At 71.0% G+C, this 57,671-nt stretch carries 40 protein-coding genes and 2 pseudogenes (1 of these 42 running past the window's edge); 17 read left to right on the top strand and 25 right to left on the bottom strand.

Annotated elements, in window-relative coordinates; all coding sequences use genetic code 11:
- The 3 genes from PKF00_RS28305 to PKF00_RS28295 form a co-directional block, all read left to right on the top strand.
- On the top strand, positions 1–134 hold the 3' portion of the coding sequence (locus tag PKF00_RS28305; protein ID WP_498073065.1) for a DUF8825 domain-containing protein. It extends 52 nt beyond the left edge of the window; 134 of the gene's 186 nt are visible here — the last part of the coding sequence; the start codon falls outside the window, past its left edge; its stop codon occupies positions 132–134.
- Positions 135–952: 818 nt separating this feature from the next.
- Positions 953–1,450 carry a peptidase inhibitor family I36 protein gene (locus PKF00_RS28300; protein WP_271220701.1) on the top strand — a complete coding sequence of 166 codons (498 nt, stop codon included), beginning with the start codon at positions 953–955 and terminating at the stop codon, positions 1,448–1,450.
- Positions 1,451–1,905: 455 nt separating this feature from the next.
- The gene (locus PKF00_RS28295; protein ID WP_271220700.1) at positions 1,906–2,097 is read left to right on the top strand and encodes a hypothetical protein; all 192 of its coding nucleotides are present in this window, start codon (positions 1,906–1,908) and stop codon (positions 2,095–2,097) included.
- Here PKF00_RS28295 and PKF00_RS28290 read toward each other — a convergent pair.
- A complete protein-coding gene (locus PKF00_RS28290; protein WP_271220699.1) occupies positions 2,090–2,281 on the bottom strand; it encodes a hypothetical protein in 192 nt (63 codons plus the stop codon). The genes PKF00_RS28295 and PKF00_RS28290 overlap by 8 nt on opposite strands.
- Before the next feature lie 229 nt (positions 2,282–2,510).
- Here PKF00_RS28290 and PKF00_RS28285 point away from each other — a divergent pair, with 229 nt between their 5' ends.
- Positions 2,511–2,810, top strand: a complete 300-nt coding sequence (locus PKF00_RS28285) for a hypothetical protein (RefSeq protein WP_271220698.1) — start codon at positions 2,511–2,513, stop codon at positions 2,808–2,810.
- 112 nt (positions 2,811–2,922) lie between these two features.
- Here the strand turns inward: PKF00_RS28285 and PKF00_RS28280 are convergent.
- Both PKF00_RS28280 and PKF00_RS28275 read right to left on the bottom strand, forming a co-directional pair.
- Positions 2,923–3,165 (bottom strand): annotated as a pseudogene (locus PKF00_RS28280) (tyrosine-type recombinase/integrase); the annotation flags it as partial.
- 39 nt (positions 3,166–3,204) lie between these two features.
- Positions 3,205–3,689: pseudogene (locus PKF00_RS28275) on the bottom strand (IS5 family transposase); the annotation flags it as partial.
- 272 nt (positions 3,690–3,961) lie between these two features.
- On the opposite strand from PKF00_RS28275, the gene PKF00_RS28270 reads away from it, so the two are divergent.
- Positions 3,962–5,431: an MFS transporter gene (locus PKF00_RS28270; RefSeq protein WP_271220697.1), complete on the top strand. Its 1,470-nt coding sequence runs from the start codon at positions 3,962–3,964 to the stop codon at positions 5,429–5,431.
- A gap of 350 nt (positions 5,432–5,781) precedes the next feature.
- Here PKF00_RS28270 and PKF00_RS28265 read toward each other — a convergent pair whose 3' ends face one another.
- The 4 genes from PKF00_RS28265 to PKF00_RS28250 all read right to left on the bottom strand — a co-directional run bounded on the left by PKF00_RS28265 (position 5,782) and on the right by PKF00_RS28250 (position 9,914).
- On the bottom strand, positions 5,782–6,468 hold the full coding sequence (locus tag PKF00_RS28265) for a hypothetical protein (protein ID WP_271220696.1): 687 nt from the start codon (positions 6,466–6,468) through the stop codon (positions 5,782–5,784).
- A gap of 106 nt (positions 6,469–6,574) precedes the next feature.
- Positions 6,575–7,477: an SAM-dependent methyltransferase gene (locus PKF00_RS28260; protein WP_271220695.1), complete on the bottom strand. Its 903-nt coding sequence runs from the start codon at positions 7,475–7,477 to the stop codon at positions 6,575–6,577.
- 462 nt (positions 7,478–7,939) lie between these two features.
- Entirely contained in the window at positions 7,940–9,013 is a 1,074-nt protein-coding gene (cobT, locus tag PKF00_RS28255; protein ID WP_309298441.1) for a nicotinate-nucleotide--dimethylbenzimidazole phosphoribosyltransferase, read from the bottom strand.
- Between the two features lie 10 nt (positions 9,014–9,023).
- Positions 9,024–9,914 (bottom strand): phytanoyl-CoA dioxygenase family protein, encoded by an 891-nt coding sequence (locus tag PKF00_RS28250; RefSeq protein ID WP_271220694.1) that lies wholly within the window; start codon positions 9,912–9,914, stop codon positions 9,024–9,026.
- Positions 9,915–10,150: 236 nt separating this feature from the next.
- Between PKF00_RS28250 and PKF00_RS28245 the strand changes: the two genes are divergently transcribed.
- A complete protein-coding gene (locus PKF00_RS28245) occupies positions 10,151–11,953 on the top strand; it encodes an ABC transporter permease (protein WP_271220693.1) in 1,803 nt (600 codons plus the stop codon).
- Between the two features lie 134 nt (positions 11,954–12,087).
- Here the strand turns inward: PKF00_RS28245 and PKF00_RS28240 are convergent, their stop codons facing one another.
- From PKF00_RS28240 to PKF00_RS28210, 7 genes are all read right to left on the bottom strand, one after another.
- Complete coding sequence (locus PKF00_RS28240) at positions 12,088–12,678, bottom strand: DUF6461 domain-containing protein (protein WP_271220692.1); 591 nt, start codon at positions 12,676–12,678, stop codon at positions 12,088–12,090.
- A gap of 259 nt (positions 12,679–12,937) precedes the next feature.
- On the bottom strand, positions 12,938–13,405 hold the full coding sequence (locus tag PKF00_RS28235; RefSeq protein ID WP_271220691.1) for a hypothetical protein: 468 nt from the start codon (positions 13,403–13,405) through the stop codon (positions 12,938–12,940).
- Between the two features lie 288 nt (positions 13,406–13,693).
- The gene (locus PKF00_RS28230; RefSeq protein ID WP_271220690.1) at positions 13,694–14,551 is read right to left on the bottom strand and encodes a hypothetical protein; all 858 of its coding nucleotides are present in this window, start codon (positions 14,549–14,551) and stop codon (positions 13,694–13,696) included.
- 338 nt (positions 14,552–14,889) lie between these two features.
- A complete protein-coding gene (locus tag PKF00_RS28225; RefSeq protein WP_271220689.1) occupies positions 14,890–15,711 on the bottom strand; it encodes a protein phosphatase 2C domain-containing protein in 822 nt (273 codons plus the stop codon).
- Positions 15,712–15,979: 268 nt separating this feature from the next.
- A complete protein-coding gene (locus PKF00_RS28220) occupies positions 15,980–16,840 on the bottom strand; it encodes a 3-methyladenine DNA glycosylase (RefSeq protein ID WP_271220688.1) in 861 nt (286 codons plus the stop codon).
- Positions 16,841–16,874: 34 nt separating this feature from the next.
- Positions 16,875–17,774 carry an ADP-ribosylglycohydrolase family protein gene (locus PKF00_RS28215; RefSeq protein WP_271220687.1) on the bottom strand — a complete coding sequence of 300 codons (900 nt, stop codon included), beginning with the start codon at positions 17,772–17,774 and terminating at the stop codon, positions 16,875–16,877.
- 272 nt (positions 17,775–18,046) lie between these two features.
- Positions 18,047–18,343, bottom strand: a complete 297-nt coding sequence (locus tag PKF00_RS28210; protein WP_271220686.1) for a hypothetical protein — start codon at positions 18,341–18,343, stop codon at positions 18,047–18,049.
- Between the two features lie 50 nt (positions 18,344–18,393).
- Here PKF00_RS28210 and PKF00_RS28205 point away from each other — a divergent pair, with 50 nt between their 5' ends.
- The 3 genes from PKF00_RS28205 (at position 18,394) to PKF00_RS28195 (ending at position 20,538) form a co-directional block, all read left to right on the top strand.
- Entirely contained in the window at positions 18,394–18,777 is a 384-nt protein-coding gene (locus tag PKF00_RS28205; protein WP_271220685.1) for a hypothetical protein, read from the top strand.
- Positions 18,778–18,952: 175 nt separating this feature from the next.
- Complete coding sequence (locus tag PKF00_RS28200; RefSeq protein ID WP_271220684.1) at positions 18,953–19,228, top strand: DUF8825 domain-containing protein; 276 nt, start codon at positions 18,953–18,955, stop codon at positions 19,226–19,228.
- Between the two features lie 224 nt (positions 19,229–19,452).
- On the top strand, positions 19,453–20,538 hold the full coding sequence (locus tag PKF00_RS28195) for a protein-glutamine glutaminase family protein (protein WP_271220683.1): 1,086 nt from the start codon (positions 19,453–19,455) through the stop codon (positions 20,536–20,538).
- 111 nt (positions 20,539–20,649) lie between these two features.
- Here the strand turns inward: PKF00_RS28195 and PKF00_RS28190 are convergent, their stop codons facing one another.
- The 4 genes from PKF00_RS28190 to PKF00_RS28175 all read right to left on the bottom strand — a co-directional run bounded on the left by PKF00_RS28190 (position 20,650) and on the right by PKF00_RS28175 (position 25,324).
- Positions 20,650–21,204, bottom strand: coding sequence for a YceI family protein (locus PKF00_RS28190; protein ID WP_271220682.1), 555 nt, complete (start codon positions 21,202–21,204; stop codon positions 20,650–20,652).
- Between the two features lie 106 nt (positions 21,205–21,310).
- A complete protein-coding gene (locus tag PKF00_RS28185; RefSeq protein WP_271220681.1) occupies positions 21,311–22,252 on the bottom strand; it encodes an ArsR/SmtB family transcription factor in 942 nt (313 codons plus the stop codon).
- Positions 22,253–23,207: 955 nt separating this feature from the next.
- Positions 23,208–23,750 (bottom strand): flavin reductase family protein, encoded by a 543-nt coding sequence (locus PKF00_RS28180; RefSeq protein ID WP_271220680.1) that lies wholly within the window; start codon positions 23,748–23,750, stop codon positions 23,208–23,210.
- Positions 23,747–25,324 carry a tryptophan halogenase family protein gene (locus tag PKF00_RS28175; protein ID WP_271220679.1) on the bottom strand — a complete coding sequence of 526 codons (1,578 nt, stop codon included), beginning with the start codon at positions 25,322–25,324 and terminating at the stop codon, positions 23,747–23,749. Before PKF00_RS28175 ends, PKF00_RS28180 begins: the two co-directional genes overlap by 4 nt.
- Before the next feature lie 312 nt (positions 25,325–25,636).
- Here PKF00_RS28175 and PKF00_RS28170 point away from each other — a divergent pair, with 312 nt between their 5' ends.
- The 7 genes from PKF00_RS28170 (at position 25,637) to PKF00_RS28140 (ending at position 31,740) form a co-directional block, all read left to right on the top strand.
- Positions 25,637–26,575, top strand: coding sequence for a TauD/TfdA family dioxygenase (locus PKF00_RS28170; protein WP_271220678.1), 939 nt, complete (start codon positions 25,637–25,639; stop codon positions 26,573–26,575).
- Between the two features lie 27 nt (positions 26,576–26,602).
- Positions 26,603–27,493, top strand: coding sequence for a tryptophan 2,3-dioxygenase (locus PKF00_RS28165; RefSeq protein ID WP_271220677.1), 891 nt, complete (start codon positions 26,603–26,605; stop codon positions 27,491–27,493).
- Positions 27,493–28,431: an ATP-binding cassette domain-containing protein gene (locus tag PKF00_RS28160; protein ID WP_271220676.1), complete on the top strand. Its 939-nt coding sequence runs from the start codon at positions 27,493–27,495 to the stop codon at positions 28,429–28,431. The genes PKF00_RS28165 and PKF00_RS28160 overlap by 1 nt, the downstream gene beginning before the upstream one ends.
- Positions 28,432–28,447: 16 nt before the next feature.
- On the top strand, positions 28,448–29,254 hold the full coding sequence (locus PKF00_RS28155; protein ID WP_271220675.1) for an ABC transporter permease: 807 nt from the start codon (positions 28,448–28,450) through the stop codon (positions 29,252–29,254).
- 62 nt (positions 29,255–29,316) lie between these two features.
- Positions 29,317–29,541 (top strand): MbtH family protein, encoded by a 225-nt coding sequence (locus tag PKF00_RS28150; protein ID WP_271220674.1) that lies wholly within the window; start codon positions 29,317–29,319, stop codon positions 29,539–29,541.
- Positions 29,542–29,560: 19 nt separating this feature from the next.
- On the top strand, positions 29,561–30,385 hold the full coding sequence (locus PKF00_RS28145; RefSeq protein ID WP_271220673.1) for an alpha/beta fold hydrolase: 825 nt from the start codon (positions 29,561–29,563) through the stop codon (positions 30,383–30,385).
- The gene (locus PKF00_RS28140; RefSeq protein WP_271220672.1) at positions 30,382–31,740 is read left to right on the top strand and encodes an FAD-dependent oxidoreductase; all 1,359 of its coding nucleotides are present in this window, start codon (positions 30,382–30,384) and stop codon (positions 31,738–31,740) included. The genes PKF00_RS28145 and PKF00_RS28140 overlap by 4 nt, the downstream gene beginning before the upstream one ends.
- Here the strand turns inward: PKF00_RS28140 and PKF00_RS28135 are convergent.
- Entirely contained in the window at positions 31,703–32,467 is a 765-nt protein-coding gene (locus tag PKF00_RS28135; protein ID WP_309298440.1) for a DedA family protein, read from the bottom strand. The two genes, PKF00_RS28140 and PKF00_RS28135, sit on opposite strands and share 38 nt — an antisense overlap.
- A 258-nt stretch (positions 32,468–32,725) precedes the next feature.
- Between PKF00_RS28135 and PKF00_RS28130 the strand changes: the two genes are divergently transcribed.
- Positions 32,726–33,712, top strand: coding sequence for a TauD/TfdA family dioxygenase (locus tag PKF00_RS28130; protein ID WP_271220671.1), 987 nt, complete (start codon positions 32,726–32,728; stop codon positions 33,710–33,712).
- A gap of 58 nt (positions 33,713–33,770) precedes the next feature.
- Here PKF00_RS28130 and PKF00_RS28125 read toward each other — a convergent pair whose 3' ends face one another.
- The 6 genes from PKF00_RS28125 to PKF00_RS28100 all read right to left on the bottom strand — a co-directional run.
- Positions 33,771–36,035, bottom strand: a complete 2,265-nt coding sequence (locus PKF00_RS28125) for a pyridoxal-phosphate dependent enzyme (protein WP_271220670.1) — start codon at positions 36,033–36,035, stop codon at positions 33,771–33,773.
- Between the two features lie 23 nt (positions 36,036–36,058).
- Positions 36,059–36,976: a GHMP family kinase ATP-binding protein gene (locus PKF00_RS28120; protein WP_271220669.1), complete on the bottom strand. Its 918-nt coding sequence runs from the start codon at positions 36,974–36,976 to the stop codon at positions 36,059–36,061.
- Complete coding sequence (locus PKF00_RS28115) at positions 36,973–38,490, bottom strand: argininosuccinate lyase (protein WP_271220668.1); 1,518 nt, start codon at positions 38,488–38,490, stop codon at positions 36,973–36,975. Before PKF00_RS28115 ends, PKF00_RS28120 begins: the two co-directional genes overlap by 4 nt.
- Positions 38,487–41,735 (bottom strand): non-ribosomal peptide synthetase, encoded by a 3,249-nt coding sequence (locus tag PKF00_RS28110; protein WP_271220667.1) that lies wholly within the window; start codon positions 41,733–41,735, stop codon positions 38,487–38,489. The genes PKF00_RS28115 and PKF00_RS28110 overlap by 4 nt, the downstream gene beginning before the upstream one ends.
- A gap of 138 nt (positions 41,736–41,873) precedes the next feature.
- A complete protein-coding gene (locus PKF00_RS28105) occupies positions 41,874–48,953 on the bottom strand; it encodes a non-ribosomal peptide synthetase (RefSeq protein ID WP_271220666.1) in 7,080 nt (2,359 codons plus the stop codon).
- A partial coding sequence (locus tag PKF00_RS28100; protein WP_438827861.1) for a non-ribosomal peptide synthetase occupies positions 48,950–57,671 on the bottom strand: 8,722 nt, incomplete at its 5' end. The genes PKF00_RS28100 and PKF00_RS28105, both read right to left, overlap by 4 nt.

Raw genomic sequence — 57,671 nt, 5'->3', positions numbered from 1 at the left:
AGCGGGCCGAGCTCGCGCAGGTGCGAGAGGCGCGCCTGGAGGCTTTGGAAACGCTCGACAAACACCCGTTCTGGGCGGAGCAGCAGGACCGGCACGAGGCGTGGATGGCGTTGCGGACGGCGGTCAAGGCTTGAACGGGGCGTGCCCGGGCACTGGCGCGGAGCACGCCCGGCGCGGGGCTCAGAGGATGTACACGTTGTAGTAGTAGCCGGGACTATACGGCCACGTGCTGTAGTAATAGCAGGCGCTGACGCCGTTGAACTCACCGTTGCGAGCGGCGTCTTCCCGTGCCGCCTTGCAGGCTTCCGGAGTCGGGTGGGGACCCCTGCGGTACCAGTTCGGCGGCAGCAGGGAGGAGTGCGTCTCGGCGGCGGATGCGGTGCTGGTCTGGGTGGTGGCGACGGCGGGTGCCGCACCAGCCAGGGCGGCGGCGCCCAGTGCCGCTGCGAGCAGGGCGGCGGCGGGTAATCAGCGGATCCTCATGGTGGCTCCTCACGGCTGGGTAGGAGAGCACCTTCAGACGAGCACCGATCGGCGAGGGCGGGGAACTCGCATTTCTTCATATTTCGGCCGCATGGTCCGCGCCTTGAATCTGTTTCGCCGGGCCTGAACAGCGGAACACCCGCCCGCTCACGACTCACCGGTACCGGGGACGGGTTGCCTGGTCTTGTGAGCCATTACACATTCATGGTGCGGCGATGACAGATCAATGACAGAGGCGAGTCAGGGTGATGGGGCGGTCAGCGACCCGGTGAAGGGAGAGCTCCGAATGCGACCGCAGCACCCACCACAAGCGACTGATCGCTCTTTGGAGGTTGATCGACCAATGCGCTCCCTGTCCCTGTCAGCCGCCTCGGTCCCCGCAGCGATGGCTTTGAGCATGGCCGTTGCGTTTCCCGCTGGCGCCGCCCCATCCGCTCCCGGTTGGGCCTCGCCTGGCGGCAGGCACTGCGTGACCCAGCTGACCGCCGACAAGCCCTTCGCTGCGGTCACCGGCGAGAACACGACCTGTTACGCCACCTTCACCGAGGCCGTCGCCGACGCTACCGGCGGGAGGATCACCGACGCTCCCCGCGACAGCGTCTCCGCCATGGCCGACCCCGCCTTCGACCGCCGCGTCAACGCTCTCTCCCAGGACACCGGCCAAGCGGTGGCACAGGCCTCTGCGGTCATCCTCGGTATCGAGTATGAGCATGGGAACTATGGAGGCGGCTCCTGGATCGTCGAGGCTGACTCGGGCTGCAACCCCGACCCCGGCCTTGACTGGGGCTTTCCTTATCTGGGCAACTGGAACGACAAGATCTCCTCCTTCCGCGTCTATGGGGATTGTTGGGTCAACCACTACGAGGACGAGGACTATGGAGGCGCCACTACCGGCTGGCGCGGTAGCACCAGCTACATTGGCTCGGCCATGAATGACGAGACCTCTTCCATCATCTGGGGAGGCTGAGAGACCGACGTCGCCAGGCCAGGCCGTCGGGTGTTCCCATGAGCGTCCTCCTTGAGCTGGGGGATGGTTCCTGCGGCACCTGGGGATGACGGACGTAACGGGCTTGGACAGCAGAGCGCCCCGCTTGCCCTCTGTGCAGGAGGGCGAGCGGGGTGCTTCGTGCGCCTGACGTCAGCGGGCGGTGCCCTCAGCGCTCTCGGTGGCGGCCGTGGGGAGCAGCACGTTCGGGCAGCCCGCGGCAAGTCCGGCCCTCGTCGGTGCGACAGCCGGTCGGCGGTCACCCCGCCCTTGGCCCCGGCCTCGGCGGCGCGCAGTACCGCTTTGTGTGCCTGCCTGGCGGTGCGGCCGGCGAGCGGGCTGGGGAAGCCGGTGAGGGTGTACCACTCCTCGGCGCCGACGTACCGCACCGCCACCTTCACCAGATCGTCGACGGCCCGGCATGTGACGATCAGCTCATGAGCGAGCCGGCCAAGCCCACCCTGCAGGAGCGCCTTGAGCGCATCCGCAGCGCTACCGCTGACCGGCCCAAGACGTTTCCTCAGCGGGAGCTTCCTGCGGAGCCGACGCAGTCGGCGAGGCGGCGGAACAAGCGGGTGTGCTCCTTCGATGTCGACGATGGGGACGAGGTGCCGGACTTCCTCAGGTGAGAGATATGGTCTGCAGCCTCTCCCTCCGAGCCGCATGGTCTTCCTCCTGGACGACCAGGTCGGCGAGGTCCTCGGCGCTCAGGAGCCCCTGCGGCACCGGCGCGTCGACCATCACCCAGTAGCCGCGCACCAGCGCAGAGCCGATCCGCACGATCGGACCTCCACCGCCGTCCTCGTGGGTCACGATCGCTGCGTAGCTGAAACCGATGAGCAGCGTGCCGTCAGACTGTCGCGCGATGATGCGTTCCGTAACTGCTGTTGCGAAATGCTCCTTGGGGTGTCGGCTCGGCGAGGCGCTCTCGCCCTGGTAGAGGCGCGGAAAGCGCTTGCCTCGCCCTTTCTAGGACGTATTGTCCGTTTAGGAAAGCTTCTTACTGAAAGCGCCATTTACCTTCGGACCGGAGGAAGCGCACATGAGAAACCGGTTCGCGGCTGTGTCCGCCGCCGTGCTGTTCACCGCGTCACTGCTGGTGGGCTCCGCATCCCCCGCCCACGCCACCCCGACGGGCTGCACCGCATGGGCGTCGGGGTACCACGTCTACAGCCAGTGCACGGGCGGGACAGGCACGCACGCGGCCTGGGCCTACGGCAAGCACATGAACCCTGAAATTGGATATGTCAGCTACGTCGGTCAGCCGGTGGGGGTGGGCGAGATAGCGTCTGTCACCTTCCCGGGCACCGTGTACCGCTACGGCACCTCTTTGTATGACTGACGCGACGGCGCCCCGCCTCCACGGAGGACGAGGGCGCCGTGGTGTGTGCTTACTGGTCGACAGGCAGGCTTTCGACAGCCGCCCGGCGCTCGTCCTCTGACGGCAGCGTGTATCAGCGCGCGGTTTCGATGCTGTGGCCCAGCAGCTCGGCGATGACCACGATGTCCTCTCCTTGACGGCGGAGGTTCGTGCCCAGCGTGTGCCGCAGGACGTGCGGCGTGAAGTCCTCGCGGACCCCGGCGGCGTCGGCCAGGGTGACCAGGGTGTCGTAGATGCCACGTGTCGTCAGGCACCGACCGCGGACGCTGACGAACAGCGCGACCTCGTTGGCCTCCGCGGTGCGCTGGAGCATCCACTCGGCCCGCTTGGCCGCGGCCGGGCCGACGCCGAGGCGCCGGTTGAAGCAGCGTTCGACGACGTCGCGCCGCCTGTAGCGGACCGGATCGAAGGCGCAACGCCGATGCTTACGGCGGGCTCGCTCGGCCGGCTGGTCCGCGTGTTCGGGATGGTCGCGCCGATGCCGCGTCGGCGCAGACAGGTGCGGATGGCGTGGCAACTGTAGCCCTTGTCGGCGATCACGTGCTCGGAGCGGGTGCGCGGCCGGCCGACGCCGGTGCTGGGCACGCGGATGGCCTCCAGCACGGCCGCGAACTGGGTGCAGTCATTGACGTTGCCGCCGGTGACCACGAAGGCCCGGGGCAGGCCGCGTCCGTCGACGGCCAGGTGGATCTTGGTGGTCAGCCCGCCACGCGAGCGCCCGAGCGCCTGTAGGGCCCTGATGGATCTGAGTTCGTTGCTGCCCGGGCGTCCCTTCACGGCTCCCCCTTTACGGGCTCCGGCCGCGTGCTGGTGAGCGCGCACGACGTTCAGTGATCCGCAGAACAGGTCCTAGGTCCAAGGTCCCGGGCCATGCTGGCCGGGCGTCCGATGCCGTGGACCGCGGCGAGCGGCAGAGTCGTACCGAAGACAGCGCAGAACACACAGGGGCAACGCAGAACACGCATGGAGGGGAGGGGCGATGACCGGACCGGACGGACCGAGCCCGGGCGCCGCCCACCCCAGTGCCCTCAAGGGGTGTGCCAACAAATGTCCGCCGGTCCCGGTGCAGCCACGACAGGCCACCGAACCCCGCACGATCGAAAGGCACACCCATGTCCACAGCTCAGCCCCCGGCCCGTAGCCGGCGGCCGGGATGGAGCCTCGCGCTGCTCGCGCTCGGGCACCTGATCATCAGTCTCGACTTCACCGTCATCTATGTGGCCCTGCCGGACATCGCCGCCGATGTCGGCTTCACACCGCACACCCTGCAATGGGTGATCACCTCGTACGCCGTCCTCTATGGAGGCTTCCTGCTGTTCGGCGGTCGGCTGTCCGACCTGGTAGGACGCCGACGGATGTTCGTGCTCGGCATGGCGCTGTACGGCGTGGCCTCCGTGCTGGGCGGCCTGGCCACGGCGCCGGCGGTGCTGCTCACCGCGCGCGCCCTGCAGGGCCTCGCCGGCGCGGTGCTGTTCCCCGCGGTGCTGGCCCTGGTCAACACCACCTTCGCCGAGGGCAGGGAGCGCAACCGCGCGCTGACGGTCTGGGCCATGGCGGGCGCCGGCGGGCTCACAGTGGGCTCACTGGCCGGCGGGGTGCTCACCCAGGTCCTGGGCTGGCAGGCCGTGTTCTACGTCAACGTCCCGCTGACCGCCGCGGGTGCCGTCGCCGCCTTCGCCCTGCTGCCCCCCGACGGCCGCGTCACCAGAGGAAACGTCGACGTTCCCGGAGCCCTGACCGGTACCGCGGGCATCACGCTGTTGATCTTCGCGGTCGCGCACGGCTCCGAGGTCGGCTGGGCACGGACCGAGGTGATCGCCGCGGTCGTTCTCGCGACGGTCCTGCTGGCCACGTTCCTGCGCGTCCAGGCCCGCGGTCGGACGCCGCTGATGCCGCTGCGGCTGTTCCGCAACCGCGCGCTCAGCGGAGCGGTCGTGGTCATCCTCGTCTTCGGGCTGACGATGCAAGCCGTGCCGTACTTCCTGACCCTGTACTTCCAGGACGTCCTTGGCTTCAGCGCCATGGAGACCGGGCTGGCGTTCCTCGGCCCGACCCTGTCGATCACGGCAGGCAACTTCCTCAGCGAGCAGCTGATCCACCGCTTCGGCACCCGGAGCACGCTGATCACCGGCATCGTCGTCAACGCCGTGGGCGCTGCGCTCCTGGCCCCCGGCATGCACGCGGACGGGTCCGTCCTCACCGTCCTGGCCGGGATCGTCGTCATCGGTCTGGGCATGGGCATCACCTACGAGGCCATGTGGATCGCCGTCGGCACCGGCGTCTCGGCGGACGAACAGGGCCTGACCTCTGGGGTGGCCTCCACCGCGCTGCAAGTGGGAACCGCCGCGGGTCTGGCGGTTTTTGTGGCTGTCGCCAACCACGACATCGAAGGGCTGTCCGGACAGGCCCTGCGCGCCGCCTCCGCCGAGGGAATGCGCGCCGCCGTCTACGTCCTGGGCGCCGTCATGCTGACGGCCGTCCTGGCCGCCCTCAGGCTCCCCGGTCCGCGTGCCCGGGTCGCCGCAGCCGCGTCCCAGCCCGTCCCCGACCCGGACGCCGCCGACCTGCGCCCCACCGGCTGACATCGTCCTCCGGCGTCCGGTCGCCGCCACCCCACCTCACCTCGTTGTTCGCGGCTCCGCAGGGGCACTCCAGCCAGCGCGGGCCGGGGTCGACGGGTGCGGCGGGGCGGTGCCGCGCGGCCCGCGCGGGGTGTGCGGCGACCGGTGTCCCGCCGTGGGGCCGGTCACGGCGGGAGCTCCTGGTCGGCGTGCCGCACGTGGGCGTTCACGCCTTCGCGACGGGAGTGGTCGCCGAGCGGCGGGGGCCCGGGCCGGGGCAGGTGCGTGTCCGGCGCCGCCCCGGCCGCGTGGGCGGTGTCGGGCCGCTGCCGGGGCCGGGGAGGACGTCGTGACGGGGCGGTCGGTCGGGATCAGTCGGAGTACGGCGAGACGTTGTAGCCGAAGTTCGCGAAGAACCGGAAGCCCTCGGACAGGTTGGACAGACGCGTCAGCAGGAAGTCGTCCTGCGCTCCGGGCGGGACCTCCTCGTCCTGGCGCACCTGGACGCTCACGAAGTACGGGGACTTCCTGCCCGTCAGGTCGATGGGGATCTCCTTGCGGTTGCCCGTCAGCCTCGTTTTCGCCAGCACCACCTCCTTTGCGCGGAAGGTCGTCTGGTCGACCACGTGCAGGACCACGGTGACGGCGTGGCCCGGGTAGCCGGAGAAGGACTGCACGTCCTGCGCCTCCACGGCGAGGACCGTCTTGTCGGGACCCGTCGCGGACGTGCGCTGCAGGGTGATCGGGAGCTCGACGGCTCCGCCGGCGAAGGAGGCGTCGCCGTAGATCCCCGGCTCGTCGCCGAGGTGGACGCGGCCCTGCCAGATCAGCTCGGCCTGGGGCCCCTCGGCGCAGGAGCCGCTCCGGCGCTGTTTCTGGGCGAAGTTCGCCAGGTTGCGGTCACACGGATCGGCCTTCGCCGCGGTGGTCGTGGCCGCCACGGCGCCCGGCGCCGCGTACGCGCCGCTCGCTGGGACGCCGACGCCGACGACCGCGGCGGCGAGCGCCAGCGCGATCCCGAGGCGGGCTTTCGCTGCGGTTGATCGAGAACTCGTCAAGACATCACTCCTCTCGTGGATCCTCATGGATCGGGATACCGGGGCGGGGAAGAACGCTCCTCGCCATGTCGGCGACCGCCTTCCCGGCGTGTCCGGGACCGTACGGTCAGGCGGGTTTGCGGACCATCAGCCGCCTGTAGGTCATCCGCCGGTCCCGGTACAGCCGCAGCGTCAGGTTGACCGCGGCGACGAACTGTTCGACCATCAGCCGGCCGTAGGCGGAGCGGCCGGGACGGAGGTCCGGGTCGCCGGGCCAGTCGGTGATGATCTGCGGGGCGAAGTGGTTCGTGACCTGCTGCTCGAAGTGCTCGGCCATGAGGCTGCGCCCGACGTGGCCGAGATCGCGGATCTCCTCAGCCGGGGGGAACCCGGCCGCCAGCAGGTCGTCCTCGATCGTCTGGGTACGGGCGAAGTGGGGGTACTGGAAGTGCGCGACCAGCGCGTCGACGTCGTCCTGACCCGCCTGGGGGGTCAGCATCCAGTCGTCCACGACGAACCGGCCGCCGGGCGCCAGGTTCGCGAACACTTTCGCGAACATGCTCCGGTGGTCGGCGACCTGATAGAGCATGTTGACGCTCAGCGCGGCGTCGAACGGCCCGGCGGGCAACTCCCGCTGACAGTCGGCGAGCACCACGGTGATGGCGGACCGCCAGTCGGCGGCCCGTTCGTTGAGCCTCCGCGCCGTCTGCGCGTGGGCCGAGGAGTTCGTGACCGAGGTGACCGAGACCCCGTACCCCCGCACCAGCAGGCGCGCGGGTCCGCCGAGACCGCACCCGACGTCGAGCACACGCTCTCCGGCGCGCAGTTCGGCGAGTTCGGCGATGGCGGCGATGTGGTCGGCGGCGCCCTGCCGCCACCGCCGGCCGTCCGCCCAGACGTCCGGGTCATGAACCATGGGGGGATGCAGGAGATCGCCGGTGAAGTACACGTGTAGGCCTCCGCCGGGCAGGCCGTACTGTGCGCCGACGACATCGAGAACGTAGTGCTCGTCATCGACCGGATGGTTCATCTCGGCGCGGCCCGCCGATCCGCCTCGTGTGCAGTCGTGCCCACAACAGATTCCTTTCCCCTGGTTCTTTTCCGGTTCGTCTCCGTGGCGCGGCGGCCGCGTGAGGTCCGGAACGGAGTAAGGGACCGCGGAAATCACCCGTGGTTAGGCAGAAGGTACAGCCTGCATAACCGGCGAACAATACCTCAGGAGCGGATCGCGCCGTATTTCGGCCGACTGTCTCGGCCGGAGGACGCCTTTTTCCACGGATGACCGGCGATATGCCGATCACGGATTCACCGTCCGCCTCGAATCTCCGCTGCTGGAGAGGCCGGTGACGGCGACGGACAACCCCGACCTCTTTTCCCCCTTATGATCAATGTCCGAAATAAAGTGAAATATCATTTCAATATCGGACGTCATGAAATCGCCGTCGCCGATCGGGGCCGTCGCCGGGATGAACGGGACGACCGGCCGCCTCGCCTACCCCCGGTCGTCGGCGTCCTTGTCGGTGACCCCGGCGGAGTCGAAGGTCGCCACGTCCCGCAACGCGCGCACCGCGCCCTGGACGAGGGGAAGGGCGAGCAGCGCGCCGGTTCCCTCGCCGAGCCTCAGCCCCAGGTCGACCAGCGGACGCAGGCCCAGATGGTCGAGGGCGGCGGTGTGTCCGGGCTCCACCGAGCGGTGACCCGCGACGCACGCCTCGATCGCGGCGGGGGCGAGCGCCGCCGCGACCAGCGCCGCGGCCCCGGTGATGACGCCGTCGAGCACGACCGGCAGCCGCAGGGCCGCCCCGCCGAGGATGAACCCGGCCAGCGCGCCGTGCTCGAAGCCGCCGACCGAGGCGAGCACGCCCAACGGGTCGGCCGGATCGGGCCGGTGGAGCGCGAGCGCCTGCCGGACGACCTCCACCTTGCGGGTCAGCGTCGCGTCGTCGACGCCGGTTCCCCTGCCGGTGACGGCGGCCGGGTCACGACCGGTGAAGGCGGAGACGAGCGCGGCGGACGCCGTGGTGTTGGCGATCCCCATGTCGCCGGTGACCAGGCAGCGGACGCCGTCGGCGGCGAGCTCGCGGGCCACCTCGATGCCGGTCTCGACCACCTGTCTGGCCTGCTCCCGGGTCATCGCCGGCCCTTGGGACAGGTCGGCGGTGCCGGGCGCGACCTTGCGCGACAGCAGCCCCGGCCCCGGTTTGAGGTCGGCGGCCACGCCGACGTCCACGACGACCACCCGGGCGCCGAACTGCGCGGCGAACGCGTTGACGACCGCGCCCCCTGCCAGGAAATTGGCCACCATCTGGGCGGTGACCTCCTGAGGCCACGGTGTCACGCCCTGCGCGTGCACGCCGTGGTCGGCCGCGAACACCGCGACCGCGGCCGGCTGCGGCAGCTCCGGCGGGCACGTCCCCGCGAGCCCGGCGAGCCGCACCGAGACGTCCTCCAGGGCTCCGAGCGAGCCGCGGGGCTTGGTCATGATGTCCTGGCGGTCGCGCGCCTCGGCGACCGCGGACTCGTCAAGGGGCCGGACGGCGGCGATCGTCTCCTCAAGAAGGCTCATGGGTCTCTCCTCAGCTGGGCCGCACGGGGGCGGTCTCCGGGTCGGCGGGCCATCGGGGGCGTCGGCAGAACTCGACCGGCCCCGCTTCCCGGCCCGAATAGGCGGGGAGGATCCCGCTGAGCGGGCTGCCCGCCAGCGGGTGCCCGGGATCCTCCCACCACCCCTCGGGCGGCAGGCACATCTGCCGCACGTAGTGCGCCTTGAACTCTTCGGGGAGGGAGGAGAAGTCGGGGGTGAACAGCAGGTCGACCGCGTTCCGCCACGAGTTCGTGGTGTTGGCGTGCGTGGCGTGGATCACGCGGACGTCCCCGATGACCAGGTCGCCGGGCTCGGCCTCGATGTCGATCTCGTCGGGGACGGCGCGATGGCACACCGAGCCCGGCTCCTCGGCCTCGATCTCCGCGGTGTGCGGTTCGAGCAGGACGTCGTGCAGGCGGTGACGCGCGCGGTGGGTCCCCGGTATCACCCGCAGGCAGCCGTTCTCCCGGGACGTGGGCTCCAGGTAGAGCATGCAGAAGATCTGCGTCGGCTGCGGGACGTAGCTGCGCGGGTGCCCCCACGCCCACCAGTCCTGGTGCCACCAGAGCCCGGGGGAACCGGGCGGCTTGGCGATGACGTACCCGCTGATCCAGCGCGGATCGGTGAAGCCGAGCCGCCGGAAGGCGTCCCGCAGCGCCGACGAGGTGAGGACGTCGGGCATCGGATCGTCGTCCACGGTCAGCGGGAGCAGGCTCCCGTGGTGGGCGTACCGCAGGAGATGCTCCTCGCGCGCCGTCGCCAGCCGCCGCGCGGCCAGCTCCCTGAGCCGTCCGACGAGCCGGTCGTCAAGGGCGCCCGGAATGCGACAGAAACCGTCTTCGGCGAGGCGCCGGGAGAGCGGCGATTCGAGCTGAGCGTCCATGCTCGCAAGCCTTCTCGATGATGGGAAAGCGAAAAGTGTGACCAAAGTAACACCCCTGCCGGAAAAGCGGAAGCGAAATTCTAGGTGGGATATCGTCCATGCCGCGGGGATTGCGAAGGCCGCGGACGCGTGTTCATCGGGGTAATTGGCATTGTCAGGATGAAATACGAATTCGCGACGTACCGGAATTGCCATCGCGACCCACGCGGACCGTCCGGCCAGGGAATTGGATAAGAATGCGGCAGATTATCGAGACCGAGGGGCTGACCCGCGTGTTCCACGGGCGGCGCGCGGTGGACGGCCTGAACCTCCGCGTCGCCGCCGGTGAGATCTTCGGGCTGCTCGGACCGAACGGCGCGGGCAAGACGACCACCATCCACATGCTCACCACGCTGCTGGCTCCCAGCGGGGGACGGGCCCTCGTCTGCGGGCTGGACGTCTCCAGGCAGGCCGCCGAGGTGCGCCGCCGGATCGGCTACGTCTCGCAGGAGAAGGGGGTGCGGCACCTCCTGACCGGCCGCGAGAGCGTGGAGATCGAGGCGGACCTGAACCACGTCCCCCGCAGGTCGCGCGGCCAGCGCGTCGAGGAGGTGCTCGACGTCGTCGGCCTCCTTCCGGACGCCGACCGGTTCGTGGCCGACTACTCCGGCGGCATGCAGAAACGCCTCGACCTGGCCTGTGGTCTCATCCAGGTACCCGAACTGCTGATTCTCGACGAACCGACGCTGGGTCTGGACGTGCAGTCCCGGCACCGGATCTGGGAGCACATGGCCGGGCTGCGCGACCAGGGGGTCACCGTTCTCCTGGCGACCAACTACCTCGACGAGGCCGACCGGCTGTGCGACCGAATCATGATCGTCGACGTCGGCAGGGAGGTGGTGACCGGTTCGCCCGCCGAGCTCAGGCGGACCGTCGGGACCGAGGTCGTCCAGATCTCCGCCGCCGAACCGGACAAGGTCAGGGCCGCGGTCGAGGGCGCGGTGCCCGCCCGCCGCATCGCGGTGGCCGGGCCGCGAGAGCTCCACGTCCACCTGGACGACGCGGCGGCGGCGCTCCCGGAGGTGATCGCCGCGACCGTGAGACACGGCGTGGTCCTGGACGGCGTGAGCGTCAGCCGGCCGACCCTCGACGACGTCTTCCTCCTGCACACGGGGCGGGGCCTGCGGGACCTCACCGACGCGCCTGCCCCGTCCCCGGCTCCCCGCTCCCCCCGGGCGGGGACGGCCGCCGGGTCCGCGCCGCCCGCGTCGCACGCGGGGCTACGGCTGCGCCTCCAGGAGATCGGCGCGCTCCTGCGGCGCTGGGTGCTGCAACTGGGGCGGGAGCGCCTGAACCTGGCGTTCACCCTGATCCAGCCGGTGATCTGGCTGGTGTTCCTGGGGGGTGCGATAGCCCGTGCCGTCGACCCCGGCGTGGTCGGCACCGGCGACTACATCGCTTTCATGCTGCCCGGCGTGATCGCGTTCACGATCGTCGGCACCGGCATCAGCGGAGCGGTGCCGTTCCTGTGGGACAAGGAGACGGGCTACCTCAACAAGCTGATGAGCATGCCGATCGGGCGCTCCTCCCTCCTCGTCAGCAGGCTGATCTTCCAGATGGCCCTCGGCGCGCTCCAGGCGCTGGCCATCCTGGTCGTGTCGGCGATCCTGGGGGTTCGCGTGGCGACCGCCGTGCCGGGAAGCCTGCTGGTCCTGCTCGTCGCGGGCCTGCTGACCACCGCCCTCACCGCCCTCTTCCTGGCCTTGGCCTGCCGGGTGCCCGGCCACACGACCTTCTTCGCGGTCACCGGCTTCGTGAGCCTGCCGATCCTGTTCATGAGCAACGCGTTCGTGCCGGTGCCCGCCATGCCGACGTGGATGGGGGCGCTGGCCCGGGCCAACCCGCTGACCTACGCGATCGAGTCGATGCGCATCCTGGTGATCGAGGGGTGGCGGCCCGGACTGGCGGGGCATCTCGCGGCTCTGACGGCCTTCGCCGCGGCCTGCCTGGGGCTCGGCGTCCACCAGTTCCGCCGCCACACGGTCGGCGGGCGCGAGTGAGCCGGAGGTGACGGAACCCGCGTGCCGGGGTGAAGATCGCACCGCGACCGCCGACGCCCCCTGCGAGTGGGAAGCGTCCGGACGAGCCCTGGACGGCAGAGGCGCAGGAGATCGTACGATCCCGACCGGAACGCCTACGTGGTTGTCGGCGGCTTGGAGATGACTCCGGACAGGTAGGTGGACTTCTCCAGGATCTGGGGGGTGAGCTTGATTCCGGTGAGGCGCTCGATCAGGACAAGCCCTGGCCCCCGGTAGAGATCATGATCGTCCCCGTAGTCGTGATCGATCTGCTTCATGGTCTCCACGAGTTCGTCGGGAACCTCCTCGGAGTAGCCGTCCTGGGCCCAGAAACCGAACCGGATCTCCTCGTCCTCCACCCAGCGGAAGTCCTCCAGGCCCTTGATGTCGAGGCGGTAGAGGGAGACCAGGCGGGTGCCCGCCGACAGCGGCACGGTGAACTTGTCGTCGGCGCCGAGCCAACTGTTGTACTGCACGACGAACGCCCAGTCGCCGACGGCCGTGACCGCGACGAACTCGGTCCTGTAGTCGTAGTGGGCGCCGGCACCGATCGACTCACCGAACGTCGTCCAGGAGAAGTCTTCCGCTCGGCCACCCATCCGGGCTACGAGCTGCTCGGGCGTGAGCCCGCGGACGAAGATGAAGCTGTAGGCCTCCGCGAGGCCGGAGTCGGTGAACCAGGCGTAGTCGTCCGGGGGTGTGATCATGCAGCGATCATGGCAGAGCCCACTGACACGACCTGCCGAGGAAGCGGTCCCTCTTGACCGATCCTCGATCAGGGACGGGGCCGGGTCGGCGAGGGCACACGGCCGATGGCCCACCTAGCCCAAAAGCCTCCCTTTTCTCCCCGAGGGCCGGGGCCCCTCGCCTGACGCCACACCACCTCCGTGGACGCAACCCGGTCGGAACCCCGGCCAGACACCGCGGACGCCCCGGTGGACGGCGGGGCGGTCACCGTGCTCGGGGCTAGTACTGGTAGTTCACCGTGACGGTGTCCTGGGCTCCAAGAGCGGTCGCGGGGTATGTGCCGCCGTACAGGGTGTGCCGGACGGTGACCGTTCCCTTGGGGTCCAGGCCGTTGAAGTCCGGTACCGAGATCGTCGTGCCGCCGGTGATGGAGAGAAGACCCGTGCACCGGTAGTCGGTGGTGCTGTACAGCTGCTGGTAGCAGATGTTGACCGTCTCGGACGTCCTGCCGTTGGGGTAGGGAGTGACCTGCACGGTCGTGCTGGTGATCTGCCCGTTGTTCGGCAGCGTGCTCGTCTGCTTGCTGAAGAGCGTGGTGGCGTAGCCGCCGTCGAAGTAGATCGTGTAGTGGGTTCGGTTCACGGTCCATGACCCGGTGGCCGCGGAGGCGGGAGTGGCGCCGGCCAGGGTGGTGACGCCCAGCGCCACCGCGAGTATGGCCGCGGCGGACAGTCGACGGATTCTCACAGGTGTTTCCTCACGGGCCGGGAGCAAGGGCAACCCCAGACGATCACCTGTCGGCGAAGGCGAGGAGATCGCATTTCCCCATATTTCGGCTGCATGGTCCGCTTCTGGTGGCCGTTTCGCTGAGCCTGAACACCAGAGCGCCTTGCCGTCCTCCAGCGACGTGGAACCCCGGGCTCTCTCCAGTGGCCGTCGCCGCATGTCGACCTTCTCGGTCACCGGCGGAGCATTGCCCCGGCTCCCCGCCTGCCCGCCCACGGCGCACAGAGCCGCCGCCCCGCCCGCTGCCCGCTAGGTGATCGACAGGTCTTTGCGGGCCTGCACCAGGTCCTCCTCCCAGATCCACAGCCGCTGCGGCGGCGGCACCCGGTGGTAGCCGTACAGGCCGACCTCGTCCTTGGTCCGCAGATCGACGCACACCCGCTGGTAGGCCTGCCCGATCGCCGCAGCCGGGCCGTCGTCCAGGTTTTTGGCGCCGAGCTTGATGCAGGCCCGGTACTCGTACCCCAGCAGCAGGTCCTCGCCGAACCGCGCCCACGCGCCGCGCTTCTCCCTCCAGGCCGCCCTGGCCTCTCTGAGCAACAGGTTCAGATCGGAGGCTGACGGGATGGAAGGGTAGATGACGAAGGTCGCCGCCCACCCGGAGGCGATCATGTCCAGGTTGAAGGTGCGCCGCTGCGGGTCGTTTCGCGGTGGCAGCGGATCGGAGGCCGAGCCGGAGAACCACGGCGCGGTGTAGGCCAGCAGCCGGCCTTTGTCCTCCACCAGTTCTCCGGTGGCGATCACGGCCAGTTTGCGCCGGCGGCCGTTCGGGTCGGCCAGCCGGATGTTCACCATGTCCTCGTGCTCCTGGGCGGCGGCCTGGCCCGCGGCCAGGTGCCGCTGCGCGGCGTCCGGGGTGATCCGGGCGACCAGATAGTCGCGCAGGTCCTGAGGAAGCGCGTCGTAGGTGCCGTCCAGCAGTCGGGCCTTGGCGCGCTCCAGCGTGGCCTGGGCGGTGGCCGCGCGGCCGCCGTACTTGCTTTCCGGGGTGTCGATGGACACCATCCGGATCGCCATCGCGATATTCGGAGTGTCACCGTCGGTGACCTTGAGCAGCCGGTAGTCGTTGGCGGGCCGGCTGGGCCCGACGAAACCAAGATTGACCATCACGAACTCTCCGAGGCTGAACGGCTGAGGCACTCACCGGCACCGTCGCAGTCGCTCTGCGGTTCGTTGCGGATCACCTACTGACGTTCTAGCGATTCCTCTCCCGGCTTCCGAGCAAACCCGTGGCGAAAAGCCTTACTCGATCTTGAAGGTTGTCCTGCCGCGCTGCCCGCCGATCTCGCGGCGCTCCTCGCCGGTGCACGTCCCCTCGGCGAGGGTCGCCCGCGGAGCCTGCCGGGCGGTCGCCGCCGCGGGGGTGAGTCTGTTGCCCGGTCGACGCCGAGGACGAGCTCGATGTGCCTGGCTTCCTCACTCCGGCTCGGGGAGGACGAGGTGTCCTAGGAGAATCTCCAGAGCGCGGCGGTGGCGTCGTCGAGTGCCTTGCCTCTCGGCCAGCGCGAACCGTCCGGGTCTCCGTGTTCGGCCTCACGGACACGGCTGATCAGCCCCTCGGGGCCGCTCTCCTCAAGCAGGTCGAGAAGCTGACGCCAGGTGGCCAGGCCGAAGAGGTCGACGAGCCGGGAGGCTCCGTCGCTGAGCAGCGCGGCGGCTCGCACCTGGTCGGACGGGAGGCTTCCGGTGAGGGCGTGTTCGGCCGCGAGGGGGTCGACGCTGGCGACCCAGAAGCCGCCGTCGCGGTTGCGGTGGCCGCGCATGATCCCGATGTAGCGGCGAAGCGCCTCGGCGTGTTCCGCGCTCCCGCTTCTCAGGCCGTCCACCTCTGCCCGGTGGCGCGCTCCGATCCGCTCCAGCCGATCGTCGCAGACCACGGTCGGCTCCGCCGTGCCGGTGTCGAGGACGATCACCGAGTCGGCCAGCACCAGCCACTCCAGTCCGCCGCCGGAACGGCGCAGCATCGCGACCGTGGCCGAGGGCGATCCGGCGTGGGACAGGTCACAGGTGAAGTCGTGCAGCGAGGCGACGGCCTTGATCGATTCGGCGAGGAGCTCGGCCAGGGGGGCGGCGCTCTGGGTCACCGTGGTCAGCAGGGTCGAGCCGAGGGTCCTGGCGTACCAGGCCACCCCGTGTGAGCAGCCCGACTCCATGCCTGCCGGGATTCCCGCCCCGTCCAGGAGGACCACCGCGTCGGAGGCGACCCCGACGAAGTCCTCGTTGGGCCGGTGGTGGTGGGCGGGTTCTGTGGCGAGGCTGAGCCGCACGTCAGTCGTCCTCGTGTCGGTAGGGCGGGCGGGCCGGGTGCGTACGACAGGTTCCCCGGTTTCGGGGGTGTATGCAATGGAAACACCGCTCTCCGGCCTGGCCCCGGATCGTGGTGAGCACGGAAGCCTGCGGGTGAGCCCTTCGGGAACGTCGGCAAGTAGAGATTCACCCGACGGACGCCGTATCGAACACCTGACCCGCAAGCGGCCCTTGCCCGCGCGTGACCGGGACGGAGCCGCGCGGGCGTTGGGTCCCGGTCCCCCTGGATCAGGAGCAGGGGGTGTCGGCGAGCAGTCGTTCGCAGGCGTCGAGCAGGCGTTGCCGCTGTGGCCGTGCCCGCTCGGCGAATCCCCGCTGCTCGGCGGCGTACTCGGCCCGTCCCTCGGGCGTCTCGATCCGAATCGCCCGGTGGCCGAGCGAGCTCAGGTCGTACGGGCTGGCCCGCATGTCCACGGCGCGGACGTCACGGGCCAGCATGAAGCAGTCGGCGACCAGCTCACTGCCCACCAGCGGCGACAGTTTGTACGCCCACTTGTACAGGTCCATGTTGGCGTGCAGGCAGCCCGGCTGCTCCAGCTCCTGCTGCCGCTGCCGCGTCGGCTGCAGGGCGTTGAGCGGGCGAGCCTCGGGGGTGAAGAAGCGGAAGGCGTCGAAATGACCGCACCGCACGCCTCGCTGCTCCACGACCTCCGCGATCTCCTCCCCGCTGAGCCGTAGCGGCCAGGCGCCGTGCCGTACCTCCGCGGCCTTGTAGACCATCGCCCACTCGTGCAGGCCGAAGCAGCCGAGATACGCCGGCCGCGCCGCGGTGGCCGCCAGCAGCCGCGCGATCCACTCGACGGAGGACCTGCGCCTGTCCATCAGCGCCGCGGTGTCGAGCGTGGCTCCCTCGGGGGTGTCGAGGTAGAGGCGGCCGAAGTCGCGTGCCCCCTTGAGCACCACTCCGGCGCCCGGATGCCACTGCCGCAGCCGCGCCGGCGGGTGCCCGTAGTAGGTGAACAGGAAGTCCTCGATGGGGTGGCTCTCACCCCGCGCCCTGCGCGCCAGGTGTGGCGCCGTCCACGCCTCGACCCGTCGCCGGTGAGCCTCCGTCCGAGCCTGCCACACCTCCGGCTCCAAAACCTCCACCGCTGAATGGTACGCGCGGGACGGCGGTGTCGGCTCACGGGTCGTACGGCGGGACACCCGCCCAGTCCGGCAGCGGCTCGCGTCTGCTCATCCACTCCGGGGGCAGGCGGCCGGCGGCGCCCGAGGCCGCGACGATGCCGCCCACGATGGCACAGGTGGTGTCGACGTCACCGCCGGCTGCCGCGGTGGTCCACATGGCCGCCTCGAAGTCATGCCGTTCGCGTGCCGTCACCCAGAGCGTGAAGGGAACCGTGTCGTGCGCGCTGACCCGCCGCCCGTTCCCCAGCACCTGGGCGGCGAGCACGGGATCCCTGACGGTGAGGAGGCCGCGGGCCTCGGCGATGCCCTCCCGGACCATGCTCGCGGGCACGTGTTCCCCGACCCGGTCGAGAAAACGTCCCGGAGAGAGGCCGGGTTCCCTGACGGCCGTCGCCGCGGCCACGGCGACGGCGACGGCGCCGGCCACCGCTTCCGGGTGCGTGTGGGTGACCCGCGCCGACAGGGCGGCCTGGCGGGCGACTTCCGCGAGGTCCTCGGCGAGCCACGCGCCGAGCGGCGCCACTCGCATCGCGGCGCCGTTGCCCCACGAGCCCTTGCCGTCGAACAACTCGGACGAGAGGGCCCGCCAGTCGCCTCCCTCACGGATGAGGCGAAGCATCCGATTGGTGGCCGGGCCGTATCCGCGGTCGAAGTCGTGACGGGCGGCGAAACCCGCGGCGAGCGCGTCCTGGTCGACGACACCGTGATCAGCCAGGACGCGGTAGACGGAACACGCCATCTCGGTGTCGTCGGTCCACTGCCACGGATCAGGCGGAAGCAGACGACCGGAGAGCGCGTGACCGTTGGCCGGGACGAAGAACTGGGAGCCGAAGGCGTCGCCGAGGGCCAGGCCGTGCAGAGAGGCCGTGGCGCGTTCGAAAGGGTGGATTGTCATCTCCTTCATTGTGAGGCGGAACTCCACGCCGCGCCCCGCCCATTCGGCGACCGGGCGGCCGTCGCCCCGGTGTTGAGCCCCGGTGTTGAGCCCCGGTGTTGAGCAGGGTGGACACACGGAAACGCGGGAACCCTGCTCGGACTTCTCTCAGAAGTCGCCCCACGTGGTGTCGTTTCCGGCGCCCCTGTCCGGGGGAGCCGGGGATTTCCGCGAAACCGCGGTCAATCCGTTCCGTGCGATCACGAAAGCTCGCGGGACGGATCGAAAGCGGGCTACCCCTCCGTCTCCGAGGCGGGCGACTCCGCTTGCTCCATGATCTGCGCGGTCAGAAAGCACGTGATGGACGCGAGCACCCAAACCGCACCGATGCCTATGCCGATCCATCCGATCACGATCAGGCTCTCATAGGACGCGTCGGCTTCCGGCGTGATCTGGGAGATGGTTCTCGCCCGCTCGAGGAGCCTCGCCTTCCACCGCTCGTCCTGCAGGTACATCTGCGCACCGGCGCTCACGGCGAGAACCAGACAACCGATCCCCATGAGAACGCGACCGATTTCCCGAAGAACCACGGCTTTCCTCTCTTGAACAAGGACGGGGCGGCAAGCGAATACTTCTCATCATGACGTCGGACAGCACCGGGCGGAGGGGCGGCGCGAAACTCGCCCTGCTCGGCATCATCTGGTTCACAGGCACACCGCTTCTCGGCGTGCTGGCGTTCACATTCGGCTTCTCCCTGATGGGCGGCACGCCGAAGAACGCGCAACTCGCCGCGGTCCTGGCGGTCGCCGCCCTGGTGCTGGGCTTCGGGGCGCCGGTCGTCGGCCTGCTCGCCGCCCTCGCGGCCCGCAACAGGAGCGGCGTCTGGGTTTACGGGATGATCGTGACCGCGATCGGGATCCTGGCCGTCGCCGTCCTGCCCAGGAGCGACGGCCCGGCCTACCGTGAGGACCCGCCTGTCTGTACGGCGCCGCCCGACAGAGCGGTGGGCGTGCCAGGCTGCTGATCGGCGGGGAGGGACGACGCGGGCGCGCAGGGACGCCTCGTCGGGTTCGAGGTCGCTCCGGCTCCCGCAGGATCGCCTCCGGCGCCGTGCCCTCCGGAGGGGCGGAGTGTTTTCGGTCGTTCGACTCCGTTCAATATGATCGACCGAAATACCGAACCAGCCGGGGAAGGCACCGATGTCCGAATACGAGTTCCCGGAGACCCTGATCGCCGCGCAGCGCGCCTACTGGGCGGCGGACGCGCACGCGCAGGAGGTGACGGACGCCCTGCCGTCGTCGATCGCGGTACTGGCGGGCGAGGCGGAGGTCTCCGAGGAGCAGCGCGAGCGGCTGGCCGAGGCGCGCGAGCGGCGCCTGGAGGCACTGGAGGCGCTCAACAGGCACCCGTGGTGGGCGACGGTGGACGGCAGGCACGCCGCGTGGAAGGCGCTGCAACAGGCCGCGAAAGCCTGAGCGCCCGAGCGACGTCATTTAAAGTGAACTTTTTTCACAATCAATTTCCTTGTCAATTCACGCCATGATTTGATTTATCGCCCGCATAGGTCTTTCATGGCAGTGATCGGCATTGTTCCGGAGCGGCACCGGAGCCGGGACAAGCAGCTCACATGCGGTGTCCGACTCCGTTCCCGATTTCCGTGCCCCTTTTTTCACCCCCGGTTCGAGAACGGAGCACGAAAATGGCCTACGAGATCCACGGCAGGTCGGGGTCGCCGGTGACGGTCCACTCCGCGAAGGACCCCGGAGCGGCTCCGGTGGCCAAGGTCGGCGTGACGGTCCGCGTGTTCGTCCTCGAGACGCAGCCGGGCTGGCGGCAGGTCCGCCTGCTTGAGGGCGGCGACGCGGGAAAACGGGGCTGGGTCAGGGAGGCCGACGTCGCCGCGGCGCGGAACGGCATCCTGTCCACCGAGGACGAGTTGCACGCGCTCTTCGCGACCCTGCGCGAGGCGCGCTTCACCGCGCCCGACGGCACGTCCGCCCCCATCCCGTACCGCTACCCGGCCGACGGGTGCTTCGCCCGCGCCGAGGTCATGGCGAACATGCTCGCGCTCTCGGGCTACCAGGTGGACAAGGTGTTCGCCATCGCGGCGGGCGGACTGCGCCTCAACACCCCCCACGGCGGCGACCAGCCCGGTTTCGGCGAGCGTCTCCAGGTGGGGTGGTGGTATCACGTGGCCCCGATCGTGTACGTCCCCTCCGGCGGCCCCAAGCCGGAGCCGGTGCTGCTCGACCCCTCGGTGTCGGACGGGCCGACGAGCATCGGCGACTGGGTCGGGAAGATGACCACCGGCCCGATCGAAGCGGAGATCGGCTACGACCAGCTGCGCCAGCGCCTCCTGGTGTCGAAGGCGTATCCGGCCGACCGCACGCTGGTGGTGCGGGCCGGGCCCACCGTCTACGCGCCGCCGCTCGCGACCGACCCGGCCAAGACGGTGGTCGCCACGCCCGGCAACGTCGCGCAGGAACTGGCGGGCAGGGCACGGCTCGTCCCGGCCCACGACGTCGTCGCCGGTCTCGACCAGCTGTTCCGCCACTGTCACGACACCTGGCTGACCAACGAGAGGACGCGGAGCCTGCCCGTGCCCTATCCGGGATACACCGCCGAGCTGAACACGCTGCGAGGCCTGATCGGGGCGCTCACCCCCGAGCACAGGCTCTACATCAGGACCGCCTTCCCCAAGTTCTTCGCCGACTGGGGCAACACCTTCGTCGGCAGCGGAGCCGAGAACGACTTCGGCGCGCTGAGGGCCCTGCTGGCCGCCTGACCTCTCCCTCGGCCTGGACGCGCACGGTGGAGGGCTTCCTGGCCCGTCCCGCCGTGCCCCCGCCGTGCCCGACCCTCCGGTCTTGCTCCGTGCTCCGCCCGGAGCAAGGCGTCAGGGACTCGGCGGGAGAGCGAGGTCGAACGAGACGCCTGTCTCGTCGCTCAGGCGGAGCGCGCCGAACAGGGCCGAGTAGGGCTTGATCCCCCACCGGCTCTGCGTGACCGTGGCGGAACCCCGCAGACGGCCTTCGAGCAGCCCTCCCTCGAGCGTGACCGGCCGGGTGACGCCGACGATCGTGAGATCGCCCTCGACGCGGAACGCCTCGGCGGCGCCGTCCACCCGCGTGGAGCGGAACGTGATCGTCGGATGCCTGGCTGTGGCCAGGACCTTCTCCCGGATGTTCTTCACGATCTCCCCGCGATCGGAGTCGCTGAGCGGCTTGACGCCGCCGATCCCCTCGCGGACCTCCAGCGACGTGGCGTCCACCTCGACGGTCACCGAGGAACGGGCCGGGTCGGCGGCGTCGACGACCGCCTCGCCGTGCCAGCGGGCGGCCTCCAGCGTGAGGTCGTGCCCGGCCTTCGCGCCGAGCCCGGTGCGGGTCGTCCGCACCAGCAGCCTGCCGTTCTCCGGTCCCAGGGAGTATGTGCCGGTGACGATGTCCACCGATCCAGGTTAACCCGCCGCCCCGCGTTCTCCCGGCCCGGGCACGGGACGGGATTGACGCGGGGCGACGGGTCGTTCTTCCCGCCCTGGTGACGCCGCCTTCCGATCAGGAGGCGACCAGGGATTCGACCTCCAGCCTGACCTGGTGGTCCCCGAACGGCTGGCCCTGCACGAGCGCCGCGCCCAGCGGGGTGAGCGTGTGGAAGACCTCGTTGGACTTCCGGCGGGTGGTGATGAGGCCCGCCTGGCGCAGGATGGCGGTGTTCTGGCTGGCCGCGGCCGCGGAGATGCCGATCAGCCGGCCGAGTTCGCTGGTGGTGTAACTCTTGGTGAGCGACTTGAGAATGCGGGCGCGCGTGTTGCCGACCAGCGCGCTGAGCGCCTGCTCGCTCGCCTCCGGGGTGTTCCATATCCGCGAGGCGGAGGCTTTGTCCAGAGTGGTCGGATAGATGAGCAGCGGCGGCGCGTACGGGTGGTCGGGGCTGGATATGACGGTCAGCCTGTCGAACAGGAAGAGCGACGGCATGATGAGCAGGCCTCGACCCTCCAGGTGGATGTCCTGCCCCATGGGGGCGTCGACCTCGAGCACCGGCGCATTCCACGCGACGCACGGGTGGAGCGTCGAGAACAACGCGTCCACACCCCCGTTGAGCAGGACCTCTCCCCTGAAGATCCGGTCGGCCTCCAGATAGTCGTGAATGGGCTTCCCGTACGGAGCCAGCGCCACCTTGTAGAACTCGTTGACGAGCGCCGTCAGTTGGGTGTCCCCGCCCCAATGCGACGTCAGCTTCAACTCGAGAGGCTCCGATGTCCCCTTGGCCGGCGGCAGCAGCTCGTAGCCGAGCCGCGCCGAACGCGCCAGAACCGCCATGGCGTGGGCGCGCGTGCCCAGCCGTCGGCGGATGGAACGGTGCCAGGCGCCGAAGAAGGCCCCTCCCGTTCCGCGTCTTATCAGCTCCATGGCGAACAGCGTCTCCGCGACGGACTGCTTCGCGGTGACGATTCGCGTCTGGGCCAGATCCTCAACGGTGAAATAGATGCGGTTCACTGCACCCCTCGCCCACCGGCGCCGGCCACCCGTGCCCATGGACACCGGCCGCAGGCCGCCCGGAACGAGCGCCCGCGCTGAGCGGGAAACGGAACTGAAGGCGACGAATGTGATTCACCCAGCGATGTTCTCAACTGCCACTACCCCCTGGTTGGCGTCGGTTCTCACTATCCCGGCCGTGGAGTCGGCCGGAGCTCCCGGTTCACGTGGTGCCGTAGACGGAGATTGATCACCAGCTGAGCGCACATTCTTCAGGTTTCGGCCATGCAACCGCAACGAGCTTAAGGTGTCCCCAAAAAACCCTGGTTACCCCGTGAACCACCCCGTGAAGAGCTGTTTTATCGGCGCTCCCGACATTCTGCGTTTCCCCGGTCGCACAGCGTCACCGATTTCGTGCGACAAAATTCAATTCTTTCAGGAACTTGAAAGGATATTCGGCGGCCCGCCACGGGCCGGAGCGGACGGAGCCCCCGCCCACCGGACGGCCGCACGGCACGTCGTCGACCACGGAAACCGCCGAACGCGGCTCTGGCACCCCCGATCCAACGCGCTCCCCGAATTCCAGCGCTCGCTCGCCGCCCCGGGAGCCGGGCACGCCTTCAACCTCCGCATTCCGCGAACGACGAAGCGGAATACGGCCGCAGATTGATCCCGCACGGCATGACACAGCCCTGACACGCGGTAAGGCGTCACAGAGCGGCGGTTCTCGCACCGGAAACGGTGAACGGAACCTCTTCGCATCTGCAGTTTGCCACGCCTTGCACTCTGTCCGCTATAACCACTTTTACATAGGGCGCCAATGGTGAACATTCCGCACTCTGCGCATGAACAGCCGTGAAAAACTCCTGGTCAGTGACCATGTGAACCCCCGCGGCCTGACGCCGGAAACCGTGGCGGCGACCAGACCGTCCTCACCGGTCCCGCCGCGCACGGCGAGACCGATCCTCCCCCGGCCTTACCCCGCGGGCCAGGAGGCGTACCGTCGCAGGCCGTACAGCAGCGGCCTGGCCGTCTCGGCTCTCCTCGGTTCGTGCTCGGTGTGGAAGACCGCGCCGAACACCACGGCGTGGTCGCCGACGACCTCCGCCTGTCTGATCTCGCAGTGGGCGACGGCGTGGGCGTCGTCCGTGAGGTACGGTCCGCCGGCCCCCTGCCCGACCGACCAGCGCACGGAGTCGAACCTGTCCGGGGCGCCCGAGGCGAACAGCTCGGCGGCGGCCCTGGCGCGCTCGTGCAGCAGGTTCACCGCGAAGGTCGAGCGCCGCAACATCGCCTCCAGTGTCGGGCTGCCCCGCCTCAGGCACACCAGCAGCACCGGCGGCTCCAGCGAGACGCTGCAGACCGACGAGCAGGTCATTCCCCAGGGCCTGCCGTCGAGGTCCACGGTGGTGACGATGGTGACCCCCGCGGGCAGCGCCGACATCAGCAGGCGGAACTCGGCCGCCCCGACCCCGGGGCCCCCGGCGGCCGGAGCTCGGCCGCCGGAGCCCGCTCTCACCGGCTCGCCCTCTGCTCGGGCGGCAGGCCGTGCAGGTGCGCGAAGTAGCCGTACTGCGTCGGCAGCCGATCCACCAGGTAGCGCGCCTGGTCGCGCACCGCCTGGAACTCCTTGGCCGCCGCCGTCCCGTCGAGGAGGCCGAGCGCGGGCGGAGCCGGCGTCCGCAGCCCGCCGAGCCCGAGCAGCATCACCGCGTAGGAGTAGGGCTCGAACCCGTGGTAGTAGGGGAAGATCGTCTCACTGTTGGGCAGCCGCGCCTGCCACTGCTCGAGGCGGTCGGCGAGGTCGTCGGGCAGCCGCCTGGTCTTGGTGTCCCGCCAGTACTGGTTGTCCTGCCTGGCCGCCGCGTAGTAGTGGAGCACGAGGAACTCGCGCACGCCGTCCATGACGTTGGCGACCTGCCGGTTGTAGGCGGCGCGCAGCCCGTCGTCCCACGTCTCCGCGGGGAAGTTCTTCACGAGCTGCTCGATGCCGTTCTGGATGAAGAAGATCCCCGTCGACTCCAGAGGCTCGACGAACCCGCTGGCCAGCCCGATGGCCACGCAGTTCTTGACCCAGGAGTTCTCGCTGCGGCCGATGCGCATGCGGATGTGGTTGGCGGACAGGTCGTCGGCCTCCGGCCCGACGAACTCGCGCAGGGTCCGCTCGGCCTCCTCGGCGTCGCAGTACTGGCTGGAGTAGACGTAACCGGTGCCGACCCTGCCGAACAGCGGGATCGTCCAGATCCAGCCGGCGTCCTGCGCCGTCGCCGTGGTGCAGGGCCGGATCCCGTGCGTCGCCATGTCCCTCGGCACCCGCAGCGCCACGGCCCGGTCGTTGGGCAGCGTGTCCTGGTAGGACAGGAACGGCTCGCCGAGCGCCGCGTTCAGCAGCATCCCCCGGAAGCCGGTGCAGTCCACGAACAGGTCGCCGTGCAGTTCGCCGTGCTCGCGGGTCACGACGTGGCTGATCCAGCCCCGGTCGTCCAGCTTCACCTCGAGCACGTCGTCCAGGACGTGGCGCACCCCCCGCGCGGTGGCGTACTTGGTGAGGAAGCCGGCCAGAAGCGTGGCGTCGAAGTGGTAGGCGTAGGGGAACTGCGTGTCCTGCTCGGTGAGCGTGCTGCGGTGCATCCGCCCTGCGGCGTCGCCGGCGAACTCCCGCTCGAACAGGGTGCCCTCGAGGTGACGCGGAGAGCTCATCGCGTCGCACAGCGCGGGGATCACGAAGCAGTCCTGGTCGAACCGCGACCCCGGGGAGGTGTGGAGCCACCACTCGGGGAGCGTGAAGCCGTCCACGGCGCGCATCCGCTCGAAGGCGTGGTAGAAGTGATGCCCCCGCTCGCGCCAGTTCTCGAAGCGGATCGCCAGTTTGTAGGTCGCGTGACACTCGGGCATCCACTCGCGCTCGTCGAGGCCCAGGTATTCGAAGAAGTGGCGGACGGTGCTGAAGGTGGCCTCACCCACGCCGATCGTCGCCACGTTCGCGGACTCGACGAGCGTGACCGATACCTGGTCACCGAATGCGGCGGTCAAATAGGAGGCCGTCATCCAGCCCGCGGTGCCGCCACCCACGATCACAACGTTTCTGGGCATTATCTGACCTCTCCCGTGATCGAATGCAGGGCTACGGATAATGCAAATCAGGATTATGCCGAACTTATCATTCAGCCTCCCCGGGGGTGAATAATTTAAGCTCCCGCGCAAAGACGCACTTCACACTTACCCGACGCCCGCCCGCCCGGCGGGCAATGCATAACCAATGCTTGACGGCCATGCACACGCTGACTACTTTGGCCGGGGTGAGTAACAGGGGAGCATAATCCGGCGCCGTACGCCCGTCCTCCCTGAATTCGTCGAGAGCTTCCCTCGATTGCTCACCACGCATTCGAATCAATGGAGGACTCCGTGAATTCTGACGGTTGGAAGCCATGTGAACTGGACCCCGCGGGCGCGGGCGTCGCGGCGAACGCGGAGGGTCTCGTCGACTGCCTGCGGGCGGCGGGCGACCTCGGCGACCTGCTCGCCCGGGAGAAGGCCGTGGTCTTTCGCGGCTTCGGCGTCCAGGAGCACACCCTCGACCAGGTGATGGACCTTCTGCTGCCCAACCGGCTGGCCTACGTGCACGGGAACTCCCCGCGGACCAAGGTCGGCAAGAACGTCTACACCTCGACCGAGTACCCGCCCGAGTTCACGATCTCGATGCACAACGAGCTCTCGTACGCCAGACGCTGGCCGGCGCGCCTGCTGTTCTTCTGCGCCAAGGCCCCGGCCACCGGAGGCGCGACCCCCGTCGTGGACGGCGCGCGGTGGCTGGAGGCACTGGACCCCGAGGTCAGGCAGGCGTTCGCCGGAGGCGTCCGGTACCTGCAGAACCTGCACGACGGGTACGGCTTCGGCAAGAGCTGGCAGGACACCTTCGAGACCGACGCCCGCGAAGAGGTCGAGGCGTTCCTCGCCGAGTCGGAGGCGGACTGGAAGTGGAGGCCGGACGGCGGCCTGTGGGTGAGCCAGCTCCGCCCGGCCACCGTCCGCCATCCGGTGACCGGCGCCGAGGTGTGGTTCAACCAGTTCGACCAGTGGCACCCCGCCGGGCTCGGCGACGAGACCGCCGCCGAGCTGAGCGCGATCCTCCCCCAGGACGAGCTGCCGCAGTCGGTGACCTTCGCGGACGGCTCCCCCATCCCGGGCGAGTACGCCGTGCAGGTGCGGGACCGGGGGCTCGAGGCCGCGGTCGACGTCGACTGGCGGGAAGGCGACCTGCTGCTCATCGACAACGTCCTGGTGGGGCACGGACGACGTCCCTTCACCGGCGCGCGCCGCGTGCTGGTGGCGATGTCCGACTGACAAGACGACGACCAGGGGAGAGATTCGATGGAGAAGTCTGCCAGCCACGACCGGTGTCCGGTCAGACCGCTGTCGGAGGAGGAACGCGAGGAGCGCGCCAGGCTGACGAACGGCGAGCCCGTCGCCGACTTCGGCGCCAATCCGTTCGTCAGCTACCTCGCCGACGACATCCTGCTGTCCCTGCAGAACCCGCGGACCAAGGAGTTCAGCGAGCCCGCCTTCCTGATCATGAGTCAGGTCGTCGAGCTGCTGTTCAAGCTGGCCCACACCGAGGCCAGACAGGCCCGCGACCTGCTCGACCTCGACGACGTCGCCGGGGCGCTGTGGGTGTTCCGGCGGCTCTCACGCGTGCAGAACGTGCTGACCGACACGTGGGAGGTGCTCAGCTCGCTCAGCCCCGTCGAGTACGGGGCCTTCCGTGACCAGCTGGGCGAGGGGTCGGGGCTGCAGTCCTCCATGTACCGGCACCTGGAGTTCATCCTGGGCAACAAGAACGAGGCGATGGTGACCCCGCACCGCGGCGACCCCGCCGTCCACCGGGAACTGCGCCGCGCCCTCGGCGAGCCGAGCCTCTACGACGCGGCCCTGCGGCTGCTGCGCAGGCGCGGGTTCCCGGTTCCCCAGGACTGCGCCGAGCGTGACTGGGCGCTGCCGTACGAGGAGCGGCAGGAGGTGGCCGACGCGTGGCAGCTCGTCTACCAGGACCCCGACCGGCACCTGGAGCTGCACCAGCTCGCCGAGGCCCTCGTCGACATCGCCTACGACTTCGGCAGGTGGCGGGCCGCGCACCTGCTCACCGTCGAGCGCCTGCTCGGGTCCAAGGCCGGCACGGGGGGAACCAGCGGCGTGCGCTGGCTGCGGCGCGTCGCCGAGCACCGATTCTTCCCCGAGCTCTGGCTTGTGCGGAGCGGCATCTGATGTCCGCCCCGATGATCGAGGCGACCGAGATCCGCATGGTGTTCGGCGAGGTCAAAGCTCTGGATGGGGTGAGCCTCCATGTGCCGGAGGGTGAGGTGCTCGCCCTCCTCGGACACAACGGGGCGGGCAAGACCACGCTGATCAACATCCTCGCCACCCTGCTGCCGCCGACCTCCGGCACGGCCAGGGTCGCCGGTTTCGACGTGGTGAGCCAGGCCCGCGAGGTCCGCCGGCACATCGGGATCACCGGGCAGTTCGTCGCCGTGGACCGTGAGCTGTCCGGCACGGACAACCTCGTGCTCATCGCCCGGCTGCTGGGGGCGGGCAGGCGCGAGGCGAAGGCGCGCGCCGAGGAGCTGCTGGAGGTCTTCGAGCTGACCCACACGGCCGGACGGCCCGCGCGCACGTACTCGGGAGGCATGCGCAGGCGGCTCGACCTCGCCTCCAGCCTGGTCGGCCACCCCGACGTGATCTTCCTCGACGAGCCGACCACCGGGCTGGACCCCACCGGCAGGCTCGGCCTGTGGGAGATCGTCGAACGGCTGGTCAAGGACGGCACCGCCGTGCTGCTGACCACGCAGTACCTCGACGAGGCCGACCGGCTCGCCGACTCCGTCACGGTGCTCTCCGGCGGGAAGATCGTCGCGGCCGGCACCGCCTCCGAGCTCAAGGCCGGGGTCGGCCAGCACACCGTGCACGTCACGCTGACCGACCAGGCGCACACGGCCGCGGCCGTGGCGTCGCTGGAACGGGCGGGGCTGCTTCCCGTGGCCGACGAGGAGAGCGACAAGGTGAGCGTCGCCGTGGAGGCCTCGACCGACCTGGCACGAGTGGTCCGCGCGCTGGACGACGCGGGCGCCACGGCGGCCGAGATCGCCTTCACCCAGCCCACCCTCGACGACGTCTACCTCTCCCTGGCCGCGGGCCGGGTTAGCTGATCATGCTGGAGCTCCCATGACCACCGTTCCCGTCTGGCGGGGAAGCAGCGCCTTCACCCAGTTCACCGTGCTGACAGGGCGTGCCCTGCGCACGGTCGTGTCCAGCTGGCAGGTGACCGTGCTGGGCCTGCTGCAGCCCGTCTTCATGCTGCTGGTCATCAGCGAGGTGTTCGGCAGCATGGCGAACCCGGCGTACTTCCCCCAGGGAGTGCGGTACATCGACTATCTGATGCCGGGCATCCTGATCACGACGGGCATCGGGCCCGCCGTCTCCGCGGGCGTGGGTCTGATCAAGGACCTGGAGAACGGCGTCATGGCCAGGTTCCGCTCGCTGCCCATCGGCATGTACTGGGTGCTCTTCGGGCGCGGCGTCGCCGACCTCGCCCGGGCCGCCGTGCAGATCCTGGTCATGTTGCTCGGCGCGGTCGCGCTGCTCGGCTTCTCCCCTCCCGGCGGGGTCCGCGGCATGGCCTTCGCCCTGCTCATCGCCCTGTTCGTGACCTGGTCCCTGGCGTGGACGTTCATCGCCCTCGGGGCGTTCACCCGCAGCGCGGAGGTCATGCAGGCCGTCGGCTTCCTCGCGGTCTTCCCGTTGACGTTCGCCTCGAGCGCCTTCGTCCCCCTGGACGTGCTGCCGGGATGGCTGCAGGCGGTGGCCACCGTCAACCCGCTGAGCCACGCGGTGAACGCCTCCCGGCATCTGACGCTCTCGACGGCGGGAGGCGCCGAGGTGCCCGTGGCGCTGCTGGCCAGCCTGGTGCTGGCGGTGCTCGCGCAGTTCGTCGCGATGGCCGGGATACGCCGCAAGCCCCTGACCGCGTGACACGTCACGACCCCACACCAAGCCGTCCGTAAAACGTCGTACACCGACCAGAAGGAGTGAAGATGAGCAACCCGTTCGAGGACCCAGAGGGCGTCTACCTGGTGCTGGTCAACCACGAGGGCCAGCACTCCCTGTGGCCCGCCTTCGCCGAGGTTCCCGCAGGCTGGGAGACCGTGCTGACGGACGCCACCCGGCAGGAGGCGCTCGACTACGTCAACGAGAACTGGACCGACATGCGGCCCAAGAGCCTTGTCGAGGCCATGGACGGCCCCGCAGGGTCGAACTGACGGTCCGGAGGACGACACGATGCCTGTCATCTCGGTCAACGGGATTCGGCTGAACTACAAGGACACAGGCTCAGGCGAGCCCGTGCTCATGGTGATGGGCACCGGCGCGGGGCACCGGGTGTGGGAGCTGCACCAGGTGCCCGCGCTGGTCGAGGCGGGCTACCGGGTGATCACTTTCGACAACCGCGGGATCCCGCCCAGCGACGAGTGCGCCGAGGGCTTCACCGTGCACGACATGGTCGGCGACGTGGCCGGCCTGATCGAGCGGCTGGGGATCGGGCCCTGCCGGGTGGTCGGCACGTCGATGGGCGCCTACGTCGCGCAGGAGCTGGCGCTCGCCAGGCCCGAGCTGGTCAGGCAGGCGGTGCTGATGGCCACCCGGGGCCGCAGCGACACGGTCCGCTCCGCGCTGGCCGTCGGAGAGATCGAACTGGGCGACAGCGGGGTGGAACCGCCGGCCCGCTACCGCGCCGCCGTACAGGCCCTGCAGGTCCTGTCGCCGTCGACGCTCAACGACGACCTTCAGGCCAAGGACTGGCTGGACCTGTTCGAACTGACCCTGTCGAGGGGGCCGGGGGTGCAGGCGCAGCTGCGGCTCGATCCGATGCCCGACCGGCTGGACGCCTACCGGAGGATCGGCGTGCCCTGCCTCGTGATCTCCTTCGCCGACGACCTGATCACGCCGCCGCACCACGGCAGAGCGGTCGCGGAGGCGATCCCGGGAGCGATCCACGAGGAGCTGGCCGCGTGCGGCCACTACGGCTACCTCGAGGATCCGGCGGGGGTGAACAAGCGGATCCTCGCGTTCTTCGAACGCGACGCCCCGGCGGGCGGACACCCATGACCGCGCCCCGGGTGGCGATCGTGGGCGCGGGTCTGGCGGGCTCCCTCATGGCCGTCCTGCTGGGCCGGCGCGGCTTCCACGTCGAGGTGTACGAACGCAGGGGCGATCCCAGACAGGGCACGGCCGAGGAGGGGGCTCGCTCGATCAACCTCGGTCTGTCCCGCCGCGGCCTCAAGGCGCTGCGCGAGATCGGGCTGCTCGACTCGCTTCGGCCCCGTACGGTGCCCATGCGCGGCAGGGCGGTGCACCGGCCCGACGGCCAGATCGACTTCCATCCCTACGGCACGAACGACGACCAGATCCTGCACTCGGTCATGCGCGGCGACCTGAACGTCGCGCTGATCGAGCGGGCCCTGTCCTTCGAACGCGTCCGCTTCCTCTTCCGCACCGCCTTCGAACGCCTGGACAAGGACAAGGGGATCGCCTACCTGACCGACGAGGAGACGGGCGAGGAGCTCACCGTCGCCGCGGACGCCGTCATCGGCGCCGACGGGGTCTTCTCCGCGGTCCGCCGTGAGATGCAGCGGGGGGAGCCCGCCGACTACCGCCAGGAGTTCCTCGACTGGGGGTACAAGCAGCTCACCATCCCTCCCGCGGCCGACGGCTCGCCGCGCACGCTTCTCGAGGCGTTCCACGTGTGGCCCGGCTCCGAGCGGATGCTGATCGCCCAGCCCAACCACGACAACTCCCTGACCGGCACGCTGTTCCTCCCGTTGAGGGGCGAGGGCGGCTTCGAGGCGCTGACCTCCCCCGCGACGGTCGAGAGGTTCTTCCGCACGCACTTCCCCGACGCGCTCGGCCTGATGCCCGACCTCGTGAGGGAGTTCGCGGCCAACCCGGTCGGGACCCTGGTGACGGTGCGCACCTCGCCGTGGAGCCACGGCGACAAGGCGGTGCTCGTCGGGGACGCCTGCCACGCGGTGTATCCCTTCTACGGCCAGGGCATGAACGCCGCCTTCGAGGACTGTCTCCGCCTGGACGCCTGCCTGCGCACCCACCCTGACGACTGGGCCACGGCGTTCCGGCGGTATCAGGAGAGCCGCAAACCGCACACGGACGTGCTGGCCGACCTGTCGGCCGAGCACTTCACCGAGCTCCGCGACCGGCTGCGCTCGCCGCTGTTCGCCCTGCGCAAGCAGGCGGACGTGGCGCTCCACGGCCTCTTCCCCGAGCTCTGGCAGCCGCTGTACACCATGGTCTCGCACACCACCATCCCCTACGCCGACGCGCTCGAGCGCGCCCGGCGTCAGGAGCGGGTGCTGAGAAGGGTGGGAGGCGGCGCGGCGGCGCTCGTCGGCCTTTCCGCCGCCTGCGCCGTCACCTGGGCAGCCGCCCGCCGCCGTCATGGTCGCTGACGACCGGCGGCAGGTCCGCGACGTCCGTCTCCGCCCGCGTCCCGGCGGACCCCTTGGCGCCTCTCCTGGCACCCGTGCCGCGCCGCCCGCCCGAACGGGCGCCGGCCAGCCTGACGGCGACGAACAGCACGACCGCGAGCACCGTCAGCACCAGCACGATCCGGGAGAACACACCGACGTAGCCCTCGACGACCCCCCAGTTGTCCCCCAGGAGATATCCCGCCATCACCAGCACCGAGTTCCAGATCAGGCTGCCCAGCGCGGTGAGTCCCAGGAAGACGGGCAGGCGCATCCGCTCGACCCCGGCCGGAATGGAGATCAGGCTTCGGAAGATGGGGATCAGCCGCCCGAGGAACACCGCCTTCGTGCCGTGCTTGGCGAACCACGCCAGGGTGCGGTCCACGTCGGCCACACGCATGAGGGGCATCCTCGCGACGATCGCCCGGATGCGGTGGGGCCCCAGCAGGGCGCCGAGCAGGTAGAGCACGAGCGCCCCGGCGACCGATCCGGCGGTGGTCCACGCCAGCGCGGCGAACAGGCTCATCCTCCCCTGGCCCGCGGTGAACCCCGCCAGGGGGAGGAAGACCTCGCTGGGCAGCGGGGGGAACAGGTTCTCCAGCGCGATCGCCAGGCCCGCGCCCGGCGCGCCCAGCGAGTCCATCAGGTCCACCACCCAGCCGACGACTCCCCCCGAAACGGCTGGGTCTGCCGAAAACGCGACGTTCACCTGTTCCTCCCACCCCTGTGCCGTGACTTTCCACGACCGTACGGGCGAACAGAGATCGTCCACATTGAACGATCGGCATGACCCCCCTTTACCTTCGTAAGTTCCTCGCCCCGGGGGACGGCCGGTGACCGGGTGCGAGGCGGCGCGTTCACCCGGCCGGCGCGCCGGACACGTGAGGCCGGCCAGGCGTCGGAGATCGTCTCCGCCGCGGTGACCGTCGAAGGCCGCCGCAGTGACCGTTGAAGGGAGTCACAAGACATGTCCGACCTCGACTTCGCTCTCGCCGAAGGGGCTCCGCCCGTCCTCCGCGTGACCACGGAGTCACCGCGGCAATGGGTGAGCAAGCACCGCGAACGGCTGCGAGCCGCCGTCGACGAACACGGAGCCGTGCTGGTGCGGGGCCTGGGCATCCGCGACGCCGCGCAGGCCGCCGGGGTCAGCCGGGCGCTGGCCGCCGAGCTGCTCCCGGAGCGCGAGGGCTTCGCGCCCCGGGACGGCCACGGCGACCGCGTCTACTCGTCGTCGAAGTGGCCTCGCGACCAGCCCATGTGCATGCACCACGAGCTGAGCTACGCGATGGAGTTCCCCGGGCTGATGATCCTCTCCTGCCTGCGCGCGCCCTCCAGCGGAGGCGTGACGGCACTGGCCGACGCGCGCGCGGTCCTCCGCGATCTTCCCGGTGACCTCGTCGCCCGTTTCGAACGCGAGGGCTGGCAGCTGCTCCGCAGCTACAATCCGCTGGTCGGCGTGGCCTGGACGGAGGCGTTCGGCACCACGGACCGGGCCGAGGTCGAGCGGTACTGCTCCGACAACCACATCCGGTTCCAGTGGACCGCCGACGGCGGCCTGCGCACCCGGCAGCGGCGTCCGGCGGTCGTCACGCACCCGGTGACCGGCGAGCGCTGCTGGTTCAACCAGATCGCCTTCCTCAACGAGTGGACGATGGAGGCCTCCGTCCGGGAGTTCCTGAAGTCGGAGTTCGGCCCGGACAGCCTGCCCTTCACCACCCTGTTCGGCGACGGGGAGCCGCTCGACGAGGAGATCGTGGAGCAGATCAACGACGTCTACGACCGGCACACCCTGCGGGAGCCGTGGCAGGACGGCGACCTGATGGTGGTCGACAACGTCCGCACGGCGCACAACAGGGAGCCCTACACGGGGGACCGGCAGGTGGTCGTCGCGATGGGCGACCCGATACGTCTGGACAAGTGCGACGTCTCCCGGATCTGGGAGGCCGAGCTCTGAAACGCGGCGGGGCCCGGCACGTCCTCGGACGTGCCGGGCCCCGCGGCGTTCCAGGCGGTCAGCGTCCGCCGGACTCCGCCACCTCGACGCGGATCATCCCGCACGCCTTCTCCAGCGCGTCGGCCACGTCCTCCCGGGAACGGCCACGCGCGATCACGTGCCCGATCCTGCCGTAGGCGTCGCGGGGCGGACGCACCGCCTGGCCGGGGATCGCGGTCACCGTCACCCTCTCGATCCCGGTGACGGCGCGCGCGTCGTCGACCCCGGTGACGCGTTCGAGCAGGCCCTCGCCGTCGGGCATGAGGAAGCGGATCCCGGCGCAGCCGTCGAACCCCTCCGGCAGCGCCGGGACGAACCCCGCGGCGTAGCGGATCTGGCTCTCCAGCAGGTCCACGCCGGTGGTGAGACGGAACAGCTCGGGGATCATGCCGCCCGCCAGCCTGGGGTTGATCTCGACGATCGCGGCGCCCTCGGGGGTCAGCTTGACCTCGGTGTGGCCGGGTCCCCTGCGCAGACCCGCCGCCGACAGGGCGGCGCGCACCGTGGCGGCCATCTCCTGCGCCGCGTCGGCGGGCAGGCCGGCGGGCACGAGGTGCCGTGACTCGACGAAGCAGGGCGCGCCCGTGACGCTCTTGTCCACGATGCCGACCAGGAGGTGCTCGCCGTCCAGGCCGAACGTCTCGACGCTGTACTCGGGGCAGTCGAGGTACTCCTCGACCAGGGCGGCGCGCGCCGTCGGCTGGCCTCGCCCGTTGACGGTCACCGCCACGATCTCGGCGACCTGCGCCGCCGCCTCCTCGGGGGTGTCGCAGCGGCGCACACGGCTCGACCCGGAGTCGTCGACCGGTTTCACCACGCAGGGAAGGCCGACGCGGAGGGCGGCCCGGGCCGCGTCCCCGGGGTCGCGCACGACCTCGAAGGCCGGTTGCCGCACCCCGGCCTCCGCCAGCGTACGGCGCAGCCGTCCCTTGTCCCGGCAGCCCGCGACGGCCTCGGGGTCCTCCGCGGCCAGCCCGAGCGCCCCGGCCAGCCGCGCCGCCGTCGCCAGGTAGAACTCGCTCGTCGTGGTGACGCCCGCGACGGTGTGCGGGTCGCAGGCCCGGCCGAGCGCGCCCAGGAGGTCGTCCAGGTCGTCGGTGTCGCAGCGCACCGCCTGGCATCCGGTCTCCTCGAAGCCCGCGTAGCGTCCCGGGTCCGCGGTGAGCAGGAGCGGCTCGTACCCGAGCCGCCTGGCCACGCCGAGCGCCAGCATCCCGGTGCCCGTGGTGTTGGACTCGACGAACACGAACCTCGGCCGCGGGTCCTCCTCGCGGGTGTGCGCGTAGGACCAGGCGGAGACCGGGGTCCCCATGACCACCTGGCGGGGTCTGGCCGACAGGGGGCGCTCGGACAGGTTCCGCTCGGCCCAGTAGTCGTCGTCGTGGACGGTGGCGGTGTAGCGGTCGCCCCTGTCGGGGAAGATCCCCACGATCCTGGTTCCCGGCTCCGCGCGGCGCGCGAGCTCGCCGAGCACCCGGTACACCGAGCCGGAGGTGTTGCCCGCGAACAGCTTCTCCTCGCTCGCCAGCTCCCTGGTCGAGGAGAACGCCTCGTGGTCGCTGAGCCAGTGCACCTCGTCGATCAGGTCGTGGTCCACGTTCGGCGGCCGCAGGCTGTTGCCGAGCCCGCTCTGCAGCCGCTGCGGCCAGTCGGGCTGCCCGAAGATGACGCTTCCGACGCAGTCGACGCCGACCACGCGCAGATCGGGCAGCGACTCCTTCAGGACCCTGGAGGTGCCGCACAGGGAGCCGCCGCTGCCGACGGACCCGACGACGACGTCGACGCGGTCCAGGTCCGCCAGGAGCTCGGCGGCCAGCGTGCGGTAGGCGCCGGGGTTGTCCGGGTTGTCGTACTGGCGGGGCCAGAACGCGCCGGGGTGCTCGTTCATCAGCTCCGCCAGCCGCGTGAGCCTGGCGCCCTGCCAGCCCCGCTCGTCCATCTCCTTCACCACGTGCACCGAGCAGCCGAGCGCCTTCAGCTTCGCCAGCGTGATCGGGTCGATCCGGGGGTCGGTGACGATGTGGACCGGATGGCCGAGCGCGGTGCCGACGAGCGCGACCCCGAGCGCCATCGTCCCCGACGAGCTCTCCACGACGGGCGCGCCCTCGGCGAGCTCCCCGCGCGCGCGGGCCTGAAGGATGATCTCCTTGGCGACCCGGTCCTTCATCGCGAAGAGGTTCTGCATCTCCAGTTTGGCGTAGACCTCCACGCCCCGCTCCCTGCCCGTCCTGAGACGGACCAGCGGGGTGCCGCCAATCGCGTTGATCACGTTCTCGCTCAGCATGTGTCGCCCCTCGGCGGTCTCCGTCACGGATTGTTGTCGAAACTCAGCGAGCGGTACACGGCGACGTTGCCCGCCGCCGTCGAGCAGGCGCTCGCCGCCGCCGCCACCTTCTCCGGGTAGCGCGCGTCGGCCGTGTCCAGCAGCACGCCCAGCATGGTGCCGCTGTGCGCCGCGACCACCCCGAGCCCGCCGACCTGCTCGCAGACGCCCATGACCGCCTCCAGCAGCCGCTTGGGGCGCAGGGCCTGGTTCATGACCGCGCTGCGCGTGGCCACCGCGCCGACCGAGGGCAGGTCCCGCGCGTGCACGGCCGTCCGCATCTCCTCCAGCAGGCGCGCGTACTGCCTGCGGTCGGCCGCGGAGAACGGTTTCGGAATGCGGTTGAACTCCACGGTGTCTATCTCGCCGCCCTCGTCGACCCCGACCACGGTCATCGAGGGCAGCGGGCCGAGGACCTCGCGGAGCTGAACCCTGCGGTGGTAGTAGGCCACTATCCCGGGATAGAGCACACCGTCGGTGGGCTCTATCCGGCTCAGGAACGCCTCGATGAGGCGGGGCGGCATCTCCACTCCCAGCGCGTTGGCCACGGCCCGCGCCGTGGCCACCAGGTCGGCGGAGGAGCTGGCCAGTCCCTTTCCCTCGGGGATGCCGCTGTCGATGGTGAGCACTCCCCCCATCGGCACGGGCGCCCACTCCATGATCATTTCAGTCAGTCTCAGCGCCTTGAGCTTGTGCCCCGGCTCGACCCGCAGCTCGGTGAGACGTGGATCGCCGCTGAAGGTCGCGACCGCCCACCGCGCGACCGGCAGGGTCACCAGGAAGTCGCCGTCACGCTCGGGAAGCCTGCCCTGCAGCAGTTCCCCGAAGGTGCCGAAGGCCGTGCTGACCCCGGTCGCGCCGACGTATCCGGCGGACTTGCGCAGCGTGCCGCTCGTCGTCATCCGGCCTGCCTCCCGGGGGTGAGCCGGGCGAACGCCCGGTCGATCTCGGCGAGGCCGCCGTCAAGGCGTTCCCGATGGCCCCGCCACCGTTTCTCCGACCGGTCGAACTCGGCCTCCAGCTCGCCGAGGAGCTCCCGCACCCGCTCGGGGTGCGCCGATCCCGGCGTGCGCTTGGCCGTGAGGGCGCGATCGACGTCGAACGCCTCCCTCAGCAGCTCGCCGGGGTCGGCCAGGCTGTGCCCCTGCTCGGCGGCCGCCTCCGCGAGCAGGGCGGGGTCGGGCGTCAGGGCGGTGAGCCCCTTCCGTTCCGCGGCCACGATGTAACGACCGGCGATCACCTGGGCGGTGCGCCACGGCACCCGCCGGTGGAGCGTCAGGAGGTTGGCGAGCGTGAACCCGCCCAGGTGGTCCTCCTCGCAGGCCGCACGCATGCGGTCGGCGCGGAACTCCAGCCTGTCGAGGACGGCGGTGAACAGCCTGAGCACCGATTCGGCCGTGTCGAACGTCTCGGGCACGCGGGCCCCGGCCTCCTTGGAGACCTCCACGCTGTTGCTGTAGGAGGTGTTGCGCTGTCCGGCCGCGACGTCCACGTACCCCGAGAGCAGGTGGGCGGTCTTCCCCCTGATCCGCTCGAGCACCGGGAAGTTCTTCTTCTGCGGCATCGCCGAGGAGATGCCCGACCACTCGTCGGGCAGGTCGACGAAGCGGTGTCCCGCACCGCCCCACGCCATCAGGTCGGTCGTGAAGCGGCTCAGCACCACGCCGAGCAGGGAGAGCTCCGCGGTGGCCTCCAGCGCCCAGTCCCGGCCGGCGACCGCGCGCAGCGCGTGCAGCCGTACCCCCTGGCAGCCCAGGAGCCTGGCCATCCGCTCCCTGTCCCAGGGCAGCTCCTGCCCCGACATGGCCCCCGCCCCCATGGGGGTGGCGGCGGCGGTCAGGTAGACGGGCTCCAACCGGCGCAGCGCGTGCGCCGTCTGGTCGCACAGCGCCGCGAGGTAGAAGCCCGGTGTGATCACCTGAGCCGCCTGCAGGTGCGTGTAACCAGGCATGACCATGTCGGCGGTGGCCGTCGCCAGGCGGTGCGCGGCGCGACCGAAGGCGAGCAGGCCGTCCACGACGTCGAGCAGCCGGGCCCCGCAGAACAGGGCCTGCGCCGCGGCCTGCAGGTCGTTGCGGCTGCGGTCGACGTGCCAGGCCTGCGGCACCCGTTCCAGCCTGCCGGTCACGAACGACTCCAGGGTGAAGGCCAGGTCGCTCATGGCGGAGCGGGCGTGCGCCTCCAACGCCTCCGGGCCTGCCTGGTCGAGCGCCCGCGCGATCGCCAGCGCCTCCGCCTCGTCCATCAGGCCCATGCGGAGGTACTCCAGCAGCAGGACCTTCTCCAGCCGCACGTACCAGGGCAGCAGGCGATCCAGCTCCAGGCGCATCTGCGGTTCCAGGATCTCGGTGCGCAGCAGGTCGTGGGGACCGGATCCGATGCGTCCGGTCAGCGGTCTCTCGTCCCGGGGAGTCATGCCTGGTCGGTCGAGCGGTGCTTGACGAGGTCGGAACAGGCGGCGATCAGGACGGCCGCGGTCTCGGCCGCGCGAGTCCTGGTGAAGTAGTGACCGCCTTCAGGCAACTCGTGCCGTTCGACGCGGTCCGCCAGGTCGGCCCACCCGTCCAGCGCCTGGCGGCACGGACCGGCGGTGCTGGGGTCGTCGGCCGCGTGGACGAGGTCAAGCCCGGCGCGCAGCCGGTACGATCCGGGATCCTCCCGCACCGACATGAAGTAGCGATTGGTGACCTGCACGTCGTGCCGGTAGGCGGCGCCCACCAGTTCCGAGCGTTCGGGCTTGAGCCCGTCCAGCTCCACGTAGACGCTCTCCTCCAGCAGCCGGACGGTGATCTCCCGGTTGTCGAGCGCGGTGACCTCCTCGATCTCCGCGCGCAGGGCCTCGACGGTCTCCAGCCCCGCGGCCCCCAGGAACACCCGGAGCGGTTGCGCGGAGTCCCGCTCCAGCAGCCGCGCCAGCTCGACGGCGTACGCGGCCCCGGCGCAGTGGCCCCAGAGCAGGATCGGCGTGGAGACACGCCGGCGAACCTCCTGGTGCACCCGGCGCGCCACCTCCTCGACGTCCGCCATGGGCTCCGCCGCGCCGACGAAGTCGTGTCCGGGAAGCTCCACCCCGTAGACCGCGATGCCCTCGCGCTCCAGCTCCTTGGCCAGCAACTGGAAGTTGACCGCGTTGCCGCCCGCGTAGGGGAAGCAGATCAGGGTGGCCACGGCCCCCGGCGCGCCGGACAGGCGCTGCAGCAGCGAGGTCCGCTCCCCTTCCCCGCCGCCGGCCGCCGTCCCGCCCGCGTCGACGATCGCCGCGAGGTCGGCGAGCACGGAATGACCCACGACCTGCGCCAGGGAGAGCAGCCTGTCCAGTTTCACCACGAGCCGGACCGCGGCCAGCGAGGTGCCGCCGAGCTCGAAGAAGTCGTCCGAGCGCCCGATCCGCTCCACGGGCACGTTGAGCACCTCCGCCCACTCGACCGCCAGCCGGCGCTCGGTCGGCGTGCTCGGCGCGACGTACGTCCCGCCCGCGTGGCCGAGCGTGGCGGCCAGGTCTTTCAGCATCCGCTTGTCGGTCTTGCCGTTCTCGGTGAGCGGGAGGCTGTCGAGCCGGTGGAAGTACGTGGGGACCATGTAGTCGGGCAGGAACCTGGCCAGGAAGTCGCGCACCTCCTCGCCCCGCAGGGCGTCGTGCCCGGCGTAGAAGGCGACCAGGTTCCTGGCCCGCTCCCCTCCGTCGTCGATGACCACCGCCGCGTCCCGGACGCCGGGCATGGCCAGCAGCTTGTTCTCGATCTCGCCGATCTCGATGCGGAAACCGCGGATCTTGACCTGCTGGTCGCGCCGCCCGAGGAACTCGATGCGGCCCTCGGGCAGCCAGCGCCCGAAGTCACCGGTCCGGTACATGCGGGTGTCCGGCCGGTAGGGGTCGGGCACGAACGCCTGGCGGGTCCGCTCCTCGTCGTTGATGTAACCCCGGCCGACGCAGACCCCGGAGAAGGCAATCTCACCGGGCGAGCCCAGCGGCACGAGGCTGAGGTTCTCGTCCAGGATGTAGGTGTTCACGTTGCGCAGCGACCGGCCGACCGTGACGAAGTCGCGCGGCGGCGGCCCGTCCAGCACCTCGTGCATGGTGTCGTCGGACACCTCGGTCGCGCCGTAGGCGTTGACGAGCCTGACGCCGGTGCCGCGGGCGAACCAGTTCTGCACCAGCTCCAGCTTGAGCGCCTCACCGGTCACCGAGATCATCCGCAGCGACCCGAGGTCGCGCGGGTGCTTCTCCAGCTGGGCGATCAGCACCTCGAAGTAGGAGGGGACGAGCTGCGCCACGTGCACCCCGGCGGTGACGACCTCGTCGAGGAAGCGTTCGGGGTCGAGCAGCACGTCGGTGTCCACGATGCGGGTGCTGCCGCCTGTCAGCCACGGGGCGACCAGCTGCCACAGGGAGATGTCGAAGCACTGGGAGGCGGTCTGCGTGACCACGTCGCCCTCGGCCAGCTCCATGTCCTCGATCTTGGCGTACAGGTGGTTGAGCATTCCCGCGTGCTCGCACATCGCCCCCTTCGGGGCCCCGGTCGAGCCCGAGGTGAAGTAGATGTAGGCGAGCTGGCCGGGCTGGACGGGCACGCGGGGGTCCTCGGCGCCCGGGTTCTCCTCGTAGACGTCGGAGACGAACAGCAGCGGGCAGTCGTGCCCGAGGCCTTTCAGCGCCTCGTCCAGCATCTCGGTGCTCCCCTGCTCGCTGATCGCGAAACGGGTGACGCTCCGCTCGAGCTGGGTGCCGATGCGCTCGGCGGGGAACTCGGGGCGCACGGGGAGGTAGACGCCGCCCGCCTTGAAGACGCCCAGGGTGGCGGCCGCCCAGTTCAGGTTCCGCTCCGTCACGACGGCGACGACGTCCTCGGGCCGCAGGCCGCGCCCGAGCAGCGCGTGCGCGATCCGGTTGGCCCGGTCGTTGAGCTCGGCGTAGGTCCAGCGGGACGCTCCGTGCGCCGCCGCCAGGGCGTCCGGCCGGATGCGGACCTGCTCCTCGAACAACTCGACGAACATCTGCCTCGGCAACGCCTTGCGCTCACCGGCCAGGCCGTGCAGCTGGATCTGGAGTTCCTGCTCGGACAGGAGGCTCTGCCGGTGGTGCGGCGCGTCGGGCGCGGCCGTCAGGAGCCGGAGGGCGGCGAGGTAGTAGCCGGCGATCCGGCCCGCGTGGTCGGCGTCGACGGCGTCCTGCCGGTGACGCAGGATCAGCTCGCCGTCCCGCACGCCCACCCAGAGCACCGTGCCGTCCGCCGGGGCCGTGGCCCGTCCCGACAGGTCGAGCACCGCCTCGAACGTCTCCTCCGCCTCCGCGGCGTTCTCCTCGATCCGCCGGCGTATGGCGTGCGCCTCCCGCACCAGCCGCTCCCAGCTGCCGCCGACGACCTCCATCCGGCCGGGCAGCGGCGCGCGCGTCGCGCCCGACGGCACGTATCCGGTGAGCACGTGCCGCTCCGAGGTCACCAGGCTGAGCACCTTGAAGTGGACCGCCAGGAGCACCGACTCGGTCGTGACGCCGTGTTCCCTCGCGAAATCGCCGATCCCGGACGTGAGGTCCCCGGGCAGGGGCGTCCTGTGGTCGGCGAAACCCGGCCGGGCGACGCCCGCCGCCGTCCAGCGGGGGATTCTCAGAAAACTCGGGCCGGCGTCTTCCTGAATCGAACTGCCAAGAGTGTGCGGCATTTTCACCTCAGTCCATTTCAGGTGAGCGGAATAGATTTCCGAATCACCAGAGTGCCTGCGCGAATAAAAGAGCGTCAAGGCGTTGAAGGGTATGGTTAATAACGCTCGACAAACGGCGTCGCCTCTTCGGCCGGCGATTCACCGTAGCCTGTCGGCAAGAATTCCGCCGATGGACGCCGTGGGGCCCGACTGGGTCAGCAAACCCTCGTGGTCTGACTCGATCAGCTCGACGTCGACCTTTCCCGCAATGTGCGGACGCCAGGATTCGGCGCCGAGACGACCGGAGAACCTCGCCGCCGTCCCGGTCGCGACGAACAGCAGCGCGTCGCCCCGGAACACGCGCGGGCGGAAGTCCCGCATCAACCGGAGATTGTTGAGATAGACGTCCTTGATTCCGACGATCGCCTGCGCCCCGACGGCGGCGAGCGGCAGGTCCTCCCGTCTGAGGAACTCCACGTACCGGGCGAGCAGCGCCTCCTGGTCCTCCGCCAGCTCGCTCTCCTCGAATGCGAACCCCTCCTCCCGGAGGCTCCGGGAGATGATCTCCAGGTCGTCGAGCGCCCCTTCCTGATCCGTTCTGGGCGGGTAGGCGTCGACCAGGGCCAGGAGCGCGGTCTCGGCTCCGGACTCCTCCAGCCGCACGGCGAGCTCGTGGGCGAGAAGACCCCCGAAGGACCAGCCGAGGAGGTGGTAGGGCCCTTCCGGCTGCACCGACCTGATCTGCCGCAGATAGTCCTCGGCCATCCGCGGCAGATCGGCGGGGAGCCCTCCGTCTCCGGCCAGGCCCCGGGCCTGCAGGGCGTAGACGGGCCGGTCCCGGTTCAGGTGACTCATCAGCCCGGCGTAACACCAGCCGATCCCCGCCCCGGGGTGAAGGCAGAACAGCGGCGGGCGGGCGTCTCCCCGGCGGAGCGGCAGCAGGACGTCGAAGGAACCACTGGGACCGCCGGAGTCACCGGGGCCGCCGGAGGCGATCCGGCGGGCGAGCGCCGCAGGCGTGGGAGCCTCGAAGAGGGCGCGCAGTTCCAGCTCCGCGCCGAGCGTGTCCCGCAACCGGTTCACCAGGCGGGCGGCCAGGAAGGAGTGCCCGCCCAGACTGAAGAAGTCGTCGTCGGCCCCGACCGAGGGCCGGCCGAGCACCTCGGCGAACAGCGCGCACACGCTCTGCTCGACGGGTCCGTTCGGTGCTCTTCCCCCTGGCGTCGGGGAGTCCTGCGGCGCGGGCAGGTTCCTCCGGTCCAGCTTTCCGTTGGGCGTCAGGGGCAGCGCGTCGAGCTCGACGACCGCCGACGGCACCATGTGGGCGGGCAGGCTCGCGGCCACGTGGTCGCGCAGCGATCGCGGCTCGGGCGACGCTCCGGCCGCCGGCACGACATAGGCCACCAGCCGCCTGTCCCCCGGTTCGTCCTCCCGGACCACGACGGCGCTCCGCGTCACCTCGGGATGCCGCATGAGGGTCGCCTCGATCTCGCCCGGCTCGACGCGGAAACCGCGGATCTTCACCTGGAGGTCGGCGCGCCCCTGGTACTCCAGTTCGTCGGCGGCGTTCCACCGTGCCAGATCTCCGGTGCGGTACATGCGCTCGCCGGGTTCGCCGTACGGGCAGGCGGTGAACCGCTCGGCGGTGAGCCCTGGCCGGTTCCAGTATCCGCGGGCCAGCGCCCGGCCCGCGACGTACAGCTCGCCGGGCGTCCCCGGCGGCACCGGCCGCAGCCGCTCGTCCAGGACGTAGACCCTGGTGTTGTCGATGGGGCGGCCGATCGGCGGGGAGACCGGCCAGTCCGCGACGTCGTCGGGCAGCGTGTACGCCGTCACGACATGGGTCTCCGACGGGCCGTAGTGGTTGTGCAGGACACGGCCGGGGCGCTCCCCGCGCGCGTAGAGATCGCGGATCGCGCCGCCGGGGACCAGCGCCTCGCCGGCCTGGGCGATGTGCGCCAGGTCCGGCAGTTCGGCCCCCGTCTCCACCGCTGCCTCGCACACCGCGCCGACCACCAGGTTGGGGGCGAACAGCTCGCCGACCCGGTGGCGGGCCAGCCAGCGCGCGAACGCCCGCGGGTCGCGGCGGGTCTCCTCGTCGCAGACCGCCAGCGTCTTGCCGGACAGCAGGGCGGAGAGGATCTCCTGCACCGAAACGTCGAAGCCGATCGCGGTGAACTGCGCGACGACGGCGCCCGGAGCGGCGGGCAGCGCCCTGTCGTGCCAGGCCAGGAGGTTGACGACCGCTCCGGCGGTCATCACCACGGCCTTGGGCCGCCCGGTGGACCCGGAGGTGTAGATCAGATAGGCGGGGTGGGCGGGCGAGAGCGGGGCGGGACGCTCGGCGTCGGTGATCGCCTCGTCTCCCCCGGCGGCCGCCGGGCCGTCGCCGTCGAGGAGCACCAGGGACGCTCCGGTCAGGCCCAGCCGGTCGGCCGCCTCCGTGCCGGTGACCACGAGGTGCGGGGCGGCGTCGGTCAGCATGAACTCCAGCCGCTCCGCCGGGTAGTCGGGGTCCAGGGGAAGGTACGCCGCTCCTGTCTTGAGCACGGCCAGCACGGCGACCACCAGATCGGCGGAGCGGGGCAGGTGCAGGGCGACGAAGCGCTCGGGCCCGGCGCCGCGCGCCAGAAGCGTCCGCGCCAGCCGGTTGGAGCGCGCGTCGAGTTCGGCGTAGGTCAGGCTCTCCTCGCCCGCGACGACGGCGACGGCCTGCGGGGTGCGCGCCGCCTGGGCGGCGAACAGCGCGGGCAGGCAGTCCTGCGGCGTCTCGCGCGCGGTGTCGTTGTAGTCGTCCAGGAGCATGCGGCGCTCGGCCGGATCCAGCAGGTCGACGTCCCCCACGGGTCTGGCCGGGTCGGCGACGACGCCTTCCAGGAGCCGCACCAGGCGGGCGGCCAGGAGCCGGACCGTGTCCTCCTCGAACAGGTCGGCGCTGTACTCCAGGGTGGCGCGCAGCCCGCCCTGCTCCTCCCGTTCGGCCATCGACAGCAGCAGGTCGAATTTGGCGGTGTCCAGCCCGACGGGGTGCCGGGACACGTCGAGAGCGGAGGCTGCGTCGTCGGCCCCGGATCGATCGCCGGTGTTGTTGAGCACCAGCATGACCTGGAACAGCGGGTGGCGGGACAGGGACCGCTCGGGGTTGACCACCTCCACCAGCCGCTCGAACGGCAGGTCCTGATGGGCGTAGGCCGCAAGGTCGCTCTCCCGCACCCGGCCCAGCAGCTCCCGGAAGCTCGGATCGCCCGACAGGTCGGTGCGCAGCACCAGCGTGTTGACGAAGAACCCGACCAGGTCCTCCACCGCGTCGTCGGTACGGCCCGCGATCGGCGTGCCCAGCGGGATGTCACTCCCCGCACCCAAGCGGGACAGCAGCGTCGCCACCGCGGCCTGCATCACCATGAACACGGTGACGTTCTCGGCCCGCGCCATCTCCACCAGCCGCGCGTGCAGCTCCGCCGGCACCTCGAAGGCCACCCGGCCGCCCCGGTAGGAGGCCACCGCGGGCCGCGGCCGGTCGGCGGGAAGCGCCAGCTCCTCCGGCAGCCCCGCCAGCGCCTGCCGCCAGTACGCCAGCTGCCGGGAGATCTCACTGTCCGGATCGTCCTCCGCACCCAGCACCTCCCGCTGCCACAGCGTGTAGTCGGCGTACTGCACCGGCAGCGGCGACCACGCGGGCTCCTGTCCGGTCGTCCGCGCGGCGTAGGCCACGGCCACGTCCCGCTCCAGCAGCGGCATCGACCAGCTGTCGGTGGCGATGTGGTGCATCACCAGCATCAGCACGTGCTCCTCGGCGTCCAGCTCGAACAGCCGGGCCCGCACCGGAACCTCGGCCGACAGATCGAAGGCGTGCCCGGCCGCCTCGGCCAGCCGCCCCTCCAAGCCGTCGCGATCACAGGAGACGACCTCCAGCACCGGACACGCCCCCTCCACCGGCAACACCCGCTGATAGGGGCCCGCCTCGTCCTCGGCGAACACCGTGCGCAGACTCTCGTGCCGCGCCACCACATCACCCAGCGCCGCCCGCAACCCCTCCACGTCCAGACGGCCGGACAACCGCAACGCCACCGGCACGTTGTAGGTCGCGCTCGGCCCCTCCAACCGGTGCAGGAACCACAACCGGCGCTGCGCGAACGACAACGGCACCCGCTCCGGCCGCGGCGTCACCGCCCGCACCGCCGAACGAGCCCGCCCGCTCCCGGACAGCGCCGCGGCCAGCCCGGCCACGGTCGGCGTCTCGAACACCTGCCGGATCGGCGTCTCCACCCCGAGCACCGACCGCACCCGGCCCGCCAGCCGCGTCGCCAGCAGCGAATGCCCGCCCAGGTCGAAGAACCCGTCGTCGACGCCCACGCTCGGCACGCCGAGCACCTCGGCGAACAGGCCGCACAGGATCTCCTCCCGCGGGTCACGGGGCGCACGCCCCGACACCGCCGCCTCAGGAGCCGGCAACGCCCGCCGATCCACCTTCCCGCTGGCCGTCAGCGGCAGCTCGTCCAGCACCACCACCGCCGACGGCACCATGTACTCCGGGACCGCTTTCCGGGCGGCCTCCCGGACCTCTTCCGGTGTCACCGCGCCCACCACGTAGGCCACCAGCCGCCGGTCCCCCGGCCGATCCTCGCGCACCACCACGGCCGCCGCCCTGACCTCCGGGCACCGGCCGACGGCCGCCGTGACCTCGCCGAGTTCGATGCGGAAGCCCCGCACCTTCACCTGATCGTCCGCCCGGCCGACGAACTCCAGATTCCCGTCCGGCCGCCACCGCGCCACATCACCCGTGCGGTACATCCGCTCACCGGCACCGCCGAACGGATCGGCCACGAACCGCTCCGCACTCAACCCCGGCCGCCGCAGGTAACCGCGGGCCAGCTGGCGGCCGGCCACGTAGAGCTCCCCCGCGACGCCCGCCGGCACCGGCCGCAGCCATCCGTCCAGCACGTACGCCCGTGTCCCCCTCAGCACGGAGCCGATCGGGACGCCCTCCCCCGCGACCAGGGGATCGCTCATCGTCACGGCGATCGTCGCCTCGGTCGGGCCGTAGGCGTTGACCATCATCCGGCCGCCGGCCCACCGGTCGACCAGTTCGGGACCGCAGGCCTCACCTCCCACCGCCAGGGTCCGCAGCCCCGCCAGCGGCGTCTGGGGCACTCCCGCCAGCGCCGCCGGGGGGATCAGCGCATGCGTGATCCGCTCGTTCTCCAGTACGTCGGCCAGCGCGGCTCCGCCATACACCCCCTCGGGTGTGATCACGAGGGTCGCTCCCGCCGCGAAGGCCATCAGCATCTCCATCACGGAGGCGTCGAAGCTCGGTGAGGCGAACTGCAGCACCCGGCTGCGCGCGTCCACCCGCAGCCGTTCCCGCTGCGCCTCGGCGAACCCCGCTATGCCCTCGTGCGTCACCACCACCCCCTTGGGCCGTCCGGTCGACCCCGAGGTGTAGATCACATACGCCGGATGCCTCAGCTCAGGCCTGGACCGCTCCGCGTCCGCGGCGGGCCGCTCGTGTCGCGCCCGGTCCGCCCCGGCCAGAAACGCCTCGTCGATCACCACCGACGGCGCCGCGTCGTCGAGCATGTACGCGATCCGCTCAGGCGGATAGGACGGGTCCACCGGCAGGAAGGCCGCGCCCGCCTTGACCACGGCCAGCGCCGCGATCACCAGGCCGGCCGATCGCGGCAGCACCAGCGCCGCCAGTCGTTCCGGGCCCAGCCCCTCGGCCCGCAGCAGGCGAGCCAGCCGGTCGGCCTCGGCGTCCAGCTCTCCGTAGGTGAACACGCTCTCGCCGTCCACCAGCGCGACCGCCGCCGGATCCCGTCCGGCTGCGTCCTCGAAGAGCTCGGGCAGCGTACGGCCCGGCCCCTGCCGTCCGGTGTCGTTCCACTCCTCGACCACCTTCCGGCGCTCGTCCGCGTCGAGGAGGTCGAGGCGGCCCACCACCGCGCCGGGATCGGCCGTCAGCGTGGACAGCAGCGACCGCATCCTGCCGAGCAGCCGTCGCGCCTCCTCCTCGCCGAACAGGTCCGGGCGGTGGTCCAGGCGCAGCCGCAGCCGGCTCCCGGGGGCCGCGACCAGGGTCAGCGGGTAGTGCGTGGCGTCCCGGGTGCGCATCGAGACGACCCTGATCCCGTCGTCGGCGCCGGCCGGACCGCCGGTGCCGCTCGGAGCCGCCGGATAGTTCTCGAAAACCGCCATGGTGTCGAACAGCGGGCCGTCCAGGTGCGGGACCGCCTCCCGCTGGATCTCCGTCAGCCCGAGATACTGATGGTCGAGCAGCCTCGCCTGCTCTTCCTGCACACGCTCCAGCAACGCCGCGAGCGACTCGTCCGGGCGCAGCCGGATCCGCACCGGCAGCGTGTTGACGAACAGGCCGACCATGGTCTCGACGCCGTCGATCTCCGCGGGACGGCCGGAGACCACCGTCCCGAAGACCACGTCGTCACGGCCTGTCAGCTGCCTGAGCACGACGGCCCACGCCGCCTGCACGACGGTGTTCATGGTCAGCCCGCGTGCCCGCGCCCACGCGGTCAGCTCCCCGGTCGAGGACGTGTCCAGGTCGATGTGGACGCGTTCGGGGACACACGGCGCGGGCAGCCGTCCCGGCATGACCGACGTCGGTTCGGCGACCCCCTCGAGAGCCTCCCGCCACGCGGCGAGGGCGGCCTGGCGGTCCTGGGCCGCGAGCCAGGCCAGGTAGTCCCGGTACGGCCGGACCCGCGGCAGCCCACGCCCGTCGCCTTCACGGAGGTACAGCTCCATCAGGTCCCGCAGCATCAGCGGAACGGACCAGCCGTCGAGCAGGATGTGGTGGTTGGACAGGACGAAGCGGAACTCCGACGACCCCATTCTGATCAGGGTGAACCGCATCAGGGGCGGTGCCGCCAGATCGAAGCGGAGCGTGCGGTCCTCGGCCACGATCCGCTCGGCCTCCGCGTGCCGCCGAGCCTCGGAGAGGCCGGACAGGTCCGCCTCGTGCCAGGGGAGCTTCACCTCCCGCGGGATGACCTGCACCGCCCGGCTCAGGCCCCTGTGCCGGAACCCGGCACGCAGGTTGGCGTGCCGTGTCAGCAGCGCCTGGGCCGCCGCCCGCAGCCGGGCGGGGTCGAGCGGCCCCTCCAGGTCGACGACGAGCTGCACGCCGTAGACGTCGGGGGCCTCCTCGTCGAACAGACCGTGGAAGAGCAGCCCCTCCTGCAGCGGGGTCAGGGGAAGGATGTCCTGCAGTCCGGAACGGCTCACTGCGTCCTCCACTCGGCCTCAAGAAGATCGATCTCGCTCTGACTGAGCTCGGCGAGCGCCACGTCGGAGGGGGTGTGACCCCCGGCGTCCGGACGTTCCACGTGGTCGACGAGAGCCTCCAGCGCGCGGAACCACGTCTCGGCCAGGTCGCGGACGCGGTCCTCGGTGAGCAGCAGGCCCGCCCATGTCCAGCTCGCCACCAGCTCCGAGCCGTGCGCGCCGTCATGGGTGGAGGCGTTGACCACCACGGGGTGGGTCAGGGGCATGCGGGGATCGTGACCGCGGACCACGCTCGAGGCCTCGGCGACCTCCTCCCAGTCCTTCGCGTCGGTCACGGATTCGACGACGAAGCGGCCCAGGTAGTTGAACCCGATCTGGGCCTGTCCGAGTTCGGCGAGGATGGGCGCCGTCCGGGGGTTGAGGTAGCGCAGCATGCCGTAGCCCATCCCGCTGTCCGGCGTCGCCCGCAGCTGTTCCTTGACGCGTTTGACGATCTCGCCCGCGGCCGGACCGCCGGTGAAGGCGTCCTTCCTGTCGAACTCACCGGGTTCCAGACGAACCGGATACATGCTGGTGAACCAGCCGACGGTGCGTGAGAGATCCGCGCCGCCGACGGCCTCCTCCTCCCGGCCGTGCCCCTCCAGATCGACCGTGATCTCCTGCCGCTCTCCCTCGCACCACTCGGACACCGCCATCGCCAGCGCCGCCAGCAGCACGTCGTTGACCTCGGCGTGGAACACCGACGGCACGGTGGTGAGCACGGCCTCGGTCACCCGCGGCGGCAACGTCATCGACAGACGCCCCGCGGTGGCGTGGGTGTCACGGACCGGATCCAGCGGGCGGTCGCCCAGGGGCGTGTCCTCCCGCTGGAACATCCCGGTCCACCGGGGCAGCTCGGCGATGCGCGCGGCCGAGTCCGACTGCTCCACCAGCAGCTCGGCCCAGCGCCGCAGGGAGGTGCCGACCGGCTGGAGTCCGGGCTCGAGGCCCCGGGCCAGCGCCCGCCACGCCTCGGCCAGGTCCGGCAGCAGGATCCGCCAGGACACGCCGTCCACCACCAGGTGGTGGACGACCAGCAGCAACAGGCCCGCCGACGCCGGTCCCCGGTCGAACCACACGACCTTGACCAGCTCTCCCCTCGCCGGGTCGAGGGCCTCCCGCGTCCGCCTCGCCCGCTCGGCCATCACCTCGCCGAGGGCCTCGTCGGTCAAACCGGCCACGTCGACCCGGGTCACGCAGGAGGTCGCGGCCACCGAGCCCCGCTCCATGATCTCCAGATGCCATGTCCCTTCGACGACCGACAACCGTGTGCGCAGCGCGTCATGGTGGTCGAGCAGCGCCTGCACGGCGGCGACCAACCGGTCCTGCCCGAGGTCGACGGGCACCTGGACCACCCTTGCCTGGGCGAACGCGTCCACCGGGCCGCTCTGCTCGGCGAACCGGCGCACGATCGGGGTGGCCGGCATCGGCCCGATCCCGGCGTCCGGATCCTCCTCGGGCGCCTCCACGGCGACGGCCACCTCGGCCAGCGCCGCCACCGTCCGGTGCTCGAAGACGTCCCGCGCCCTCAGCACGAGGCCTTCCCTGCGGGCCCGGCTGACGAGCTGGATGGACATGATGCTGTCACCTCCCAGGTCGAAGAAGCCGTCGTCGACGCCGACCCGGCTCACCCTGAGGACCTCGGCGAACAGGCGGCACAGCAGTTCCTCGCGCTCGTTGCGAGGGGCGCGCGCGCCGAGCATGGCCTCGTAGTCGGGGACGGGCAGCGCCCGCCGGTCGACCTTCCCGTTCACGGTGACCGGCAGGGAGTCGAGCGCCTCGAACACCGACGGCACCATGTACCCGGGCAGCCGCCCGGCCAGATGTTCACGGAGCGCCGTCGGCTCCGGCGTCCGGCCGCCCGGCACGGGGACCACGTAGGCGACCAGACGCCGCTCACCGGGCCGGTCCTCGCGCACGACGGTGACGGCCTGGTCGACCTCGGGGTGAGCGGTCAGCGCCGCGTCGATCTCACCGGGTTCGATCCGGAAGCCGCGCAGCTTCACCTGGTCGTCGACGCGTCCGGCGAACTCCAGGGCGCCGTCGCCGTTCCATCGGACGACGTCGCCCGTCCGGTACATCCGGGAGCCCGGTTCGCCGTACGGGTCGGCGACGAACCTCTCCGCGGTCAGGGAGAAGCGGTTGAGGTATCCGCGTGCGAGTCCTCCCGCTATGTACAGCTCACCGCTCACACCGGCCGGAACCGGCTGAAGGTGGTCGTCCAGGACGTACAGCTGTTTGTTGGGCAGCGGCCGTCCGATCGGGACCGTGGTCCTGACCACGCCGGGCTCGCACTCCCACATCGTCGCGCCGACCGTCGCCTCGGTGGGACCGTACCCGTTGACCAGGCGGCGGCCGACGGCCCACCGTGCGGCGAGCTGCGGCGGGCACACGTCTCCCGCCATGGTGAGCGTGACCCCCGGCGGCAGGCCGTTGTCCGGCATGTCGGCCACCACGGCCGGCGGAACCGCGACGTGCGTCACGCCCGCCTCCACCACGAAATCGATCAGCTCCTGCCCCAGGGGCCGCTCGTTCGGCGCGAGCACGGTCGCCGCCCCGCACAGCAGCGCCCCGAACAGGTCGCCGAGCGAGGCGTCGAAGCTGGTCGACACGAGCTGCAGCATGCGGCTGTCGGGCCCCACACCCAGGCGTTCGATCTGCGCCTGCGCCCAGTCCATGAGGCCCGGGTGGGGGATCACCACGCCCTTGGGCCTTCCGGTCGAGCCGGAGGTGTAGACCACGTAGGCCGGGTGCAGCGGGAGACGCGGGCGCAGGCGCTCGCCGTCCCCCATGTCGCCGTCGGGAAGGGCCGCCACCGCGGCGGCCGTCTCCGGCGCGTCCAGCGACAGCCGGGGCAGGTCGGGGCGCGGCAGGCGCTCGGCGAGCTTCTCAGTGGTGATCAGCAACGCCGGGTCGCTGTCGGCCAGCATGAACTCGATGCGCTCGACCGGGTAGTCGGGGTCGACCGGCACGAACGCCGCCCCTGCCTTGAGCACCGCGAGCAGGGCCACGACCCACTCCTCCGAGCGCGGCAGGGCGATCGCCGTGAAGCTCTCGGCGCCGACGCCCAGCCCTGTGAGATGGCGGGCGAGCCGGTTGGCACGGGTGTTCAGCTCGGCGTAGGACATGCTCCTGCCGTCGACGACGACCGCGGTCGCGTCGGGCCTGCGGGCGGCGTTCCGCTCGAACAGCTCCGCCGCCGTGAGGTCCGGCACCCGGCGGGCGCTGTCGTTCCACTCCCTCAGCAGCCGCCGCCGTTCCCCGGCCTCCAGGATGTCGATCTCCGCCACCCGCCGTTCCGGGTCGTCCGCGACCGCCTCCAGCACCCGGATCAGGCGGGCCGCCAGGGTCTCGACGCTGATCCGGTCGAACAGGTCGACGCTGTAGTCCAGGGCCCCGGTCAGGCCTCCGGCGCCGTGGTCCTCCACGAACGCGAACGTGAGGTCGAACTTGGTCGTGTCGTAGCCCAGGGAGTGACCCGTGACGGTCAGGTCGCGCAGGCCTGCCGCAGCCGTCTCCGGGGTCTCCGGCTCGGTGCTGTTGAAGGCCAGCATGACCTGGAACAGGGGGTGGCGGGACAGGGACCGCTCGGGGTTGAGCACCTCCACCAGCCGCTCGAACGGCAGGTCCTGATGGGCGTAGGCCGCAAGATCGCTCTCCCGCACCCGGCCCAGCAGCTCCCGGAAGCTCGGATCGCCCGACAGGTCGGTGCGCAGCACCAGCGTGTTGACGAAGAACCCGACCAGGTCCTCCACCGCGTCGTCGGTACGGCCCGCGATCGGCGTGCCCAGCGGGATGTCACTCCCCGCGCCCAAGCGGGACAGCAGCGTCGCCACCGCGGCCTGCATCACCATGAACACGGTCGCGTGGTTGTCCTGGGCCAGCCGTGCCAGCCGCCCGTGCAGCTCCGCCGGCACCTCGAAGACGAACCGCGCTCCCTGCTGGGAGGCCACCGCGGGCCGCGGCCGGTCGGCGGGCAGTTCCAGCTGTTCGGGCAACCCGTCCAGCGCCTGCCGCCAGTACGCCAGCTGCCCGGCCAGCACACTGCCGGGGTCGTCCTCCGAACCCAGCACCTCCCGCTGCCACAGCGTGTAGTCGGCGTACTGCACCGGCAGCGGCAGCCAGGCCGGCGCCTCGCCCGCCGCCCTGGCCGCATAGGCCACCGACAGGTCGCGGGCCAGCAGCGGCATCGACCAGCCGTCGCAGGCGATGTGGTGCACCACCACCAGCAGCACGTGCTCCTCGGCGTCCAGGCGGAACAGCCGGGCGCGCAACGGCGACTCCGCCGAAAGGTCGAACGCCCGTCCGACGGCCTCGGCCAGTCTGTCGTCCAGTTCCCGCTCGGTGACGTCCTCGACGTCGAGCGAGGGGGCGGCCAGCCGCGCGTCCAGGACCACCTGGCGCGGTCCCGCGGCGTCCTCGGTGAACACCGTGCGCAGCATCTCGTGCCGCGAGACGACGTCCCGCAACGCCGACCGGAGCGCGGCCTCCTCCAGGTGGCCGGACAGGCGCAGCGCCATCGGCATGTTGTAGGCGGAGCCCGCCCCCTCCAGGTGGTTCAGGAACCACAGCCGCCGCTGCGCGAACGACAGCGGCACCCGCTCCGGCCGCGGCGTCACCGGCGTCACGCCCGACCGCGCGCCGACGGCCTCGCCCAGCACCGCCGCCAGGCCGGCCACGGTGGGGGTCTCGAACAGCTGGCGGATCGACAGCTCGACGGCCAGCACCGACCTGATGCGGCTCACCAGCCGGGTCGCCAGCAGGGAGTGGCCGCCCAGGTCGAAGAAGCCGTCGTCGATGCCGACGGGGTTCCCCTTGGCCTGGCCGTCGTCGGCCCCGCCCGCGTCCAGGCCGAGCACCTCGGCGAACAGGCCGCACAGGATCTCCTCCTGGGGACTGCGCGGCGGCCGGCCGCTGACGACCGCGTCGTGGCGAGGCTCGGGCAGGGCTCCGCGGTCGAGCTTGCCGTTGGGCGTCAGCGGCAGCGCCTCCAACGGCACGAACAGCGACGGCACCATGTAGTCGGGCAGTGAGGCGGCGACCAGTTGCCGCAGCTCCGCCGGCCGCACCGCCTCCTCCTGCGTCGGCACCACGTAGGCGACCAGACGCCGGTCGCCGTGCCGGTCCTCGCGGACCACCACCGCGGCCTGCGCGACGCCGGGGTGGCGTGCCAGCGCCCCCTCGATCTCGCCCAGCTCGATGCGGAAGCCCCGCAGCTTCACCTGGTTGTCGGCCCTGGCGAGATACTCCAGCTCACCGGCGGCCGTCCAGCGCACCACGTCGCCGGTGCGGTACATGCGCTCGCCCGGCCGGCCGTACGGCCCGGCGACGAACCGCTGGGCCGTCAACGCGGGCTGCTTGGAGTAACCGCGGGCCAGCCCCGCGCCGGCGATGTACAACTCGCCGAACACGCCCGGCGGAACCGGCTTCAACGCCCTGTCCAGGACGTACACCCGGGTGTTGGCGATCGGGCGCCCGATCGGCGGGTGGTCGGCGTCGTCGCGGCGGATCGTCGCGGCCGTCGACCAGATCGTCGTCTCCGTCGGGCCGTACATGTTGTCCACCGACGTGACGGCGGCGGTCAGCTCCCCGGCGAGGTCGGGAGGGAGCGCCTCCCCGCCCACCAGCGCCCGGACACCGGCCAGCCCGGCCGGTTTCTCGGCCAGCAGGACACGCCACAGGGTCGGCGTCGCCTGCACGACCGTCGCTCCGGTCCGCGCCATGAGCGCGCCCAGCGCCCGCGGGTCGCGCACCGTGTCGGATCCGGCCAGGACCACCGTGCTCCCGTTCGACAGCGGCAGGAAGATCTCCAGTCCCGCGATGTCGAACCCGATCGTGGTCACCGCCAGCAGGCGGTCTCCCGCCTCCAGGCCGAACCGCTCCTGCATCGCGGCCAAGAAGTTGACCAGGGCGGCGGCGGGCACGACCACTCCCTTGGGCCGGCCCGTCGAGCCCGAGGTGTAAATGACGTACGCGGGGTGCTCCGGCTTGGGGTCGGCCGGTCGTTCGCGGGCGGTCAGGTTCGTCTCCGGGCGGCCCGCCAGGTCTCGGCCGGTCTCCTCAGCGTCGACGGCCACGCACGGGACGCCGCTCGTGGGCAGCGAGGGGAGGAGCTCCGCGGTGGAGAGCACCGTCACCGGATCGGCGTCCTCGATCATGGACCCGATCCGCTCCGGCGGGTAGTCCGGGTCGATCGGCAGGTATCCGGCGCCGGTCTTCGCCACCGCGAGGAGCGCCACGATCATCTCCGTCGAGCGCGGCAGCGCGACTCCGACGAACCTCTCGGGGCACGCGCCCCGATCCATGAGGTGGCGCGCGAGCCGGTTCGCCCGCGCGTTCAGCTCCGCGTACGACAGGCTCCCGTTCTCGGTCACCAGCGCCGTGCCGCCGGGGGTCCGCGCCGCCTGCGCCTCGAACAGCTCCGCCGGCGACGTCGGGAGCGGCTCACGCGCGGTGTCGTTCCACTCCACCAGGATCTGTCGCCGCTCGGCGGGATCCAGGAGCTCGAAGGCTCCGACGGGCAGGTCCGGCGAGGCGACCACCGCCTGGAGCAGGCGGACCAGCCAGACAGTGAAGGCGCGCGCCGTGCCGGGGAGGAACAGGTCGGTGCTGAACTTCAGCTCACCCTGGAGCCCGGCGGGGTCGCCCTGATCGGTGCGCGCCTCGCCGAAGGCGAAGGACAGGTCGAACCTCGCCCCTTCGGCGTCGATCGGCTCGACGGTCACGGTCAGGCCGGGGATCCGCGCGGACTCCTCCGGCACGTCCTCCCGGACGATGTTGTTGAACGACAGCATGACCTGGAAGAGGGGGTGGCGGGACAGGGACCGCTCGGGGTTGACCACCTCCACCAGCCGTTCGAACGGCAGGTCCTGATGGGCGTAGGCCGCAAGGTCGCTCTCCCGCACCCGGCCCAGCAGCTCCCGGAAGCTCGGGTCGCCCGACAGGTCGGTGCGCAGCACCAGGGTGTTGACGAAGAACCCGACCAGGTCCTCCACCGCGTCGTCGGTGCGGCCCGCGATCGGCGTGCCCAGCGGAACGTCCGTCCCCGCGCCCAGGCGGGACAGCAGCGTCGCCACCGCGGCCTGCATCACCATGAACACGGTCGCGTGGTTGTCCTGGGCCAGCCGTGCCAGCCGTGCGTGCAGCTCCGCCGGCACCTCGAACTCGACGGTGCCGCCGTGCCCCGTCGGCAGCGCGGGCCGCGGCCGATCCACCGGAAGCGCCAATTCCTCCGGCAGCCCCGCCAGCGCCCGGGTCCAGTACGCCAGCTGTCCGGCCACCACACTGCCGGGGTCGTCCTCCGAGCCCAGCATCTCCTGCTGCCAGAGCGTGTAGTCGGCGTACTGCACCGGCAGCGGCGACCAGGCCGGCGCGCCGCCCTCGGCACGGGCGGCGTAGGCCGCCGACAGGTCGCGGGCCAGCAGCGGCATCGACCAGCCGTCGGTGGCGATGTGGTGCATCACCAGCACCAGCACGTGCTCCTCGGCCCCCAGCTCGAACAGCCGGGCCCGCACCGGGATCTCAGCCGACAGGTCGAAGGCGTAGCGTGCCGCACGCCCCAGTGCGGCCTCGAGCTCCGCCTCGTCACAGGTCGCCGTCTCCAGCACCGGACGCGCCGCCTCCACCGGCAGCACCCGCTGGTAGGGCCCTGCCTCGTCCTCGGCGAACACCGTCCGCAGGCTCTCGTGCCGCGCCACCACATCACCCAGCGCCGCCCGCAACGCCTCTGCATCCAGCACCCCGGACAACCGCAACGCCACCGGCACGTTGTAGGTCGCGCTCGGCCCCTCCAGCCGGTGCAGGAACCACAACCGGCGCTGCGCGAACGACAACGGCACCCGCTCCGGCCGCGGCGTCACCGCCCGCACACCCGCCCGTGACTGCCCGCCCCCGGACAGCGCCGCGGCCAGCCCGGCCACGGTCGGCGTCTCGAACACCTGCCGGATCGCCATCTCCACCCCGAGCACCGACCGCACCCGGCCCGCCAGCCGCGTCGCCAGCAGCGAATGCCCACCCAGATCGAAGAACCCGTCGTCGATCCCCACACCCGCCACACCCAGCACCTCGGCGAACAGGCCGCACAGAATCTCCTCCCGCGGATCACGGGGCGCACGCCCCGACACCGCCGCCTCAGGAGCCGGCAACGCCCGCCGATCCACCTTCCCGTTGACCGTGAGCGGCAGCTCGTCCAGCACCACCACCGCCGACGGCACCATGTAGTCCGGCAGCTCCTCGGCGAGCCGGGCGCGCAGCACCGCGGGAACGACGGACGCGCCCTCCGCCGCCACCGCGTAGGCCACCAGCCGCCGGTCTCCCGGCTGATCCTCGCGCACCACCACGGCGCAACGGGCGACATCCGCGGCGGCCGCCGCCCTGGCTTCGATCTCGCCGAGTTCGATGCGGAAGCCCCGCACCTTCACCTGATCGTCCGCCCGGCCGACGAACTCCAGATTCCCATCCGGCCGCCACCGCGCCACATCACCCGTCCGGTACATCCGCTCACCGGCACCGCCGAACGGATCAGCCACGAACCGCTCCGCACTCAACCCCGGCCGCCGCAGATACCCCCGCGCCAACCCCACCCCGGCGATGTACAACTCACCCGCCACACCCGCCGGCACCGGCCGCAACCCGTCATCGAGCACATACGCCCGCGTGTTCCAGAACGGCCGCCCGATC

The organism is Streptosporangium carneum (genome assembly GCF_027922005.1).
Lineage (GTDB): Bacteria > Actinomycetota > Actinomycetes > Streptosporangiales > Streptosporangiaceae > Streptosporangium > Streptosporangium carneum.
This window is presented reverse-complemented; position numbering and strand designations above follow the sequence as displayed.

Bases quoted from the DNA above. Each gene is read 5' to 3' on its own strand.
- PKF00_RS28295 (WP_271220700.1), top strand. From the start codon at position 1,906: ATGAGCGAGCCGGCCAAGCCCACCCTGCAGGAGCGCCTTGAGCGCATC.
- PKF00_RS28285 (WP_271220698.1), top strand. From the start codon at position 2,511: ATGAGAAACCGGTTCGCGGCTGTGTCCGCCGCCGTGCTGTTCACCGCG.
- PKF00_RS28270 (WP_271220697.1), top strand. From the start codon at position 3,962: ATGTCCACAGCTCAGCCCCCGGCCCGTAGCCGGCGGCCGGGATGGAGC.
- PKF00_RS28260 (WP_271220695.1), bottom strand. From the start codon at position 7,477: ATGAACCATCCGGTCGATGACGAGCACTACGTTCTCGATGTCGTCGGC.
- cobT (WP_309298441.1), bottom strand. From the start codon at position 9,013: ATGAGCCTTCTTGAGGAGACGATCGCCGCCGTCCGGCCCCTTGACGAG.
- PKF00_RS28250 (WP_271220694.1), bottom strand. From the start codon at position 9,914: ATGGACGCTCAGCTCGAATCGCCGCTCTCCCGGCGCCTCGCCGAAGAC.
- PKF00_RS28245 (WP_271220693.1), top strand. From the start codon at position 10,151: ATGCGGCAGATTATCGAGACCGAGGGGCTGACCCGCGTGTTCCACGGG.
- PKF00_RS28240 (WP_271220692.1), bottom strand. From the start codon at position 12,678: ATGATCACACCCCCGGACGACTACGCCTGGTTCACCGACTCCGGCCTC.
- PKF00_RS28230 (WP_271220690.1), bottom strand. From the start codon at position 14,551: ATGGTCAATCTTGGTTTCGTCGGGCCCAGCCGGCCCGCCAACGACTAC.
- PKF00_RS28215 (WP_271220687.1), bottom strand. From the start codon at position 17,774: ATGACAATCCACCCTTTCGAACGCGCCACGGCCTCTCTGCACGGCCTG.
- PKF00_RS28205 (WP_271220685.1), top strand. From the start codon at position 18,394: ATGACGTCGGACAGCACCGGGCGGAGGGGCGGCGCGAAACTCGCCCTG.
- PKF00_RS28200 (WP_271220684.1), top strand. From the start codon at position 18,953: ATGTCCGAATACGAGTTCCCGGAGACCCTGATCGCCGCGCAGCGCGCC.
- PKF00_RS28195 (WP_271220683.1), top strand. From the start codon at position 19,453: ATGGCCTACGAGATCCACGGCAGGTCGGGGTCGCCGGTGACGGTCCAC.
- PKF00_RS28175 (WP_271220679.1), bottom strand. From the start codon at position 25,324: ATGCCCAGAAACGTTGTGATCGTGGGTGGCGGCACCGCGGGCTGGATG.
- PKF00_RS28165 (WP_271220677.1), top strand. From the start codon at position 26,603: ATGGAGAAGTCTGCCAGCCACGACCGGTGTCCGGTCAGACCGCTGTCG.
- PKF00_RS28160 (WP_271220676.1), top strand. From the start codon at position 27,493: ATGTCCGCCCCGATGATCGAGGCGACCGAGATCCGCATGGTGTTCGGC.
- PKF00_RS28155 (WP_271220675.1), top strand. From the start codon at position 28,448: ATGACCACCGTTCCCGTCTGGCGGGGAAGCAGCGCCTTCACCCAGTTC.
- PKF00_RS28150 (WP_271220674.1), top strand. From the start codon at position 29,317: ATGAGCAACCCGTTCGAGGACCCAGAGGGCGTCTACCTGGTGCTGGTC.
- PKF00_RS28145 (WP_271220673.1), top strand. From the start codon at position 29,561: ATGCCTGTCATCTCGGTCAACGGGATTCGGCTGAACTACAAGGACACA.
- PKF00_RS28140 (WP_271220672.1), top strand. From the start codon at position 30,382: ATGACCGCGCCCCGGGTGGCGATCGTGGGCGCGGGTCTGGCGGGCTCC.
- PKF00_RS28130 (WP_271220671.1), top strand. From the start codon at position 32,726: ATGTCCGACCTCGACTTCGCTCTCGCCGAAGGGGCTCCGCCCGTCCTC.
- PKF00_RS28125 (WP_271220670.1), bottom strand. From the start codon at position 36,035: ATGCTGAGCGAGAACGTGATCAACGCGATTGGCGGCACCCCGCTGGTC.
- PKF00_RS28120 (WP_271220669.1), bottom strand. From the start codon at position 36,976: ATGACGACGAGCGGCACGCTGCGCAAGTCCGCCGGATACGTCGGCGCG.
- PKF00_RS28115 (WP_271220668.1), bottom strand. From the start codon at position 38,490: ATGACTCCCCGGGACGAGAGACCGCTGACCGGACGCATCGGATCCGGT.
- PKF00_RS28110 (WP_271220667.1), bottom strand. From the start codon at position 41,735: ATGCCGCACACTCTTGGCAGTTCGATTCAGGAAGACGCCGGCCCGAGT.